Origin of the sequence: Pseudomonas pudica (assembly GCF_015680405.1) — a bacterium.
Taxonomy (GTDB): Bacteria; Pseudomonadota; Gammaproteobacteria; order Pseudomonadales; family Pseudomonadaceae; genus Aquipseudomonas; species Aquipseudomonas pudica.
On sequence record NZ_JADLJS010000033.1, the window covers coordinates 1 to 54278 of the forward strand.

At 64.3% G+C, this 54278-nt stretch carries 58 protein-coding genes and 1 pseudogene (1 of these 59 running past the window's edge); 27 read left to right on the forward strand and 32 right to left on the reverse strand.

Annotated elements, in window-relative coordinates:
* Positions 1-414: 414 nt before the first annotated feature.
* Genes IRZ77_RS19770 through ureG form a run of 8 tightly spaced genes read left to right on the forward strand, consistent with a single transcriptional unit; the run spans position 415 to position 5989 of the window.
* The gene (locus tag IRZ77_RS19770) at positions 415-1248 is read left to right on the forward strand and encodes an urease accessory protein UreD (protein WP_046616888.1); all 834 of its coding nucleotides are present in this window, start codon (positions 415-417) and stop codon (positions 1246-1248) included.
* 9 nt (positions 1249-1257) lie between these two features.
* Entirely contained in the window at positions 1258-1560 is a 303-nt protein-coding gene (locus tag IRZ77_RS19775; protein ID WP_003256923.1) for an urease subunit gamma, read from the forward strand.
* A gap of 19 nt (positions 1561-1579) precedes the next feature.
* Entirely contained in the window at positions 1580-1897 is a 318-nt protein-coding gene (locus tag IRZ77_RS19780) for an urease subunit beta (RefSeq protein WP_108480013.1), read from the forward strand.
* Entirely contained in the window at positions 1894-3597 is a 1704-nt protein-coding gene (gene ureC, locus IRZ77_RS19785; protein WP_046616887.1) for an urease subunit alpha, read from the forward strand. Before IRZ77_RS19780 ends, ureC begins: the two co-directional genes overlap by 4 nt.
* Before the next feature lie 10 nt (positions 3598-3607).
* Entirely contained in the window at positions 3608-4117 is a 510-nt protein-coding gene (ureE, locus tag IRZ77_RS19790; RefSeq protein ID WP_196174223.1) for an urease accessory protein UreE, read from the forward strand.
* A gap of 17 nt (positions 4118-4134) precedes the next feature.
* Positions 4135-4680, forward strand: a complete 546-nt coding sequence (locus IRZ77_RS19795; protein WP_196174225.1) for a HupE/UreJ family protein — start codon at positions 4135-4137, stop codon at positions 4678-4680.
* A complete protein-coding gene (locus tag IRZ77_RS19800; RefSeq protein WP_196174227.1) occupies positions 4680-5354 on the forward strand; it encodes an urease accessory protein UreF in 675 nt (224 codons plus the stop codon). The genes IRZ77_RS19795 and IRZ77_RS19800 overlap by 1 nt, the downstream gene beginning before the upstream one ends.
* 11 nt (positions 5355-5365) lie before the next feature.
* Complete coding sequence (gene ureG / locus IRZ77_RS19805; RefSeq protein ID WP_010953755.1) at positions 5366-5989, forward strand: urease accessory protein UreG; 624 nt, start codon at positions 5366-5368, stop codon at positions 5987-5989.
* 144 nt (positions 5990-6133) lie between these two features.
* Here ureG and IRZ77_RS19810 read toward each other — a convergent pair whose 3' ends face one another.
* The 12 genes and pseudogenes from IRZ77_RS19810 to mcpP all read right to left on the reverse strand — a co-directional run.
* Entirely contained in the window at positions 6134-6862 is a 729-nt protein-coding gene (locus tag IRZ77_RS19810; RefSeq protein ID WP_196174229.1) for a DUF899 domain-containing protein, read from the reverse strand.
* 92 nt (positions 6863-6954) lie between these two features.
* Entirely contained in the window at positions 6955-9156 is a 2202-nt protein-coding gene (locus IRZ77_RS19815) for an LTA synthase family protein (protein ID WP_196174231.1), read from the reverse strand.
* A gap of 136 nt (positions 9157-9292) precedes the next feature.
* On the reverse strand, positions 9293-10573 hold the full coding sequence (locus tag IRZ77_RS19820) for a hypothetical protein (RefSeq protein ID WP_108480018.1): 1281 nt from the start codon (positions 10571-10573) through the stop codon (positions 9293-9295).
* A 46-nt stretch (positions 10574-10619) separates the two neighbouring features.
* Complete coding sequence (locus IRZ77_RS19825) at positions 10620-11372, reverse strand: hypothetical protein (RefSeq protein WP_196174233.1); 753 nt, start codon at positions 11370-11372, stop codon at positions 10620-10622.
* Positions 11373-11416: 44 nt separating this feature from the next.
* A complete protein-coding gene (locus tag IRZ77_RS19830) occupies positions 11417-12097 on the reverse strand; it encodes a C39 family peptidase (RefSeq protein ID WP_085598553.1) in 681 nt (226 codons plus the stop codon).
* 62 nt (positions 12098-12159) lie between these two features.
* A complete protein-coding gene (locus IRZ77_RS19835; protein ID WP_085598555.1) occupies positions 12160-13611 on the reverse strand; it encodes a heme utilization protein in 1452 nt (483 codons plus the stop codon).
* Between the two features lie 48 nt (positions 13612-13659).
* A complete protein-coding gene (locus IRZ77_RS19840) occupies positions 13660-14238 on the reverse strand; it encodes a hypothetical protein (protein ID WP_046616876.1) in 579 nt (192 codons plus the stop codon).
* Between the two features lies 1 nt (position 14239).
* Positions 14240-14674 carry a hypothetical protein gene (locus IRZ77_RS19845; RefSeq protein WP_046616875.1) on the reverse strand — a complete coding sequence of 145 codons (435 nt, stop codon included), beginning with the start codon at positions 14672-14674 and terminating at the stop codon, positions 14240-14242.
* A gap of 298 nt (positions 14675-14972) precedes the next feature.
* Complete coding sequence (locus IRZ77_RS19850; protein WP_108481641.1) at positions 14973-15542, reverse strand: AAA family ATPase; 570 nt, start codon at positions 15540-15542, stop codon at positions 14973-14975.
* Positions 15539-16105, reverse strand: a complete 567-nt coding sequence (gene pnuC, locus IRZ77_RS19855; RefSeq protein ID WP_085598563.1) for a nicotinamide riboside transporter PnuC — start codon at positions 16103-16105, stop codon at positions 15539-15541. Before pnuC ends, IRZ77_RS19850 begins: the two co-directional genes overlap by 4 nt.
* 294 nt (positions 16106-16399) lie before the next feature.
* Positions 16400-17134 (reverse strand): methyl-accepting chemotaxis protein, encoded by a 735-nt coding sequence (locus IRZ77_RS27365; RefSeq protein WP_408003948.1) that lies wholly within the window; start codon positions 17132-17134, stop codon positions 16400-16402.
* Between the two features lie 138 nt (positions 17135-17272).
* Positions 17273-18034 (reverse strand): annotated as a pseudogene (gene mcpP / locus IRZ77_RS27370) (methyl-accepting chemotaxis protein McpP); the annotation flags it as partial.
* Between the two features lie 299 nt (positions 18035-18333).
* Between mcpP and IRZ77_RS19865 the strand changes: the two are divergent.
* Together IRZ77_RS19865 and IRZ77_RS19870 are read left to right on the forward strand one after the other, a co-directional pair.
* Positions 18334-19164, forward strand: a complete 831-nt coding sequence (locus IRZ77_RS19865) for an undecaprenyl-diphosphate phosphatase (RefSeq protein ID WP_085598567.1) — start codon at positions 18334-18336, stop codon at positions 19162-19164.
* Positions 19157-19570, forward strand: a complete 414-nt coding sequence (locus tag IRZ77_RS19870; RefSeq protein ID WP_046616618.1) for a DUF1294 domain-containing protein — start codon at positions 19157-19159, stop codon at positions 19568-19570. Before IRZ77_RS19865 ends, IRZ77_RS19870 begins: the two co-directional genes overlap by 8 nt.
* Positions 19571-19690: 120 nt before the next feature.
* Here the strand turns inward: IRZ77_RS19870 and IRZ77_RS19875 are convergent, their stop codons facing one another.
* Positions 19691-20050 (reverse strand): MmcQ/YjbR family DNA-binding protein, encoded by a 360-nt coding sequence (locus IRZ77_RS19875; RefSeq protein ID WP_046616617.1) that lies wholly within the window; start codon positions 20048-20050, stop codon positions 19691-19693.
* The gene (locus IRZ77_RS19880) at positions 20043-20945 is read right to left on the reverse strand and encodes a LysR substrate-binding domain-containing protein (RefSeq protein WP_085598569.1); all 903 of its coding nucleotides are present in this window, start codon (positions 20943-20945) and stop codon (positions 20043-20045) included. The genes IRZ77_RS19875 and IRZ77_RS19880 overlap by 8 nt, the downstream gene beginning before the upstream one ends.
* Positions 20946-21078: 133 nt before the next feature.
* Between IRZ77_RS19880 and IRZ77_RS19885 the strand changes: the two genes are divergently transcribed.
* Positions 21079-21690 (forward strand): FMN-dependent NADH-azoreductase, encoded by a 612-nt coding sequence (locus IRZ77_RS19885; RefSeq protein WP_046616615.1) that lies wholly within the window; start codon positions 21079-21081, stop codon positions 21688-21690.
* Positions 21691-21786: 96 nt separating this feature from the next.
* Here the strand turns inward: IRZ77_RS19885 and IRZ77_RS19890 are convergent, their stop codons facing one another.
* The 3 genes from IRZ77_RS19890 to IRZ77_RS19900 all read right to left on the reverse strand — a co-directional run bounded on the left by IRZ77_RS19890 (position 21787) and on the right by IRZ77_RS19900 (position 25651).
* Positions 21787-22989, reverse strand: a complete 1203-nt coding sequence (locus tag IRZ77_RS19890; protein WP_196174237.1) for an NAD(P)/FAD-dependent oxidoreductase — start codon at positions 22987-22989, stop codon at positions 21787-21789.
* A 69-nt stretch (positions 22990-23058) separates the two neighbouring features.
* A complete protein-coding gene (locus tag IRZ77_RS19895) occupies positions 23059-23658 on the reverse strand; it encodes a helix-turn-helix domain-containing protein (protein WP_085598573.1) in 600 nt (199 codons plus the stop codon).
* 40 nt (positions 23659-23698) lie between these two features.
* Complete coding sequence (locus IRZ77_RS19900) at positions 23699-25651, reverse strand: oxidoreductase (RefSeq protein ID WP_085598575.1); 1953 nt, start codon at positions 25649-25651, stop codon at positions 23699-23701.
* A 176-nt stretch (positions 25652-25827) separates the two neighbouring features.
* Between IRZ77_RS19900 and IRZ77_RS19905 the strand changes: the two genes are divergently transcribed.
* From IRZ77_RS19905 to IRZ77_RS19930, 6 genes are all read left to right on the forward strand, one after another.
* Positions 25828-26871, forward strand: coding sequence for an ABC transporter substrate-binding protein (locus IRZ77_RS19905; RefSeq protein WP_135001284.1), 1044 nt, complete (start codon positions 25828-25830; stop codon positions 26869-26871).
* A gap of 23 nt (positions 26872-26894) precedes the next feature.
* Entirely contained in the window at positions 26895-27650 is a 756-nt protein-coding gene (locus IRZ77_RS19910; protein ID WP_046616621.1) for a class II aldolase/adducin family protein, read from the forward strand.
* Positions 27651-27795: 145 nt separating this feature from the next.
* Positions 27796-28680, forward strand: coding sequence for an EamA family transporter (locus IRZ77_RS19915; protein WP_196174239.1), 885 nt, complete (start codon positions 27796-27798; stop codon positions 28678-28680).
* A gap of 201 nt (positions 28681-28881) precedes the next feature.
* Entirely contained in the window at positions 28882-29202 is a 321-nt protein-coding gene (locus IRZ77_RS19920; RefSeq protein ID WP_003258990.1) for a YbjQ family protein, read from the forward strand.
* Positions 29203-29340: 138 nt separating this feature from the next.
* The gene (locus IRZ77_RS19925; RefSeq protein WP_003253897.1) at positions 29341-29529 is read left to right on the forward strand and encodes a hypothetical protein; all 189 of its coding nucleotides are present in this window, start codon (positions 29341-29343) and stop codon (positions 29527-29529) included.
* A gap of 140 nt (positions 29530-29669) precedes the next feature.
* The gene (locus tag IRZ77_RS19930) at positions 29670-29981 is read left to right on the forward strand and encodes a hypothetical protein (protein WP_023663278.1); all 312 of its coding nucleotides are present in this window, start codon (positions 29670-29672) and stop codon (positions 29979-29981) included.
* A 46-nt stretch (positions 29982-30027) separates the two neighbouring features.
* Here the strand turns inward: IRZ77_RS19930 and IRZ77_RS19935 are convergent, their stop codons facing one another.
* Complete coding sequence (locus tag IRZ77_RS19935; RefSeq protein ID WP_003253895.1) at positions 30028-30360, reverse strand: hypothetical protein; 333 nt, start codon at positions 30358-30360, stop codon at positions 30028-30030.
* A 301-nt stretch (positions 30361-30661) separates the two neighbouring features.
* The gene (gene ampC, locus IRZ77_RS19940; protein WP_196174241.1) at positions 30662-31804 is read right to left on the reverse strand and encodes a class C beta-lactamase; all 1143 of its coding nucleotides are present in this window, start codon (positions 31802-31804) and stop codon (positions 30662-30664) included.
* Between the two features lie 119 nt (positions 31805-31923).
* Between ampC and IRZ77_RS19945 the strand changes: the two genes are divergently transcribed.
* Positions 31924-32913, forward strand: coding sequence for a bile acid:sodium symporter family protein (locus IRZ77_RS19945; protein ID WP_046616608.1), 990 nt, complete (start codon positions 31924-31926; stop codon positions 32911-32913).
* Between the two features lie 113 nt (positions 32914-33026).
* Here the strand turns inward: IRZ77_RS19945 and IRZ77_RS19950 are convergent, their stop codons facing one another.
* Positions 33027-33620 (reverse strand): eCIS core domain-containing protein, encoded by a 594-nt coding sequence (locus tag IRZ77_RS19950; RefSeq protein WP_108481633.1) that lies wholly within the window; start codon positions 33618-33620, stop codon positions 33027-33029.
* Positions 33607-34170, reverse strand: a complete 564-nt coding sequence (locus IRZ77_RS19955) for a TetR/AcrR family transcriptional regulator (RefSeq protein WP_196174243.1) — start codon at positions 34168-34170, stop codon at positions 33607-33609. Before IRZ77_RS19955 ends, IRZ77_RS19950 begins: the two co-directional genes overlap by 14 nt.
* Positions 34171-34259: 89 nt before the next feature.
* Here IRZ77_RS19955 and IRZ77_RS19960 point away from each other — a divergent pair, with 89 nt between their 5' ends.
* Both IRZ77_RS19960 and IRZ77_RS19965 read left to right on the forward strand, forming a co-directional pair.
* On the forward strand, positions 34260-34991 hold the full coding sequence (locus IRZ77_RS19960; protein WP_085598589.1) for an SDR family oxidoreductase: 732 nt from the start codon (positions 34260-34262) through the stop codon (positions 34989-34991).
* A gap of 29 nt (positions 34992-35020) precedes the next feature.
* Positions 35021-35632 (forward strand): 2-hydroxychromene-2-carboxylate isomerase, encoded by a 612-nt coding sequence (locus IRZ77_RS19965; protein WP_135001288.1) that lies wholly within the window; start codon positions 35021-35023, stop codon positions 35630-35632.
* A gap of 94 nt (positions 35633-35726) precedes the next feature.
* Here the strand turns inward: IRZ77_RS19965 and IRZ77_RS19970 are convergent, their stop codons facing one another.
* The 4 genes from IRZ77_RS19970 to IRZ77_RS19985 all read right to left on the reverse strand — a co-directional run bounded on the left by IRZ77_RS19970 (position 35727) and on the right by IRZ77_RS19985 (position 39229).
* Entirely contained in the window at positions 35727-36272 is a 546-nt protein-coding gene (locus IRZ77_RS19970) for a cupin domain-containing protein (protein ID WP_046616603.1), read from the reverse strand.
* Positions 36273-36353: 81 nt separating this feature from the next.
* A complete protein-coding gene (locus IRZ77_RS19975) occupies positions 36354-37559 on the reverse strand; it encodes an MFS transporter (RefSeq protein WP_196174245.1) in 1206 nt (401 codons plus the stop codon).
* Between the two features lie 87 nt (positions 37560-37646).
* Complete coding sequence (locus IRZ77_RS19980; protein WP_196174247.1) at positions 37647-38180, reverse strand: cytochrome b; 534 nt, start codon at positions 38178-38180, stop codon at positions 37647-37649.
* Positions 38177-39229 (reverse strand): catalase family peroxidase, encoded by a 1053-nt coding sequence (locus IRZ77_RS19985; protein ID WP_196174249.1) that lies wholly within the window; start codon positions 39227-39229, stop codon positions 38177-38179. The genes IRZ77_RS19980 and IRZ77_RS19985 overlap by 4 nt, the downstream gene beginning before the upstream one ends.
* 124 nt (positions 39230-39353) lie before the next feature.
* On the opposite strand from IRZ77_RS19985, the gene IRZ77_RS19990 reads away from it, so the two are divergent.
* Together IRZ77_RS19990 and IRZ77_RS19995 are read left to right on the forward strand one after the other, a co-directional pair.
* Entirely contained in the window at positions 39354-39875 is a 522-nt protein-coding gene (locus IRZ77_RS19990) for a sigma-70 family RNA polymerase sigma factor (RefSeq protein WP_046616598.1), read from the forward strand.
* Positions 39872-40624, forward strand: a complete 753-nt coding sequence (locus tag IRZ77_RS19995) for an anti-sigma factor family protein (RefSeq protein ID WP_046616597.1) — start codon at positions 39872-39874, stop codon at positions 40622-40624. Before IRZ77_RS19990 ends, IRZ77_RS19995 begins: the two co-directional genes overlap by 4 nt.
* Before the next feature lie 85 nt (positions 40625-40709).
* On the opposite strand, the gene xthA is transcribed toward IRZ77_RS19995, so the two are convergent.
* Positions 40710-41522 (reverse strand): exodeoxyribonuclease III, encoded by an 813-nt coding sequence (gene xthA, locus IRZ77_RS20000; RefSeq protein ID WP_046616596.1) that lies wholly within the window; start codon positions 41520-41522, stop codon positions 40710-40712.
* Between the two features lie 132 nt (positions 41523-41654).
* On the opposite strand from xthA, the gene IRZ77_RS20005 reads away from it, so the two are divergent.
* The 3 genes from IRZ77_RS20005 to IRZ77_RS20015 are packed head-to-tail and all read left to right on the forward strand — an operon-like array spanning position 41655 to position 47771.
* Positions 41655-42305, forward strand: coding sequence for a GNAT family N-acetyltransferase (locus IRZ77_RS20005; RefSeq protein WP_135002718.1), 651 nt, complete (start codon positions 41655-41657; stop codon positions 42303-42305).
* 52 nt (positions 42306-42357) lie between these two features.
* A complete protein-coding gene (locus tag IRZ77_RS20010) occupies positions 42358-44100 on the forward strand; it encodes an autotransporter assembly complex protein TamA (protein ID WP_196174251.1) in 1743 nt (580 codons plus the stop codon).
* Positions 44097-47771 carry a translocation/assembly module TamB domain-containing protein gene (locus IRZ77_RS20015; protein ID WP_196174253.1) on the forward strand — a complete coding sequence of 1225 codons (3675 nt, stop codon included), beginning with the start codon at positions 44097-44099 and terminating at the stop codon, positions 47769-47771. Before IRZ77_RS20010 ends, IRZ77_RS20015 begins: the two co-directional genes overlap by 4 nt.
* Positions 47772-47789: 18 nt before the next feature.
* Here the strand turns inward: IRZ77_RS20015 and IRZ77_RS20020 are convergent, their stop codons facing one another.
* The 4 genes from IRZ77_RS20020 to IRZ77_RS20035 all read right to left on the reverse strand — a co-directional run bounded on the left by IRZ77_RS20020 (position 47790) and on the right by IRZ77_RS20035 (position 50289).
* Complete coding sequence (locus IRZ77_RS20020) at positions 47790-48323, reverse strand: DUF2589 domain-containing protein (protein ID WP_371916232.1); 534 nt, start codon at positions 48321-48323, stop codon at positions 47790-47792.
* Between the two features lie 90 nt (positions 48324-48413).
* Positions 48414-49133 carry a DUF2589 domain-containing protein gene (locus IRZ77_RS20025; protein WP_230386544.1) on the reverse strand — a complete coding sequence of 240 codons (720 nt, stop codon included), beginning with the start codon at positions 49131-49133 and terminating at the stop codon, positions 48414-48416.
* Positions 49134-49198: 65 nt separating this feature from the next.
* Entirely contained in the window at positions 49199-49579 is a 381-nt protein-coding gene (locus IRZ77_RS20030) for a Mor transcription activator family protein (protein WP_085598605.1), read from the reverse strand.
* Positions 49580-49830: 251 nt separating this feature from the next.
* Positions 49831-50289: a hypothetical protein gene (locus IRZ77_RS20035; RefSeq protein ID WP_196174256.1), complete on the reverse strand. Its 459-nt coding sequence runs from the start codon at positions 50287-50289 to the stop codon at positions 49831-49833.
* A 151-nt stretch (positions 50290-50440) separates the two neighbouring features.
* Between IRZ77_RS20035 and IRZ77_RS20040 the strand changes: the two genes are divergently transcribed.
* On the forward strand, positions 50441-50629 hold the full coding sequence (locus IRZ77_RS20040) for a hypothetical protein (RefSeq protein WP_003248064.1): 189 nt from the start codon (positions 50441-50443) through the stop codon (positions 50627-50629).
* Positions 50630-50665: 36 nt separating this feature from the next.
* Here IRZ77_RS20040 and IRZ77_RS20045 read toward each other — a convergent pair whose 3' ends face one another.
* Positions 50666-51040: a fe2+ zn2+ uptake regulation protein gene (locus IRZ77_RS20045; RefSeq protein WP_046616587.1), complete on the reverse strand. Its 375-nt coding sequence runs from the start codon at positions 51038-51040 to the stop codon at positions 50666-50668.
* Between the two features lie 215 nt (positions 51041-51255).
* On the opposite strand from IRZ77_RS20045, the gene pvdQ reads away from it, so the two are divergent.
* Positions 51256-53550 carry a bifunctional acylase PvdQ gene (gene pvdQ / locus IRZ77_RS20050; RefSeq protein WP_196174258.1) on the forward strand — a complete coding sequence of 765 codons (2295 nt, stop codon included), beginning with the start codon at positions 51256-51258 and terminating at the stop codon, positions 53548-53550.
* 121 nt (positions 53551-53671) lie between these two features.
* On the opposite strand, the gene IRZ77_RS20055 is transcribed toward pvdQ, so the two are convergent.
* Positions 53672-54278, reverse strand: the 3' portion of a protein-coding gene (locus tag IRZ77_RS20055; protein WP_046616585.1) for a UDP-2,3-diacylglucosamine diphosphatase. Its footprint extends 116 nt past the window's final position; 607 of the gene's 723 nt are visible here — the last part of the coding sequence; its start codon lies off the right edge, out of view — the gene reads right to left on this strand; it ends in the stop codon at positions 53672-53674.

The window sequence follows — 54278 nt, forward strand, 5'->3', positions numbered from 1 at the left end:
ATGGCACGGGCTTCGCCCGTGTTCGCGGGCAAGCCCGCTCCCACAGGGATCACGCCAGCTTTTAGAAATTGAGCAAGACAGTTGCTCCCACCCCGACCGCGCTGACCTCAAGCCATGCGCGATCCCTGTGGGAGCTGGCTTGCCGGCGATGGGCCGCGTAGCGGCCCCAGCCTTCTCTCAGCCCAGCACCTAAACAGGGCCTGAGTGCGCCCCCACTTTGTGCGGCATCTCCCCGTATGCCCGATGCCAGAGCGGCTGTGGGAAAAGTTTCATCTTCGTTCACCTGCGGAGTTGGCCCGCAACCTGCTATATCCAGCCTGCGAATTTGATCGAGTGGTCAGGCCACGCATGCCGTAGTCATGCGTGCCTGCCTCTCTAAACGGCCAGCAGGCCACGGATTTCAGGGGCCGCAGGATGTCGCTCGCGGAGCAGATCGAACAACAGCAAGACGATGCGGGTTGGAGTGCTCACCTGCAGTTGCGCTTCGTCAGGCGCGACGAAGTGACCCGCCTTGGTGCGTGGCGGCATTTTGGACCTCTTTTGGTGCAGCGGCCGTTCTATCCGGAAGGTGCACCGTGCCATGTCTACGTGCTGCACCCGCCCGGTGGGATTGTGGCCGGCGACCGCCTGGAGCTGGATATCCAGCTGGAGCCGGGCAGCCACGCGCTGCTGACCATGCCCGGCGCCAGCAAGTTCTACCGCAGCATCGGCCCGACCGCGCGGCTGGCCCAGCGCTTTCACCTGGCCGCCGGCAGCACCTTGGAGTGGCTGCCGCAGGACAGCATCTTCTTTTCCGGCGCCCGCGCCAGCCTCGACAGCCGTTTCACCCTCGAGCCGGGGGCACGCCTGCTGGCCTGGGAAACCCTGTGCCTGGGGCGCCCGGTGATGAACGAGCGTTTCGACCACGGTGCCCTCGACAGCCGCCTGCATATAGAACTGCCTGACGAAGTGGGCCTGCACGAGCGCCTGCGCGTCGAAGGCGGGCGCCTGGACAAGCTTGGCGGGCATCCGCTGCTGGCCACCTTTTGCGCTGCACCCGCCGACCAGGCCGTGCTGGATCTGGTGCGCCCGCTGCTCGACGAGATGGTCAACCCGGCCGGCGCGACCCTGGTTGGGTCGTTACTGGTGATCCGCGTGCTTGACCATGACAACCAACACCTGCAACGCACCCTGCAACGCCTGTGGCATGTGCTGCGCCCGGCCGTCCTCGGCCTGCCGGCCTGCCCGCCGCGTATCTGGGCCACCTGAGAGAGCGCCATGGAGCTGACCCCGAGAGAGAAAGACAAACTGCTGCTGTTCACCGCCGCGTTGCTGGCGGAGCGGCGCCTGGCCCGTGGACTGAAGCTCAACTACCCGGAAGCGGTGGCGCTGATCAGTGCCGCCGTGCTCGAAGGCGCCCGTGATGGCCGCACCGTCGCCGAGCTGATGAGCCTGGGGCGTGAAGTATTGAGCCGCGAGCAGGTGATGCCTGGCATTGCCGAAATGCTCCACGACGTGCAGGTCGAAGCAACCTTCCCGGATGGGACCAAGCTGGTGACCGTGCATGACCCCATCGTCTGAAACTGCCCAGGAGCCCCGCATGATCCCAGGTGAAATCCAGGTCGCCGCCGGCGACATCGAGCTGAACAGCGGCCGTGCGACGGTCAGCGTCAGCGTGGCCAACCATGGCGACCGCCCGGTGCAGGTCGGCTCGCACTACCACTTCTACGAAGTCAACGAGGCGCTGGTGTTCGAGCGCGCGCCGACCCTGGGCTTTCGCCTGGACATACCCGCCGGTACCGCCGTGCGTTTCGAGCCCGGCCAGGCGCGTACCGTGCAGCTGGTGGCCTACGTCGGCAAGCGCGAGGTCCATGGCTTCCAGGGCAAGGTGATGGGCGCGCTGGAGGGCAGGGCATGAGCCGCATTTCCCGCCAGGCCTATGCCGACATGTTCGGGCCCACGGTAGGTGACCGCGTACGCCTGGCCGACACCGCGCTATGGGTCGAGGTGGAGCGCGACTTCACCATCTATGGCGAAGAGGTAAAGTTCGGTGGCGGCAAGGTCATCCGCGATGGCATGGGGCAGGGCCAGATGCTGGCCGCCGATGCCATGGACCTGGTACTCACCAATGCCCTGATCATCGACCACTGGGGCATCGTCAAGGCCGATATCGGCATCAAGCACGGGCGTATCGCGGTGATCGGCAAGGCTGGCAACCCCGATGTGCAACCGGGCGTGAACGTGCCCGTGGGCCCCGGCACCGAGGTGATCGCGGCCGAGGGCAAGATCGTCACCGCCGGCGGCGTCGACTCGCACATCCACTTCATCTGCCCGCAGCAGGTGGACGAGGCGCTGACCAGCGGTGTCACCACCTTCATCGGCGGCGGCACCGGGCCGGCCACCGGCACCAACGCCACCACCTGCACACCCGGCCCCTGGTACCTGGCGCGCATGCTCCAGGCCGCCGACAGCCTGCCGATCAACATCGGCTTGCTGGGCAAGGGCAACGCCTCGCGGCCGGAAGCGCTGCGCGAGCAGATCGCGGCCGGCGCCGTGGGGCTCAAATTGCACGAAGACTGGGGTTCGACGCCAGCAGCCATCGACTGCTGCCTGGGCGTGGCCGAGGAAATGGACATCCAGGTGGCGATCCACACCGACACCCTCAATGAGTCCGGCTGCATCGAAGACACCCTGGCGGCCATCGGCGACCGCACCATCCATACCTTCCACACCGAAGGTGCTGGTGGCGGCCACGCCCCGGACATCATCCGCGCGGCGGGGCAGGCCAACGTGTTGCCGTCCTCGACCAACCCGACCCTGCCGTACACGATCAACACCGTGGACGAGCACCTGGACATGCTCATGGTCTGCCACCACCTGGACCCGAGCATCGCCGAAGACGTGGCCTTTGCCGAGTCGCGCATCCGCCGCGAAACCATCGCCGCCGAGGACATCCTCCACGACATGGGCGCCTTTGCCATGACCTCGTCCGACTCCCAGGCCATGGGCCGGGTTGGCGAGGTGGTGTTGCGCACCTGGCAGGTGGCCCACCAGATGAAGCTGCGCCGCGGGCCACTGGCGCCGGACACCAGCTACAGCGACAACTTCCGGGTCAAGCGCTACATCGCCAAGTACACCATCAACCCGGCACTGACCCACGGCATCGGCCACGAAGTGGGCTCGGTGGAGGTCGGCAAGCTGGCCGACCTGGTGCTGTGGGCGCCGGCGTTCTTTGCGGTCAAGCCGGCCCTGGTGATCAAGGGCGGAATGATTGTCACCGCGCCGATGGGCGACATCAACGGTTCCATCCCCACGCCGCAACCGGTGCACTACCGCCCGATGTTCGGCGCCCTGGGCGCGGCGCGGCATGCCACGCGCATGACCTTCCTGCCCCAGGCAGCGATGGACCGTGGCCTGGCCGAGGAGTTGAACCTGCGCAGCCTGATCGGCGTGGCCCACGGCTGCCGCAGGGTGCGCAAGCCCGACATGGTCCACAACACCTTGCAGCCGCTGATCGAGGTCGATGCGCAGACCTACCAGGTGCGTGCCGACGGCGAACTGCTGGTCTGCGAACCGGCCCGCGAACTGCCGCTGGCCCAGCGTTACTTCCTGTTCTGAAGGAGCCCCGATGATTGTCTTGACCCGCCGTATCACCGAACCCGGCAAGCTGGGCGAAACCGGCAGCGTTACCCTGGACGTGGACAGCCGCATCAAGAGCCGCCTGCGGGTGACCCTGGATGATGGTCGCGAAGCCGGGCTGATGCTCGAGCGCGGCCACCTGCTGCGCGGGGGCGAACTGCTAGCCGATGCCGAGGGTACTCAGCTGATCCGTGTGCTGGCGGCGCCCGAGGCGGTGTCCACGGTGCGCTGCGCCGACCCGCTCCTGCTGGCCCGCGCGGCCTATCACCTGGGCAACCGCCATGTGCCGCTGCAGATCGAACCCGGCCTGTTGCGTTTCCAGCACGACCACGTGCTGGACGACATGTTGCGTGGCCTGGGCCTGACGGTAGAGGCCGAACAGGCGCCGTTCGAGCCTGAAGCGGGCGCCTACCAAAGTGCACCGCACAGCCACAGCCACAGCCATAGCCACGCCCACGGCCACGATCACCCGTTCGTGCGCCTGCCTGCCCATTCCTGAACTGCCTGGAGCAACCGATGAAAAAGACTTTCGCCCTGTTTCTGCTGATGCTGGCTCTGCCTGCCTTCGCCCACCCTGGGCACGACGCCAACCCGCTGCACGACGGCCTGCTGCACCCGCTGACTGGTCTTGACCACCTGCTGATGCTGCTGGGCACCGGTGTACTCGCCGCTTTGACCCGGCGCAGCCTGACGCTACCCCTGGCAACCTTGGCGGCGATGTTCGGCGGCGCGGTGTGCGGCCACCTGTTCGGCGATGTACTGGGCATGGAAACCCTGATTGCCGTGTCGCTGCTGGTGGCTGCCGGTGCAGTGCTGCTGCCCAGCCGCCAACTGCTGCTGGCCATGGCCATGCCGGTGTTCGCCCTGTTCCATGGCTGGGCCCATGGCGTGGAAGCCACGCCAAGCGCGTTCTGGCAGTTCAGCGCCGGCTTCGTCACGGTGAGCGGCCTGTTGCTGGCGGCCGGTTTCGCGGTTGGTTGCCTGTTGCGCAGGCACAGCGGCCTGCAGAAGGCCTTTGGCGGTGGCCTGCTGGTCGGCGCCGCGCTGGTCCTGGCCGGTTGATGGACAGCGACCTGGCGCTGTTGCGCCTGCTGCAACTGGCCAGCCCTGGCTTGCCGGTGGGTGGTTTTACCTACTCGCAAGGCCTGGAGTGGGCGGTCGAGGCGGGCTGGGTACGGGACGTGGATGGTTTCGCTGCCTGGCAGCGCGAACAGATCGACGACACCCTGGCCTGCCTCGACTGGCCGGTGCTGGCACGCCTGTACCAAGCCTGCCGGGCCGAGGACACCGAGGCCTTCGGCCATTGGAGCCGCTTTCTGCTGGCCAACCGCGAAACGGCCGAGCTGCGTCTGGAAGAACAGCAGCGCGGCGCGGCGTTGTCACGGCTGCTGGACGGCTGGCAACTGGGCCAGGCGCCGGCCTGGCGAGCCAGCCTCGAACTCACCCAGCTGGGCGGTATGGCCTGGCTGGCTGCGCACTGGGCTATCCCACTGCGCCAGTTGGCCCTGGGCCATGGCTTTGCCTGGCTGGAGGGCGCGGTAATGGCTGGGGTCAAGCTGGTGCCGTTCGGCCAGCAGGCTGCCCAGACCTTGCTGCGCGACCTGGGAGCAGAGCTGCCCGCGACGCTCGACCGGGCACTGGCCCTGGGCGATGACCAGCTTGGTGGCGGCCTGCCGTTGCTGGCCATTGCCTCATCGCGTCACGAAACCCAATACACCCGTTTGTTCCGTTCCTGAGGACTGCCTGCATGCAAAGCTATCAACAACCCCTGCGCGTCGGTGTCGGCGGCCCGGTCGGCTCCGGCAAGACGGCGCTGCTCGAAGCCTTGTGCAAGGCCATGCGCGACCACTACCAGATCGCAGTGGTCACCAACGATATCTACACCAAGGAGGACCAGCGCATCCTCACCGAAGCCGGGGCCCTCGAGCCGGAGCGCATCGTCGGCGTGGAGACCGGCGGCTGTCCGCACACGGCGATACGTGAAGACGCCTCGATGAATTTGGCGGCGGTCGAAGCCCTGGCGCGCAAGTTTGGCAACCTCGAGGTGATCTTCGTCGAAAGCGGCGGTGATAACCTGAGTGCGACTTTCAGCCCGGAGCTGGCCGACCTGACCATCTACGTGATCGACGTGGCTGAAGGCGAGAAGATCCCGCGCAAGGGTGGGCCGGGGATTACCAAGTCGGATTTCCTGGTGATCAACAAGACCGACCTGGCGCCTTACGTGGGGGCTTCGCTGGAAGTGATGGAGCGCGATACCCAGCGCATGCGCCCGCAGCGGCCCTGGACCTTCAGCAACCTGAAGAAGGGCGAGGGGCTGCAGGCGGTGATCGACTTCATCGTCGAGCGCGGGATGCTGGGTGTGCGCGGGTGATGTAACGGGTTGAGCGCAGTCTGGACCATGGCGCAATTCCTGTGGGAGCGGGTTTACCCGCGAACACCGGCGCAGCCGGTGCACCCACCGCGTTGGCTTCTTCGCGGCTAAAGCCGCTCCCACAGGGATATATGTTGCCTCACGTCATGTATGGCAGCAGTGAGGTTTATCCGGCTGCCCTTCATAACGGTCATGGTGCCGCACCCAATCCATGGTCCCCCCCTCGTTGCGCCCCAGTGGCGCAATATCGAGAAAGTTGTAGGTATTGACCAGGATGTCCAGCCCGCGGGCATAGGTTGAGTAGGTGTGGTACACGCTGCCATCGGGCTCGCGGTAGAACGCACTCAGCCCGGGAAGCTCGCTTTCATCGCCCTCATATGGCTCATAGTTGTACTGCCGCTGGCCCTCGCTGCCGACGCTGACGCCAAAGTCCTCGTTGAACCCGCTGCCATGTGACGAATACCAGGGGAACTGCCAGCCCATGCGCCGGCGGAAGGCCTGGAACTCGGCATAGGGTGCCCGCGACACCGCCACCAACGACACGTCGTGATGCGCCAGGTGCAAGTTGGCGCCGTCAAAGTGGTCGGCCAGGAACGAGCAGCCGGGGCAACCTTCGCTCCAGCCCTCGGCGAACATGAAGTGGTAAACCAGCAATTGGCTGCGGCCCGCGAACAGGTCGGCCAGGCTCAGTTCGCCGTCCGGCCCCTGGAAGCGATAGTCGTGCTCCACCTTTACCCAAGGCAGGGCGCGACGGGCTGCTGCCAGCGCGTCGCGGTGGTGGGTGAAGGCCTTTTCGTGCAGCCACAGCTGCCGCCTGGCCGCCAGCCACTGGCTGCGGGAAACCACCGGGTGCCTGCTTTCGCTCGTGCTCATGGTGCTGTCTCCACATTGGGGATTCACACACTAGTCGAGCACGGGCGGGTCGGATCGACAGGCCGCGGCGGCCAGGCGATGAGTGGTATTGCTCAGCCCGAATGGGCGATATGCCCTTCGCTCAGTTCATCCGCTGCTTCATCTTCCCCAGGCAGCGCGGTGATCACGCTGAAGTCGCTGATTTCCACCTGGCCACCGCCATAGCCCAGCAAATGGAAGGAAAACGCCTTGCGCGCGGTCGGGTTGTCGAAGCTGAACTCCATCTCCAGCGGCTCGTCGGTAGTGACTTTTACTTCGTCAGGCAAGCCCAGCGGTACGTCCTGCTCCAGCTGCTTTGCCTTGAGCTGGATATAGGCTGCGCGCCTGGGGTCCAGTGAACGTACCTTTACCCGTACGCGGGTATGCGAACCCTCGGGCATTTCCAGGTACTGGGCGCCGATCAGGTTGTCGGCCCAGTCATCTTTGATGCGCTTGCGCAGCCGGATCGGCGATGGGCCACCGAACTGGTAACGCAGGTTGAGCGGTGTTTGCAGCAGGGACTGGTCGAGCACCCCGGCAAGGGCGCCGATCTGCTGGCCGAGCAGGCTATCGCCCGGGCCCAGGTAACGTGCCTGGTCGGCGATGAAGCCCTCGCTGGCGTAGCGCCGGCAGCGCTGCTGGAAGTCGCATTCGGTGAAAACACCCTGGCCGTCGTGATAGCGCAGCATGCCGTTGGTGTAGGAGATCATCTCGCGACCGCTGTCGTAGTCGCGGTACAGCGAGCGACCGCCGAGCGCCATGGGGATGGGCAGGGCAAAGTAGTCGAGCAGGGAGGTGGCCAGGTCGATATGGCCATAGGTACCGCGCTTGATCCGTGGCAACTGCGCCTGCTCGGGTGCCAGGGTGAGGTTGAAGCCCCAGGACGAGGCCAGGCGCACACCGTCGATGCCGTGGGACTCGTCGGAAGTCACCACCACCAGGGTGTCCTTGAGTACGCCCTGGCGTTCGAGGTTGTCGAGGAATGTACCGAGTGCGTCGTCCAGGTAGGCGACTGCCGCCTGTTTCGGCGTGTCGTAGCGCTCCAGGTACTCGGTCGGTGCCGAGTACGGTTGGTGGGTGCCCACGGTGAGCAGGGTCAGCATCCACGGCTTGTCCTGCCTTTGCAGCTGGCCGACGTAATCCAGCGCACCTTCGAAGAAGGCGCGGTCATCCTTGCCCCAGGGGAAGTCCAGGTAGTTCTTGTTGCGGAACCACTCCTGGCCATGCACCGCGTCAAAGCCGATGTGCGGCATGATGCGGTCCTTGGCCATGAAGCGCAGGCCGGCGCCTTGCAGGTAGTGGGTAGTGAAGCCGGCCTGGCGCAACTGCGCCGGCAGGCAGGCCTGGTTGCGTTCGTTCTGGGTCAGCAGTTCCATGCCTTTGGGCGTGCCGTTGGCCAACTTGTCGTAATCACCGCACAGCATTGCGTACAGGCCACGGATGGTCTGGTGGGTGTGCAGTACGTAGTCCGGGGTGTTCATGCCGCGCTCGGCCCACTGGCTGAGCTTGGGCATCAGCTCTTCGTCGAAGCGGCTGTGCAAGGCCTGGCGGTTGGGCCGCAAATAGGCCCCGGGGATGCCTTCCACGGTGATGACCAGCAGGTTGCGGGCGTTGCCTGGCCCGGCGAGCAGGCGCTGGCCATGCAGGTCGGACTGGGTCAGACCAGTGCTGGCCATAGGGGTGAAAGTTTGTGTCCGGCCCATCCAGTCTTCGACCTGGCGCTGCAGGTTGCCGGCTCCGGCCGACAGCAGCTGGTGGGTGAGGTTGTATTGCCGCCATTGGTCGGCGTCGGAAGGTACCAGTTGCTGGCTGCCCCAATGGGCGCCGAACAGCAGCAGCGGAATGGCCCAGGCCGTGCGTGGCAGCGGCTGGCTGGGGTGGGTACGGCTGCGCCAGGCGCTGGCCAGCCAGGCCAACAGGCCGGCGCCCATGGCCCAGGGCAGCCAGGCATGGGCCAGGCCGCCACCGGTCGAGTTTTCCATGAACTGCGGGTCGACCAGGTAGGTCAGGTCGGCGCTGGTAGGCAAACGGCCCACCGCGCTCACCAGTTCGGCCGAAGCCACCCAAAGGGCCGACCAGGCCAGCAATACGGGGAGCGCCAGCCACCACGGCCGACGGTGCAACAGCAAGACCAGCAAGCTGCCGAGGGCGAGGTCGGACAGGTAACCGAGCGGGTTGGACCAACCCAGCATGGCGCGCGTACCCAGTGGGATCACCAGTACCAGGGCCGCCAGGGCGACAAGCCGGGTACGTGGGTGGTCTGACAGGTTCTTCACAAAAACATCCCTTTTGCCATTAAATCGTCATGCAACTGTGCTTGATGATAACAGGCCGCGGCAGGGAAGGCGGGCCGGGGCAGGGGTGGTAACCAGGCGCGGGGCCCGTTCGCGCAGGCCCGGCCGATGGCAAGTATCAGAAGTAGTAGGGGAATTTCAGGCTGAAGGAAAAGTCCGGTGCGTCATCGGTCAGACCAATGGCCAGGTTGGGCACGATGGTCAGGTTGTCGGTGGCGGCGAAGGTCATGCCGATGTTGAAGTTGGCTGCGTTGTAGTCGCTGTTGGAGATCGACTGCCAGTCGCCGCCATCCGGTTTTATCTTGCTCTTGCGGGCGAACTGGTCGGACACCGAGAACGACATGCTCATCTTCTCGTTCAGGGCAAAGGCGATACCGCCGCCGATCTGCCACGAGTCGCCCAGCTTCACATCGCCGGGCACCTTGCTGTTGACCTGTGGGCTGATGTCACTGAACGAGTCCTCCATGTTGTAGGTGTAGGACAGGCTGCCGAACAACACGGCCGGGTCGAACGTCTTGACCAGCGAGATGCCCGGCGTGATCGACCAGACGCCGTTGCCGGTCGGCAGGCTTTCCGGTACCGACAGGTTGTCGTTGCCTTCGACCTGGCGCAGTTTGATGCCATAAGGGTCTTTGCCGGTCGGCGCCTTGATGCGCAAGGTAGCGACGGCGTCAGGCCAGGTCTCGTCTTCGTCGAGGAACTTGTAGGCGATGCCGACGTTGACGTCGCCGATCTCTGGGTCGCGGGTTACGGTTTCGTCCGAGGTGCTCGCCCCGGCGCCCCCTGCACCGCCGGAAGAGTAGGTGGATTCGCGGTACACCACCGGGACGTTGATATCGAACTGCCAGCGCTGGGCGAGGTTGTAGCGGGCAGTCATGTCCAGGGTCCAGTTATCTGCCTTCACCCGGTCAAGGTTGATACTGCCGAGGAAGATCGAGTCCAGTGCCAGGAAGCCGTTGAGCACCAGCGCCCGGGTATCGTAATGGGTATAGGTGACACCGGTCTCGAAGCTGAACTTGCCGCCGCCGAAAAAGCCGCTGGCCTCGTCGTACAGGTTGGACACGCTCTGAGCCGGTTCAGCGTCAGCGGTGAGCGCCTGGCCATAGGAGCTGCCGGTGGTACCCGGTGCGCCCGAAGCCACCGTCTGTGCGCCCTTGACCCCTTCAGCCGGGGACTTGACCAGGCGTTTGGGCGGTGGTGCTGTCGGGGTTTCCTCTACCTGGCGCACGCGCTGCTCCAGCACCATCAGCGCTTGCTGCTGGGCTTCGTAGCGGCGTTTCAGTTCCATCAGTTCCTGCTTGAGAGCCTCGACCTGAGGGTCGGCTGCGGCGTAGAGCAATGTGGCCGGGGCCAAGGTGGTCAAACACACAAAAGCTTTGAGCGATAAAGATCGGTGCATGGAATTGCCGTCCCTGCCGACTACTTTTGATGAGACTGAGCGTAGATCAGTATCCAAATGTGCGAAGACCTTTGAGCTGATCGAGGCTATCGTTCAGCGACGCGGCGGTTGGCACGCTTTCGCGCATCACCACATTGAGGGTGGTGACGTTATTGACCCGGTTGCCGTTGCCCAGCAGCGTCGAGTTCTGCATCAGGCCACCCTGCGCCAGGCGCTGCATGCTGCTGCCCTGGTTGTTGCTGGCACTGATGTTGAACTGCACCCCTGCGCCGCTGGCGGACACGCTCAGTGCACCTGCGCCGTTTGCCCCCGTCAGCGTCTGGCCGTTGGCCAGCGCCTGGCCCTGTGGCTGCCCGGTGGGCGCCTGGTCGGCCTTGGAGACATTGATCGCAACATTGTTGTAGGCGGTATTGTTGTCGCCAGCTGCGCGTACCACCTGGGTCACACCCTCTGTGGTGTTGAGGCCGGCACCGCCTGTAACGGTACCGGTACCCGGTGCCGTGGTTCCAGCAGACGCCGTGCCAGTGCCGCTTTCGTCAACCAACGACACATAGAATTGCGGTTTGATGGTCGACTGCTGAATCTGCATCGTGCTCGTCGCACCGATCATGTCCCCTTTGGCATTCTGCCAGGTGCTGGACATGACGATACCGAAACTCACGATCCGCCCGGGCATCACGTAGCGGCCACGCAGGCTCGCCAGCTCGTGGTCCTTCAACTCGATGGGCTTGAACGTTTCGGCATGGGTAGGAAGGCTGACGGTCAGGCATGCAATTGCAAGCCAGAATGCATTCTTCATTGGGGTACTCCCCGGAGCCTCGTGCTCCTTGTCGTTGCAAGAAGTTAGAAGAAGTCGCTTTTGATGAACCCGAAATCCAGCAGTTCTGCATCACGTACCGGAGTGAAGTTGCTCACCCGGCCCTTGGCAGTCAGGGGTAGCGGCGGGTCGAGCAGGACATTGTTCTTGTCGTAGCCCTGGCCGATGACGGCGAAGATGATGCCGTTCCAGCCCTTGAGAAAATCGTCGACCTTGTAGCGTTTGTGGCCCAGTACTGGGTCACCGATGTACACCCAGCCCTTGTCGACCTTCTGCATGACCACGAAGTGCTTGTAGCCGCGCACCTCCATCAGCACCACGACCGGAATCCGCACGCTGTGCAGGGTCTCGGGTGCCACCCGGTAGCCACGGGCACGCATCCCCAGGCTTTCCACGTAGCGTTTCATGTCGAGCATCGAGAAGCCTTGCGTGCGCACCAGGTCCTGGTCGGCGTGGGCCAGCATGCCTTCGATGATCTGTTGTTCGTCCACGTCCAGCCAGTAGGCCTGGCGCAGGATGGTGGCCAGCGCGGCTGCGCCGCAGCTGAAGTCGGTCTTCTGTTGCACCAGGTCGGCGAACTTGCGCTCGCGTATGCTCTGGATGGGCTTGAACACCACGGCGCCGCCCGGCAGGACGGACAGCGGCATTTGTGCCGCTTCGCTCACGCTGGCCAGGCACAGCAAAAACGCCAGGGCAATGATGCGCATGATCGGATGCCTTCCGGGTCTGTTGAAGAAAGGCCCCCCGAAGGGGGCCTCAAGCACAGCGATCAGAACGAGGTGTTGGAGATGGCCAGCGAGTTGCTCTGCTGGTTGCCCACACCGGCCGCCACGTTCACGCCCAGGTTGCCGCTGCCACCGTTCACCGAACCGCTAAGGGTTGCAGTGTTGGTAACAGGGTTGGCCCAGCCGGTCGGGGTCAGCACTTGGAAGGACACGGTATTGCTCAAGTCGTAGGCACTGCTTTCGCTGTAGCTCTTCGACACGTCGTTCGACGATTGAGACGATTTCTCGCCAGACTTTTCAAACGCCGATTCCGATGCATTGGCATAGGACGACTCGTGAGCCTTCTCATACGAGGAGTCGCGAGACTTCTCGTAGCTCGATTGGCGGGCCTTGTCGTACGACGAGTCGAACGCCTTCTCGAACGACGCGTCGTGCGAGCTTTCCCGCGAACGGTCGACATCCACATTGAGCGAGGCATTGAGCGAGGCATCGAAGCTGTCGGTGCGGGTACGTTCGCGACGGCCGTCATCGGTGGTCACGGTACGGGTCGCATCGGCAGCAGCGGCCAGGGTGGCGTTCAGGCTGGAGCTGCTGGACGAACTGGCGTTGCTGGCCATGGAACCACTGGCATTCCAGCTATTGGAGCCGCTGGCAGTGGAACTGCGCGAACCACTGGCGTTCATGCTGCTCGAACCGCTGGAGTTCCAGCCACTGGACCCGCTGGAGCTGGCGCTTTGCGAGCCGGCCACGCTGAAGCTCGAGGACGAGCTGCGGTCGTCAGTCGAATTGAACGTGCCCTCACGCGAGCTGGAGCCGCTCTTGGTAGTGGTGATGGTCAGCGTATCCACCCGGTAGGTGCGGTCGGCGCCGTTGTTCACCGTCAGGCCTGGGCCGTTCTGGTCGGCAGTGGCGGTGGCAGTGGCATTACCCAGCGGGGCGCCGGTGTTGGCGATGGCCATGGTGTTCTTCTGCTGGTTCAGGTCGCCGCCAGCGATGTTGATGCCGACGTTACCCTCCGCACCATCGGCCGAGCCGGTCATGACTGCCGAGTTCTGGGTGGACCAGTTGTCGACACGGTTATTGTTGCTGAACTGGCGCACATCAGCGGTGGCTTCGGCGGTGCCGAACACGAAGCTGTTGTCCAGGCTGGACTCGGACGATGCATTGGCAATGGCCGCAGCATTGTCCTGCTGGTTGCCGTTACCGGCTGCCACGTTGACACCCACGTTGCCACTTGCGCCCGTGGCCGAGCTGCTCATTTCGGCTTCGTTGATGGTGCCTTGGTTGGTGATGGTATTACCCGTGCTGCTTTGGCTGTCCATGGCGTTGGCTGTGGCATACACAGGGATCCTGGTGGGAGGAGGGGTGTGATGCCCGTTATTGTGGTGACCATTGTGGTGCCCGCCACGCCGGTCGTTCTGATCAGCTTGTACAGCAACAGCCATGACCGCAGCAATTGCGAAAACCAGAGGCTTGATTGCCATCGAGGGTTTCATGGTGATTCTCCGTACGATTAGGTTAAGTGTCGTTCTTGACTGGAAGGGTCAATCCGCGACCCGGATGCTCAGGGTGTTGGCCATGCGGTTTCCCACCCCGGCACTCTGGTTCAACTGAATCACTCCACGGCTACCGGTGAAGGCCTGGTCACTGGTGGTGACCTGGCGATGGCCAGTTGAAGTGTCAATCGGACCGGAGTTGTTGAGCAGCGCCACGTTCTGTTGCATGAGGACGCTGTCGTCGATGGTTTGCGGCTGCGCACCGATACTGATGCTCAGTGCGTTGGCTTGCTGGGTGTTGGCACCGGCGCTCTGGTTGACCCCCAGTGCGCCGCTACCGTTGCTGAAGGCGTCGCCCTGTATGGTCGAGCGTGCGTTCATTGTGGGGGCTGCAGGGGTGTTCAGGCGCTGGCGAATCTGCGTGGTGGCGCTGGCCTCGGGCCCGACCGCGAAGGCGCGCGCGTTGGCCTGTTGCTGTTGGTCACCGGCCGCCTGGTTGACCGACAGGTTGCCCTGGTAACGGCTGCCCGAGCTGTCGATGTCGGCGTTGTTGATCACGGGAACCGGGGATTGCGCGAAGGTCGATGTACTGCACAGCGTGACCAGGATCAGCAGCGTGTGCTTCATCTCACTTGCCTCCGGTCAGGATCTGCAGCGGTGCCAGGCCGCGCTGTACGCTCGAATTGACCATGTTCGAGATGCCATTGCCCGAGCCCGTGCCGCGGCCACCGGCCAGGTTGGGCAGTTGGGACTGGTTGTTGAGGTTGCCGCCCAGGTTGTTGGTCTGCTGGGTAATCAAGGTGCTGATACCCGCACCGCTGCTGATGTTGGCGAAGTCGCCATCACTCAGTTCGTTGGTTTGCTTGAGGATGTGCGCGGAAGGGTTGGCATTGACGGTGGTGGGGTTGGGGTCGGGTCGTAACGGCGGGACAACGGCGTTGCGTGTCTGCACGTCACGGGTTATCACGATGATGCCGTTGTCGGCCTGGGCCGTAAGGCTCAACGAGCCCAGCACAGAGCCCATCAGCAACAGGTAATAGAGGCGTTTGTCAGTTTTCCTCACGACGGCAACTCCTTCAATGAGCGCTGGCCTTGATCAGCGATGTGAACGAGGGAGCAGAAGGTGTGCCGCTTTTGAGAAGCGTTTGCAGATCAAAAGGTTAAGGTGAGTACCATGACAAGCTGCGGCGTATTCTGTCTCAGGATTGAAACAGGCAGCCGCTGGCGGTGCGGGCAAAGCCAGTGTCGGCCTTGATTGGAAGGGTTTTTGCAGGAGTGTTTCAGCGCCTTGACACTACTTTCGAGGCCCCGCGAGGGCCCATGTTTTCAGGGGCTTCGCCCCTTGGGGGTGTGTCAGTGGGTTAACACTCGGTGGGGCAGGATGGCGTATCGCTACCAACGAGCTTAGCCACTGTTTGTAGTGCCAGCAACTGGCGTTGCGGCCAATTGCCTTCAATTATCTTGTACGCCTGATCATGCCGTTGCAGCCAGTGCAGGCTGTCGTCGAAAAAGCGCTGGCGGTCGCGCAGTTCGGGCTGGCTGCGCTGGCCATCGGCGACCCAATCCACGCCTTGCGGGCTCAGCAGCAGGTGCAAGTGGTAATGCCGTGCCAGCAGCGCCTGTTCCAGCCAGGCCGGGCAGTCGCCGAACAGAGCGTGGCTCCAGAGCATGTTGCTGAGCAGGTTGGTGTCGAGAATCAGCAGCGACGGTGCCTGCTCGCGTGCGCGGTCCTCCCACGCCAACTGGCCGCGGGCGATGGTGGGGATATCGGCATAGCAAGTGTCGCGGCATTCCTGGTCGATGAAGTGGCGCACGTATTCGCCAACCACCACGCCGCCAAAATATGCCTGGATCACGCCGCTGAGCCAGCTCTTGCCGCTGGACTCCGGGCCACACAGCACCAGTACTTTCATGGATTGCGCCGCGCTCATGGCTGCACCAACGCTGGGTCACGGCGCCATTCCAGCCAGCCGCGCACGGCAATCAGGGTAAGCACGGCGAAGAACCCTGCGGTGAAGTACAGCTGCTGGTGCAGGTACTGGCCCACGTAGACGATATCGACCACTACCCACAGCGGCCAGCACTGCAGGCGCTTCTGCGCCATCCACAGTTGTGCCACCAGGCTGAAGCCGGTGAGGGTCGCGTCCAGCCAGGGCAGGGCGGCGTCGGTCCAGGTGGCCATGGCTGCGCCAAGGGTGGCGCTCAGCAGTACCCCACCGGCCAGGCCGACGAGCAATGCCGGGCGCCGCAGGCGAGTGACCTGGCGGGCGTCTTCAGCATGGCCCGGGCGCTTCCATTGCCACCAGCCGTAGACCTGCAGGATGGCGTAGGCCAGTTGCAGCAGCATGCCCGAGTACAGCTTCACCTCGTAGAACAGCCAGCCATAGATCAGCACCATGACCAGGCCGATGGGCCAGCACCAGGCATTCTGCTTGACCGTGAGCCAGACAGCGGTGACGCCGAGTACGGCGGCGATAAGTTCAAGGCCGGACATCGGCGATCCTTGGAGGCTACGGGGGAGGGGCGCGATTGTAGCGGGTCGGCCGGGGAAGGTGTAGGGCGTTGGCCTTTGGGGCCACTCCCATAGGACTGCACATAGCTTTGAGTCAGCAGGGATACTGTGGGAGCGGCTTTAGCCGCGAACACCGGCGCAGCCGGTGCCAAGCACCGCGCTGGGTTCTTCGCGGCTAAAGCCGCTCCCACAGGGTATGCGGATTGCCTGCAATTTCAGTTATCTACGCGACAGCACAGCCCAAAGGGCTTGGCCATCTCCCACAGGGGCCTGGTCTTATACCCGGAACTGCCGCAACAACTGCTCCAGCTCTTCGCTCAGCTGCCCCAGCGCCATCCCGGCATCGCTGGACAGCCGCGCCGCATCGGCGGTCTGCTGCGACAACCCGGCAGTATCCAGCACGTTGCGGTTGATCTCCTCTACCACGTGCGACTGCTGCAAGGTGGCGCTGGCGATGGAGGCATTCAACGCCGTGAGGTTGTTCAGCGATTGGTTGATGGCATCCAGGCTTGCACCGGCCTCGCGGGCCTGCTCGACAGTCTGGCGCGAGGCCTCGCTGCTGGTGTCGATGGCCCTGACCGCAGCGTCCGACTGACTTTGCAGGTGCTCGATCATCGTATGGATCTCGGCCGTCGACTGCGCCGTGCGCTGGGCCAGCAGGCGCACCTCGTCGGCGACCACGGCAAAGCCACGGCCTTGCTCGCCGGCCCTCGCTGCCTCGATGGCTGCGTTCAGCGCCAGCAGGTTGGTCTGTTCGGCGATGGAGCGGATCACGTCCAGCACACCACCGATGCGCGTGCTGTGCCCGGCCAGGTCGCGTATCACCTGCACGGCCTGGTCGATGGTCAGCGACAGCCGGTCGATCTGCGCCAGGCTGCCGTGAATGGCCTCCTGGCCTTGGGCTACCTGTAGTTGCGCAGTGCGCATTTCACCAGCGGCCTGTTCGGCAGTCTTGGCCACGTCCTGCACGGCGTAGGTCACTTCGTTGACCGCGGCGGCCACCTGGTCCATCTGCAGCGATTGCTGGGCGCTGTGCTGTTGCGCGGCACCGGCATTGTCGCCGACATGCCCGGCGGACCGAGCCAGGGCATGGGCCGCCCCTTGCAACTGGCCGACAACGCCCTGCAGCTTGCCGTTGAAGCGGTTGAAGTGTTCGCCCAGGTGGGTGATTTCGTCACGGCCGTGAGTGTCCAGGCGGCGGGTCAGGTCGCTTTCGCCGCTGGCGATGTTGCCCATGGCCTGCACCGCTTCCTGCAACGGGCGGGCGATGCTGCGGGCAATCAGCATGACCACCAGCGCCATCAGCAGGGCAATGGCCACGCCTACCAGCGAGGCGTCGCGCAACTGGCGGGTGAATTCGGCCTGCACATCGTCGACATACACGCCTGAACCAATGATCCAGCCCCAGGGCTTGAACAGTTGAATGTAGGAGGTCTTGGCCACCGGCTCGCTGGCCCCAGGCTTGGGCCAGCGGTAATTGACCGGCCCGGCCTCCTGCTGCCGGGCCAGCGCGACCATCTCGTTGAACACGGCAAAGCCGTCGGGGTCGCGGATGGCTGACAAGTCCTGGCCGTCGAGCTTGGGGTTGGCCGGATGCATGATCATCTTCGGCCCCAGGTCGTTGATCCAGAAGTAGTCGTTCTGGTCGTAGCGCAGCGCGCGTACCACTTGCAGTGCCTGTTGCTGGGCCGCTTCGCGGCTGAGCGTGCCGGCTGCCTCCAGGCCTTGGTAATAGGCCAGCACACCGGCTGCGGTCTGCACCACGTGGCGGGTCTTTTCCGCTTTGGCCTGGTACAGGTCACCGTGGATCTGACGCAGCATCAGCAGGCCCAATACCACCAGCATGGCCACCGCCACCAGAAGGATCAGCCACAGGCGGCGGCTGATAGACATCGATCTCAGGGTTTTCATACCACAGCTCCCGTATTGTTCTTTTTATTCAGGCCCATCCAAGCATGCTTTGCGCCAGGTCCCCACTCGACTAATGGCTAAGTGCTATTCATTCAATAGTCTGCAGCAGGTTGTACTAGGCGATTGCAAAGGCGCTCTGTCAGGATTTCGGCCGCGCAAGATGAAACCTTTAGGCGGCGTGAACTTTTCTACTGGCATTGCGCCCAACAGTCGCTGTAAAACAGCCGGGCCGCGTGCGGCAACTTCAAGCAAATCAAGAACAAGGGGCCTGCAACGAGCAGCGCTTCATCGGGGGAACGATGGATTTTTGGACTGCCTTCCAGGCAATCATCTTAGGTGTGGTCGAAGGGCTGACGGAGTTTCTGCCGATCTCCAGCACCGGCCACCAGATCATCGTCGCCGACCTGATCGGGTTTGGTGGCGAACGGGCCATGGCTTTCAACATCATCATTCAGCTGGCGGCGATCCTGGCGGTGGTGTGGGAGTTTCGCGGCAAGATCTTCGACGTGGTCTTCGGCCTGACCAGCCAGCCCACGGCGCGGCGATTCACCGGTAACCTGTTGCTGGCCTTCCTGCCGGCAGTGGTGCTGGGCGTGCTGTTCGCCGACCTGATTCACGAATACCTGTTCAACCCGGTCACCGTGGCGGCTGCGCTGGTGGTGGGCGGGGTGATCATGCTCTGGGCCGAGCGCCGCGAGCACCGTGTGGAGGTGGACCATGTGGACGACATGCGCTGGAGCCACGCGCTGAAGATCGGCTTCATCCAGTGCCTGGCGATGATCCCGGGCACTTCGCGCTCCGGCTCGACCATTATCGGTGGCCTGCTGTTCGGCCTGTCGCGCAAGGCGGCGACCGAGTTCTCGTTCTTCCTGGCGATGCCGACCATGGTCGGCGCGGCGGTGTATTCGGGCTACAAGTACCGTGACCTGTTCCAGCCCGGCGACCTGCCGGTATTTGCCATCGGCTTCGTGACCTCGTTCATCTTTGCCATGATTGCCGTGCGCGGGCTGCTCAAGTTCATTGCCAACCACAGCTACGCGGTGTTCGCCTGGTATCGCATTGCCTTTGGTCTGCTGATTCTGGCGACCTGGCAGTTCGGCTGGGTTGACTGGGCGACGGCTCATGGCTGAGGTGGCACGTAGGCAAAGGGGGGAGGGCGTACGCAATGTGCGCCTGAAACTGGTGCTGTTGGGCCTGCTGTGCCTGCTGCCGGGCCTGGGCGCGGCGCGCATGGCCTGGGTCGACCAGGCCTGGTGGCCGCTGGCGCTGTACCCGGCAATGAGCCTGATCAGCCTGTTGCTGTATTGGCAGGACAAACAGCAGGCGCGTACCCAGGCCTGGCGTACGCCCGAGAAGGTGCTGCATGCCAGTGAGCTGCTGGGCGGCTGGCCGGGGGCGCTGTTGGCGCAGCAGCTGTATCGGCACAAGACGCGCAAGCTGTCGTACCAGCTGGTGTTCTGGGGGATTGTGCTGGTGCATCAGGTGTTCTGGGCGGACTGGCTGTTTCTTGGCGGGCGGTATCTGCCCTTCAGTTGATATGTGACTGTGCCGGCCTCTTCGCGGGCTTGCCCGCTCCCACAGGTATTCCACTGGTCTTGAGGGCAGTGAAAACCCTGTGGGAGCGGGCAAGCCCGCGAAGAGGCCGGCACAGGCTAGCTAGGTTACCAACCCCACCTGCAACCGCTTTGGCAACCGCCGCACCACCAGCTGGTGCGAGCGCTGCAACAGGTCACACAGCTCCTCACGCCCCATGGGGTAGGGCGAAGCCATGCTGATCCACCGCGCCCGCGCCAGGTACGGCGCAGGCCGCACCCCCGGGCGGTCGCAGTAGCCGAGAAACAGCTCGTCGGCCACCTTGAACGACAACCCCGCCCCCGCCAGGTCGAGCACAGCGAACATCTTGTTGCCCGCCACCGAGAACACCCGGATGCCGCCCCATTTGTAGTCTTCCCGTGCGCCCGGCAGGCTCAGGCAGAACGCTGCCACCTGGGCTTCGCTCATGTTCCGCTCAGACATACTTTTCTCCACAGGCCTCGAACGACGCCGCCAGGTGGTCAATCCATACCCGTACCGCAGGCAGCAAGCCGCGCCGGTGCGGGTATACCGCCTGCAGGTATCCACCCGGCAGCGACCATTCCGGCAGCAGGCGCACCAGTTCGCCGCGCGCCAGTTCTTCTTCACAGAACATGCTGGGCAGCGCGGTAAAGCCAAGGCCTGCCCGTACAGCGGCATTACGTACTACGAAATCATCGATGGCAAGGCGCGGTTCCAGGGCGATTTCCTGCTGTTTGCCGTGGGGGCCGAACAGGCGGAAGTGTACCAACCGGTCCGCCTCGGCAGCGCCCAGCACCGGCAATGACGCCAGTTGGCCTGGTTCGCGGATGTGATCGGCGAAGCCTGGCGCTGCAACCAGCTGCATCTGCGCCTGGCGCAGGCGGCGGGTGACCAGCGCCGGGTCTTCATCGCCCAGGTCACGTACGCGCAGGGCTACGTCGATACCTTCGGAAATCAGGTCGACCCGGCGGTTGAGCAGTACCATGTCCAGTTGCACCTGGGGGTACTGCGCGAGAAAGCGGCTGATCACATCCGGCAGGAACGCATGGGCCAATGCCACCGGGCAGGAAACCCGCAAGCGCCCGCGTGGTTCGCTGCTCATGCTGGCCACGGCCTCGTCGGCGGCTTCGGCTTCAAGCAGCATGGCCTGGCAGTGGTGCAGGTAGCGCTCGCCCACTGCGGTGAGCTTCAGTTGCCGTGTAGTGCGTTGCAGCAGGCGCGTGCCCAGGCGTTCTTCAAGCTCGGCGATACGCCGCGACAGGCGCGACTTGGGAATGCCCAACTGGCGGCCGGCTGCGGCGAAACCCCCGGCTTCGACCACGCGGGCGAAGTAGAAAAGGTCGTTGAGGTCTTGCATGGGAATGTCTCATTGTTCCACCTGTAGGACAAACTAACGCATTTTTGCTGCCTTATCAGCTATTGTTGGTGTCGGTAGGATTCTCCCCATCGTGATCGCCCAACGCCGCGGTCTTCATTCACAGGAGAGTCCCATGAAACTGTTGCATATCGATTCGAGCATCCTGGGCGACAATTCCGCCTCCCGCCAACTGAGCCGCGAAGTGGTCGAAGCCTGGAAAGCCGCAGACCCGAGCGTGGAAGTGGTGTACCGCGACCTGGCCGCTGACGCCATCGCCCACTTCTCCGCGGCGACCCTGGTAGCAGCTGGCACCCCGGAAGACATGCGCGACGCAGCCCAGGCCTTCGAAGCCAAGCTGAGTGCGGAAACCCTGGAAGAGTTCCTGGCTGCCGATGCCGTGGTGATTGGCGCGCCGATGTACAACTTCACAGTACCGACCCAGCTCAAGGCCTGGATCGACCGCGTTGCCGTCGCCGGCAAGACGTTCCGCTACACCGAAGCCGGCCCGGAAGGCCTGTGCGGCAACAAGAAGGTAGTGCTGGTGTCCACCGCCGGTGGCCTGCACGCTGGCCAGCCGACTGGCGCTGGGCATGAAGACTTCCTCAAGGTGTTCCTGGGCTTCATCGGTGTCACCGACCTGGAAATCGTCCGTGCCCATGGCCTGGCCTATGGCCCCGAGCAGCGCAGCCAGGCGATCGATGCTGCCCAGGCGCAGATTGCCAACGAGCTGTTTGCTGCTGCCTGATCCTGCTGTCTTGCGCAAGCGTCAAAGGCTTGCGCGAACTCTGTGGGAGCGGCCTTGTGTCGCGAAAGGGCCGCAAGGCCGCTCCCACAATCAACCTCAGGCCACTGCAATAGCCGGGTCAGCCGCTGCCAGCGCCGCAGCACGTTCGGCCGCCGGCGGATAGATCCACACCGTATTGATCTGCGCCTTCAACGCCTTGGCCTCGGCCTTGTCTTCCGGCGGCGACACCGTGCGCTCCCACCCTTCGGTATACACCGCCCCCCAGGCCCCAAGGTCCAGACAGGTCACGTACTTGGGCTGGCTGTAGGTCTTCGGTGCCACGCCAATCAGCTCGGCTACCGCATTGTTGCCCGCATGACGCCCCAGCGGAATCGCATGCTGGCAGGACATCACCGCGTAATTGCCAACCTCGTCGCAGGCCGCATAGGCCACATCACCCGCTGCGTACACGGCATCATTGCCTGTCACCTTGAGATTGCCATCGACATGCAAGCGGCCCTGGCGGTCGCGCTCGCCACTGATCTGTTCGGTGAGCGGGTTGGCCTTGAAGCCCACGGTCCAGATCACTGTGCTGGCGTCGATGCGCTGGCCGTTGTCCAGCAGCACGCCGGCAGGGTCGACCGAGGCTACCGTGGCGCCACAGATCCATTCCACGCCCAAGGCCTTGGAGGCCTCCTCGATGGCGGGGCGGATGCCTTCACCCAGGGCCGCGCCAATTCTCACCCCACGGTCGACCACCACCACGCGCAACGCCGCGTCCTCGCCGAGGATTTCTCGCAGACGGGCCGGCAGCTCGGTGGCGGTCTCGATGCCGGTAAAGCCCCCACCGGCCACCACCACGGTATTGCGCGCCGGCGTGTCGGGCAGGTTGGCCAGTGACTTCAGGTGGGTTTCCAGGCGCGCGGCGCTGTCGAGCTTGTCGACATCGAACACATGCTCGATGCCGACCATGTCGGGCCGGTTGAGCACGCTGCCGCAGGCCATGATCAGGCGGTCGTAGGGCAGGGCGCACTGGGTGCCGCTGCGGGTGCGGTAGCTGACGCGGTGGGCCGCTTCATCGATGTGGAAGGCCGTGCCCTGCACGAAGCGGACGTTGACGGCATCGAACAGCTCTTGCAATGGCGCGGCCATGGCATGAACGTCGGGTTCGTAGAACCGTGGGCGCACGTGCAGCTCGGCCTGGGGGGCTAGCAAGGTGATCTCGACATCCTTGCGGCCATGGAGGTCAAGCTGGCGGGCGGCGCTGAGCGCGCTCCACAGGCCGGCAAAGCCCGCGCCAATGATCAGGATCTGCTTCATGGTTGTGCTCCTCTGAAGTTCGGTTAACAAGGTAGGCCCTGTTGCTGGATGCTGGGGAGCGAGCAGGCTTCAGAATGTTGGCGGGGTGATCACCCAGATCACCACGGCATCCACCTCACCGGGGTTGCCATAGCGGTGCGGTTCCTGGCTCGAGAAGCTGAAGCTGTCCCCTTCACCCAGCTGGAAATGCCGCTCGCCTACCCATAGCTCGAAGCTGCCGCTGAGGATGTAGCCGGCCTCTTCACCGTCGTGGCTGTAGCTCTGCTGGCTGTAGCTGCCCGGAGGAAAGCGCGAATGCAGGATCTCGAGCTGGCGGTTGGGCTGGGGCGTGAGCAGTTGATCGACGATACCATCTTCGTAATGCACGCTCAGGCGGCTGTTGCGCCTTACCACATAGCCCTGGTCCTCGGGCGCAGTGGTGGCTTCGCTGGCGAAGAACCACTGGATGGTCACCCCCAGGCTGCGGGCGATGTTGAACAGCGCCGGAATCGATGGATAGGAGAGGTTGCGCTCCAGCTGGCTGATGTAGCCAGCGGTCAGTTCACTGTGCGTGGCAAGCTCCGCCAGGGTCATGCCACGGCGCTTGCGCAGGCCGCGAATGCGGCTGCCGAGAAACTGCGGCGCGGCGCCCCCGGCTGCGCTGGCGGGGGGCTGGGGGAGTTGGCTCATGCATGTCGGTCCATCGTGAAAAGCCGCAGTATGTACAGCCTCAGAGCGCCCAGGCAACCGTCAGGCCATCGTGAATCGCTTCTTCGGCGGTACGCGGCGCCAGGCAGTCGCCAATGCGGTGAACCTCCACCAGGCCGGCCAGCTCCGTGGCCAGGCGGTCTTCCGGTTGATGGCCCAGGCACAGTACCAGGGTATCGATGCCTTCGAAGATCATTGGTTCGCCGCTGGCGGTGTGCTGCAGGTACACCGTGTTGTCGTCGCTGCCATACAGGCGGGCATAAGGTGTGACGGGAATACCCAGGCGATGCAGCTCGCCGGCCAGCTGGTCGCGCACGTACAGCGGCAGGCTTTCGCCGCAATGGGTGCCATTGACGGCCAGCTGCACCTGGTGGCCTTCGCGTACCAGGCGTTCGGCGATGCCTGGGCCGATCCAGTCGCAGCGCCAGTCGATCACCAGCACCGAGCGCCCCGGTTTTGCTTCATTGCGCAGTATTTGCCAGGCATCCACCACCTGAAGCTCACCGGTACGCTCGAAGGTGGGCCAGTAGGGGGTGGCACCGGTGGCCGCTATCACCAGGTCGGGGCGTTCTCGTTCGACCAGTGCGCGGTCGACCCGGGTGTTGCGTACCACTTCCACGCCCGCCAGGGCCATTTCCCGCTGCAGATTGGTGCTGGCGCCACCGAACTCGCTGCGCCGTGGCAGCAACTGGGCCAGCAGCACCTGGCCACCGAGCTGCGGGCCAGCCTCGTACAGCGTGACCTGATGCCCGCGTGCAGCGGCCACTGCGGCGGCTTTCATGCCGGCGGGCCCGCCACCGGCCACGAGTATGCGCTTGGGGCGGGCGGCGGGGGTCAACTGCCCGTACTGCAACTCGCGGCCGGTTTCCGGCCGCTGGATGCAGGAAATGGGCAGGCCTCGGTGGAAATGGCCGATGCATGCCTGGTTGCAGGCGATACAGGCTCGTACGTCCTCGACCTGGCCATGCTCGGTCTTGTTCGGCATTTGTGGGTCGCAGATCAGCGCGCGGGTCATGCCGCAGACATCGGCCTGGCCACGGGCCAGGATCAGTTCGGCTTCCTGGGGCTGGTTGATACGCCCGGTGACGAACAGCGGGATGCCCAGGTGCTGCTTGAAGGTGCCGGCCTCCCGGGCCAGGTAGGCCGGTTGAATGGCCATGGGCGGCACGATATGCACGGCACCACCCAGCGATGCCGACGTGCCGGCAACGATGTGCAGGTAATCGAGCTGGCCCTGCAAGGCAACCGCTGCAGCCAGCGATTCGTCCTCGCTCAACCCCTGGCTGTCGCGCTCGTCGGCACTGATGCGCAGGCCGATGATGAACTGCTCGTCGGTGGCCGCGCGTACGGCGGCCAGCACTTCGCGCAGGAACCGCAGGCGCTGTTCGAGCTCACCGTTGTAGCCATCCGTGCGCTGGTTCACCCGGGGGTTGAGGAACTGCGCAGGCAGGTAGCCATGGCTGGCCACCACTTCAACGCCATCCAGCCCGGCCTGGTGCAGGCGGCGGGCAGCGCTGGCATAGCCCTGGACGATCTCGTCGATCATCGCCTGGTCCAGCGCACGCGGCATCACCCGGAAGCGTTCATTGGGCACAGCGGACGCCGAGTAGGCCACCGCCAGCAAGCCGTCCGCCGACTCCATGATCTCCCGCCCGGGGTGGAACAGTTGCGACAGTACCACCGTGCCATGTTCATGGCAGGCCTCGGCAAGCTGGCGGTAGCCGTCGATGCAGGCGTCGTCGGTGGCCATAAGCACATGGGAGGTATAGCGGGCGCTGTCATGCACCCCTGCCACTTGCAGCACGATCAGGCCGACGCCACCGGCGGCGCGGGCGCGCTGGTAGGCGATGAGCTTGTCGTTGACCAGGTTGTCGGTGGGCAGGCAGGTGTCGTGGCCGGTGGACATGATGCGGTTCTTCAGGCGTTTGCCGCGTATCTGCAAGGCTTCGAACAGGTGAGGGAAGGCGGTCTGCATACAGGCGGCTCCGGTGCGGTGTTGTTCTTGTTTTGTTATGAAAGTGTAGCGCCAGTAAAAAATCAACTTGTTTTTTTACTGGTCGGCGACTAGGTTTTTCTCACCCTCATGGCGAGGGCGTGACCTCACAACAACAAGAAAACGGGCCCCTCGGGCACCGGCAGGAGGCAACTACGATGCAGGTATTCCCACGTGTAAGCAGCTTTTGCGCAGCGTTGCTGGCCATGGGCTTGGGCAGTGCCCAAGCGGCACCACAGATGGTCGTGGTCGGCTATGGTGGGGCCGGCCAGAAAGCCCAGGACGAGGCGATCTTCAAACCGTTCAGTGCCCAGGATGGCAGCAAGCTGATCCAGAGTGAGTACAACGGCGAAATGGCACGGATCCAGGTCATGGCCGACACCGGCAATGTCGACTGGGACGTGGTGCAGATCGAAGGGCCTGACCTGGTGCGTGGCTGCGACGAGGGCATCTACGAGCAGTTGGACTGGCAGCGCATGGGCCATGCGGATGAACTGATTGCCGACGCCGCACAAGCCTGCGGCTCGGCCGCGCTGGTATGGAGCGTGGCCATTGCCTATGACCGCAGCAAACTGGCCCAGGCGCCTGCGTCGTGGGCTGACTTCTGGGACGTGAGCAAGTACCCGGGCAAGCGCGGCCTGCGCAAGCGTGCGGTGTACAACCTGGAGTTCGCCCTGATGGCCGACGGCGTCAAGGTCGAGGATGTGTACCAGGTGCTGGCTACTCCGGCCGGGGTCGAGCGTGCCTTTGCCAAACTCAGCGAACTCAAGCCGCATATCCAGTGGTGGGACGCCGGCGCCCAGCCTGCCCAGTGGCTGGCGGCGGGTGACGTGGTGATGACTTCGACCTACAGCGGGCGCATCGCTGTTGCGGCCCAGCAGGGCAGCCCGCTGGCGGTGGTCTGGCCTGGCAGCCTGTATGGCATGGATTACTGGGCGATCATCAAGGGCTCGCGGCATGTCGACCAGGCCAAGCGGCTGATCGCCTACGCCAACCAGCCGGATACCCAGGTGCGTTATGTGCAGCAGATTCCCTACGGGCCTACCAACACCCAGGCGGCAGCTAAGCTCGACCCGGCGCTGGCCAGTTGGGTACCGACTTCGCCGCAGAACCTGCAGGGGGCGTTGGCGATGAATGTGGAATTCTGGGTGGACCATGGCGAAGAGCTGGAACAGCGCTTCAATGCGTGGGCCAGCAAATAGCGTTCTGCAAAGGAATAACGATGATGATCGCAACGGAACAAAGCCTGCGCCACGAGCTGGCCGCCTGCTATCGGCTGATCGCCCATTTCCGCATGAGCGACCTGATCTTCACCCATATTTCCCTGCGCCTGCCGGGGCCGGAGCACCACTTCCTGATCAACCCGTACGGCCTGCTCTTCGATGAGGTCACGGCCTCCAGCCTGGTGAAGATCGACCTGCAAGGCCGGCCGATCGAACCGACGCCGCACCCGGTCAACCCGGCCGGTTTCGTCATCCACAGCGCCATCCATGCTGCCCGCGAAGATGCCCGTTGCGTGCTGCATACCCACACCCGGGCAGGTTGTGCGGTGGCGGCGCTGGAATGCGGGCTGCTGCCGCTCAACCAGATGTCCATGGAGTTTTACGGCAAGGTGGCGTACCACGCCTATGAAGGGATTGCGCTGGACATGGATGAGCAGCGGCGGCTGGTAGCCGACCTTGGCGACAAGCCGGTGATGATCCTGCGTAATCATGGCCTGCTGACCACCGGGCGCAGCGTGGCCGAAGCATTCCTGCGCATGTACTACCTGGAGAAGGCCTGCGAGATCCAGTTGGCGGCACAGAGTGCCGGGCAGGTGATTCTGCCGTCGCCTCAAGTGTGCGCGCATACCGAGCGGCAGTTCAATGAACCTGGGCGGGGGTTGAAGCAGGGCGAGCTGGCGGATCCGGATGCATTGCAGCTGGCGTGGGCGGCACTGCTGCGGATGCTGGAAAGGGTGGCGCCTGGTTATCGGAACTGACGCGTTCCTGCAACGTCGTGTCGACCTTGCCACGATAACAGTCACTGTTGCGCAGCTCTTGACCGCAACTGTGCTGGTCCCTGCCAAAGGAATAGCCTTATGCTGTAACGAAATATGTCTAGAAAGCCTGAAGAAGGATGTCGCAATGCCGCTCAAGGACCTGCTCATCGCCCTGGTGGTGATTGTCGCCTGGGGAGTCAACTTCGTGGTCATCAAGGTTGGCCTCGATGGCTTGCCGCCGATGTTGCTGGGGGCATTGCGCTTCTTGTTGGTGGCGTTCCCTGCGATTCTGCTGGTGAAGCGGCCCAAGCTGCCGTGGCGCTGGCTGATCGCCTACGGCGCAACCATTTCGTTGGGCCAGTTCGCGTTCCTGTTCCAGGCCATGTACAGCGGCATGCCGCCAGGGCTGGCCTCGCTGATCCTGCAGTCGCAGGCGTTCTTCACCCTCGGCTTTGCCGCGCTGTTCCTCGGCGAGCGGCTGCGCCTGGCCAGCGTGCTGGGGTTGCTGGTGGCTGCCAGCGGCCTGGCGCTTATCGGCAGCGAAGACGGCGGCCATGTACCAGTGCTGGCGCTGGTGCTGACCCTGTGTGCCGGCGCCATGTGGGGCATGGGCAACATCATTACCCGGCGCTTTGGCTCGGTTGACCTGGTGGCGCTGGTGATCTGGGGCGGGTTGATTCCGCCACTGCCGTTTCTGGCGCTGTCCTGGTGGCTGGAGGGGCCGGAGCGTATTGGCCATGCCCTTGCCAATATCGGCTGGAGTTCGGTATTGGCCCTGGCTTACCTGGCGTTTGTCGCCACCATGCTCGGCTACAGCCTGTGGAGCAAGCTGCTCTCGCGCCACCCGGCCGGCAAGGTGGCGCCGTTCTCGCTGCTGGTGCCTGTGATTGGCCTGAGTTCGTCGGCGTTGTTGCTGGGTGAGTGTTTGACTGCGACCCAGGGGTGGGGCGCATTGCTGGTGATGGCAGGGTTGTTGGTGAACGTGTTCGGTGCCCGCATTGGCCAACGGCTACGCGCGGTCAGCGCGTAGTTGATCCTTCAGCCACTGCCCGACTGAAAATCGCAAGCCCTGTGGGAGCGGGCGTGCCCGCGAACACGGGCGAAGCCCGTGCCAACCACCGCGGTGCCTGCTTCGCGGGCACGCCCGCTCCCACAATTGACTGTATATCTGCGAGTGGAATTGCCCTCTGTTAGAATCGGCCTCTTTTGCCAGGCCAATGGAGTGCACCCCATGATCATTTCCACCACCAGCCAACTCGAAGGCCGCCCGATTGCCGAATACCTGGGCGTGGTCAGTTCCGAATCGGTGCAGGGCATCAACTTCGTGCGCGATTTCTTTGCACGTTTTCGCGACTTCTTCGGCGGCCGTTCGCAAACGCTGGAAAGCGCACTGCGCGAAGCCCGGGAACAAGCCACCGAGGAATTGAAGGCGCGGGCACGCCAGTTGCAAGCCGATGCGGTAGTGGGGGTGGATTTCGAGATCAGCATGCCGTCGGTACAGGGTGGCATGGTCGTGGTATTTGCTACCGGTACAGCGGTGCGCCTGAAGTAGAGCGTCTGCCGCTGGTCGGGTCCAGGGCTTCGGTCCGGGCGGTCCGCAAATGACCAGCTAGTCTCACTTTCACAGGTCGCGTTTGGTTGAGCAACCGTTCTGGTTGCCGGCGCGTCCGCCACTGGAGGGAGACAGGGCATGAGCGAATCCTTTTTCGAAGACCTGAACGACGCGTTCCCGATCAACAGCCAGGTGCGTTGCGGCCAGGCGGCATTCCGCCTGGGCTTCGCCCACATGACGCTGGATGATTCCGAACAGCTCCAGCCTGCACACCTGCAGCGCAGCAAAAAAGGCCGCTTCATGCCGCGGGTTCCGCTGAAGAAGTGATCCCGCTCCAGGACAACCCCGCCGAATGGCGGGGTTTTTATTGCCATTTCTTGATCCGCCTCATGGCATTGCCGGGTAGCGCTCGCAGGATGGCCAAGGCTGTGGTTTTCTTGCGCGGCATTCCAGCAACGGAGGATTGAATGCTCATGCGAGTCAGGGAAGAGACCTATTGGCAATGGGCTGACGCCCAGCTGCACAGCCGGTGCCACGACGAAGCGCTCAGTGACGGCACCACGCTGGACGTGCAGGTGCGCTTGTCGCGCCTGGGGGCGACTCAGTTGTTCCTGGGGCTGTATGCCGGGGATGGGCGAGCATTGCTGGAGGAGTATTACCCCGCACGGCCAGGCGAGACCATGACCCGCGCCCTGGTATGGGGTGTCGACCGCGCCCGGGCGATGGCAACCGGCGCCTTGCCGCTGCCAGAGCCGCGCAGCCAGCGGCGCCAGGCATGAAAAAGCCCGGCCTATGCGGGCCGGGCTCAGGTAAAGGTGGGCCCCCTCAATTGAGCGGTTCGATCACCTTGACTGCCTGCTGCTCACGGGCAGCGGGCCATTCTTGTTGCAGGGTCTGCAGGACGCGGCCAACGAACTCGGTGTCGGCGGCGGCCTTCTTGCCGACGTAGCCCTGGCCACGGCGGTAGACCTTGAAGCGGGCACGCATGCTGGGCAGGTGCTCTTCGAATTCATCTTCGACGGTGTTCGGTGGCAGGCGATCGAGGCGCACTTCACCGGTCTGGCTGACCCACAGCAGATGGTCGTCAAGGCTGTCCTTGCGTACGGCGAACAGCTGGGCCAATTGGTCGATAGTCGGATTGTTGTTCAAGTTCATCATAAAGCCCCCATTACCCATTCGTAGGTGATTTTTCACAGTTGGCGCTACCACGGTGTAGCGCACTACCAAGGCTGCTACAGCAGCATCGCAACAGGGGCTTTCTCACGCTGCCTTTTGGACAGTTTCCCTCTCCACGGACGGCCTGCGTTACCGCGCAGGCCGTCTGGAACACCCTTGCCACCGCTCCCGATCGGGGAGACGGCTTCATCATGCCCAAGGGCGATGAACGGCGTCAACCATTTTGTAGTGAATATTTTTATTCACTACATCGTGTCGTTTTGTTCGACAATCGCTGCCCGTACTACAGCCCGGACAGAATGTCGAAGGCCGCGCGCACCCGGGCTTCGTTCGGGTAATTTCGATTGGCCAGCAACACTACGGCCAGCTGTTCGGCGGGCACGAACGCAGCGTAGGCGCCGAAACCATTGGTCGAGCCGGTCTTGTTGTACCAGGCTGCCGGCAGCGGCGGCAGCGCTGGTTGCAAACGCGTGGTTGCCTGCGGTTCACGGACAAGCTGCGGGCCATTGCCGTCTACCAGGGTGGCCAACGTAACCGGATAGGGATAGCGCTCCCAGCCCAGGCCCTGGGTCATGGTGCCGACCTGGAAGTAGCCCCGCTGGGTAATGGCAGTGGCTTGCGCCAGCGCCGGTGGCAACCCCACCGGCTGCATGTGCAGGCGCACATAGCGCAGCAGGTCGCTGGCGCTGGTCTTTATGCCGTAGGCTTCGTCGGCGTAAGGGCCGGGGCCGACCCGCACTGGCTTGTCGGCACTGTCGTAGCCTTGGGCATACAGCCCCTGGGCGCTGGCCGGGACCTGCAGATAAGTGTTTTCCAGGCCCATCTGTTTCAGCAGCTCTTCGCTCATCAATGTGGAAAACGGCTGATGCTGCGCGCGGGCGGCCAAGTCACCGAACAGGCCCAGGCTGGGGTTCGAGTAGCAGCGCTGGGTGCCAGGTTTGGCGCGGGGTTGCCAGTGACGGAAGAAATCGACCACCTGCTGCGGCGTCTGCACCGCATCCGGGAACTGCAATGGCAGGCAGTCGGCACTGTAGGCGCCCAGCTCCAGCACGCTTGCGTCGCCGATGGGGGTACCGGCAAGGGCCGGGTGATAGTGCTTGGCCGGGGCATCAAGGTTCAGCTTGTCTTCAGCACTGGCCAGTGCGGCCAACGTGGCGGTGTAGGTCTTGCTCAGCGAACCGATCTCGAACAGCGTGTCGCGGCTGACCGGCACATTGTCGGCCTTGCTGGCCACGCCATAGCTGAAGTAGTGCGCATGGTCGCGAGCATAGATGGCCACGGCCATGCCGGTGATGCCTTGCTCCTGCATCAGCGGGCGGATGATCTGGTCGACCTTGGCCTGCAACTGGTCGTCGGCCTGGGCGGCACTGTGGCCCAGGGTGAGAGTGATGGCGGCTGCAAGTGCAGCCAGGCGGGAGAGGGGCATGAGCGGGTCCTGTGCTGGAGCGTGTCCGTTGAGCGACACCGGTGGGGGTTCCGGCGTTAGCGGCGAAAAACCGAAGACCTTATCGTCTGCCCTTGCACAATGACAAGACGGAAACTGTGATGAAGTATTTGCGCATGTTATTCGACAATTTCACCCTGGCCTTGCTCGGGGTGGTACTGATTGCCACCGTACTGCCTTGCTCGGGCGACGGCGCGGTGTACTTTGGCTGGCTGACCAACCTGGCCATCGGCCTGCTGTTTTTCCTGCACGGCGCCAAGCTGTCGCGCGAGGCGATCATCGCCGGTGCCGGGCACTGGCGCCTGCACTTGCTGGTGTTCTCCTGCACCTTCGTGCTGTTTCCGCTGCTGGGCCTGGCGTTCAAGCCACTGTTCGTGCCACTGGTGGGCAACGAGCTGTACCTGGGCGTGCTCTACCTGTGTGCCTTGCCGGCCACCGTGCAGTCGGCCATCGCCTTCACCTCGCTGGCGCGTGGCAACGTGCCGGCGGCCATTTGCAGCGCGGCGGCATCCAGCCTGTTGGGCATCTTCCTCACGCCGTTGCTGGTGATGATGTTGCTGGGGGCCAGCGGCGATACCGGTTCCGGCCTGGATGCGGTGCTGAAGATCACCCTGCAGTTGCTGGTGCCGTTCGTGGCCGGACAGTTTGCCAGGCGTTGGATCGGTGCCTGGGTCAAGCGCAATGCGCGCTGGCTCAAGGTGGTGGACCAGGGCTCGATCCTGTTGGTGGTCTACACCGCTTTCAGCGAGGCGGTGGTGACCGGGCTGTGGCACACGGTATCGCCGCAGCACCTGGCCGGCTTGTTTGCCGTGTGCGGGATTTTGCTGGCGGTGGTGCTGTACGGCACCCGGTTGCTGGGCAAGCTGTTGGGCTTTGACCTGGAGGACCGCATTACCATCCTGTTCGCCGGTTCGAAGAAGAGCCTGGCTACCGGCGTGCCAATGGCGCAGGTGCTGTTCGTCGGCAGTGGCATAGGCGCGATGATCCTGCCGCTGATGCTGTTCCACCAGATCCAGCTGATGGTCTGTGCGGTGCTGGCGCAGCGTTATGCCAGCCGTGGGCAGGTGGCTGAGGAGGCTTCGGCATCCTGACAGGGCCCTATCGCCGGCAAGCCAGCTCCAACCTCGACCGCATCGATCTCAAGTCATGTGCTATCCCTGTGGGAGCTGGCTTGCCGGCGATGAGCTGCGAAGCAGCCCCTGGCTTATCTGGCCTGTCCTGAAGTGCGCTCGCGCAGCGCCTTGCTTACCTCGCCCTCGATCTTGTAGGCCGGCGCTTCCAGGTCGTCGTAGTTGCGCGTATAGCGCCGGGCGAACTCTTCCACACCCAGCTGCTGATACTGCTGCACATGCTTGAGCTCGTGCGCCCACAACGCGACGTTGTCCTCGGCATCGGCGGGGCGGCGGAAGATGATCGTGTCGATAAGCGTCACGGCGTTCACGTCGGGGTTCTGCAGCAGCGCATTGGCTGCGCTCATCTGCTGTTCATCACCTACCCGGAAGCGCGCCGCGTCGAGCACGGCAAAGTCGTACCAGGGTTCGAGTTGCGCACGGATATGCAACGGGATCGGCTCGACGCCGGCGGCGGTGGCTTCGTCGCGAGCCTGTTGCAGGGCGTAGGTCAGGCTGGACGAAGCCAACACTTCCACATCCTTGAAAATCTGCCCGGCCTGCCCAGGGTCGATGGGTGCACAGAAACATCCCATCAGGCACACCTGGTACTGCCCTGGCGGGCAGGCCTGTTCGGCAAGTGCGGGCAGGCTCAACAGTAGCCCCAGCAGTAGGCTAATCCGCTTCATGCAGGGCCTTCTCGACAAAGTGGCGGCTGGCGTCCAGTACCTGCGATTGCACGCTTTCCGTGGCCAGCATGCGCCCGACCAGCAAGGCGCCGACGCATTGGCTGATCAGCACCCAGGCCAACTCGTCGTCCTCCAGGGTCGCGCTGCAGGCCTGGTGCAGTTCCACCAGCCAATGCTCGGCCACGGCGCGCACCGGTGTTTCGGCCCGGGCGATCTCCACCCCCAATGGCGGCAGCGGGCAGCCACCTTCGGCATTGTGCAGGTGAGCCAGGCTCAGGTACTGCTGCAGGCAACGGCCCAGGCGTTCGCGGCTGGCCTCCTGGTTGGCCAGGCGCGCCAGCGGGCTGTTGCACAGTTCCTGCCGCACCACCTCGGTGAACAGGTCGTCCTTGGACGGGAAGTGGTTGTAGAAGGCGCCGCCGGTCAGGCCGATCGCCTTCATCAGCCCGGCCACGCCGGTGCTGGAAAAGCCCCCGCGTTTGGCCAGCGCGCCGCTGCTGGCCAGCAGCCGCTCGCGGGTTTGCTGCTTGTGTTCATTGGTGTAGCGCATTCAATTGCCTCTGCAGGCGGGCTTGACGGTGGCGGCGATCATAACATAGCGTTCGTTTACTAAACGATCATTCACCAATGGAGGCAGGCATGGCAGAACAACAAAAAGTGGTGCTCGTGATTGGCGCGGGGGATGCTACCGGCGGCGAGATCGCCAAGCGCTTTGCGCGCGAGGGCTACATTGCCTGTGTTACCCGGCGCCAGGCGGACAAGTTGCAGCCGCTGCTGGACGAAATCCGCGCTGCGGGCGGCCAGGCCCACGGTTTTGGCTCCGATGCGCGCAAGGAGGAGGAGGTGGCGGCGCTGGTCGAAACCATCGAGCGTGATATCGGCCCGATCGAAGCGTTTGTTTTCAATATCGGTGCCAATGTGCCCTGTAGCATTCTCGAGGAGACCCCGCGCAAATACTTCAAGGTCTGGGAGATGGCCTGTTTTGCCGGTTTCCTCACCGCCCAGGCGGTAGCCCGGCGCATGGTGCAACGCGAGCGTGGCACCATCCTGTTTACCGGCGCCACTGCTGGCACCCGTGGCGCGGCGGGCTTCGCGGCATTCGCCGGGGCCAAGCATGCCTTGCGCGCCCTGGCCCAGAGCATGGCGCGCGAACTGGGGCCGCGGAACATCCATGTCGCCCACGTGGTGGTTGACGGGGCCATCGACACCGCCTTCATCCGTGACACTTTCCCCGAGCGCTATGCCCTCAAGGACCAGGATGGCATCCTTGACCCGGCCCATATCGCCGACAGCTACTGGTTCCTGCATGCGCAACCACGCGACGCCTGGACATTCGAGTTGGACCTGCGCCCCTGGATGGAACGCTGGTAAGCCCCTTTCACAGAGCAAGGACCGTAACCATGCGCAACACTGTCGATTTCTTCTTTGACCTGGGCAGCCCGGCCAGCTATCTGGCCTGGACCCAACTGCCCGACCTGTGTGCCCGCCAGGGCGCCACACTGCGCTACCGGCCGATGCTGCTGGGCGGGGTTTTCCAGGCCACCGGCAACGCCTCGCCGGTGATGATCCCGGCCAAGGGCCGTTACATGTTCACCGACCTGGCGCGCTTCGCTGCGCGCTATGGGGTACCGTTGGAGTGGCCGCCGGGGTTCCCGATCAATACCTTGACCCTGATGCGCGGGGCAGTGGGCACCCAGTTGCGTTCGCCGGAGCGGTTCGAGGCGTTGCTGGCGGTGCTGTTCAATGGGCTGTTTGCGCAGCGCCGCAACCTGGGCGATAGCGCCATCCTTGACGACACGCTCAGGCAGGGCGGCTTCGACCCGCAGGCGTTTCGCGCGCTGGCGGCTGATGACGAGGTGAAGGCCGCGCTCAGGCTCGCGACCGAAGAGGCAGTGGAGCGCGGGGTGTTCGGCGCGCCGACCTGTTTTGTCGGTGATGAGATGTTCTTCGGGCAGGACCGCCTGGACTTTGTCGAAGAGGCGCTGCGTCAGGGTGTCGACAGCCTTGCCTGAAGGCGCCCCTCCCACAGGGTTTGCGCGTTCCCCGTGGGAGCGGCTTCAGCCGCGAACACCAGCAAAGCCGGTGCCATCCCCTTGCATAAAGCAGTCAGAAGTTCGCCGGGGTGTTGGCGCTGATGATCTCGGCCTCGTCCGGGCCGATGTTCTTGAAGCTGTGGGGCAAGGTAGTGGGGATGTAATACCCGTCGCCCGAGTTGAGCACACTCACCTGGCCATCGACCCACAACTCGACGGTGCCGCGGGTGACCAGGCCGCACTCTTCACCCTCGGCATGCACGATCGGTTCTCCCGAATCGGCGCCCGGTGCATACAGTTCACGCAGCATGCGCATTTGTCGGCCTTCGACGCTGGCGCCGACCAGCAGCATGCGCAGGCCGTTGCGGCCCAGGTCTGGCTGCTCGCTGCCACGGAACACGTAGCGCTCTTCGCGCACCGGCTCGTCGAAACTGAAGAACTCCGCCAGACTCATCGGAATGCCTTCGAGCAGTTTTTTAAGGGAACTGACCGAAGGGCTGACGCGATTCTGCTCGATCTGCGAGATCGTCGAATTGGTCAGCCCGCTGCGGCGGGCCAATTCCCGTTGGGAGAGGTTGTTGCGTTCACGCACCAGTTTGAGTCGCGTCCCCGTGTCCATAGCCGCCTTGTAATCAGAGGTGTCAATAATAATGAGCGATGCGCATTAAAACACACTCTGCGCGCTTGCGCGCTGTGCTTGTCAGGCCCGCTGATCGCGGGGCATCGGCCATAACCCGACCAGCAGTAGCAGCGCCGCCACCGCCAGGAATGGCAAGCGTGGATCGACCGCATAAACCAGGGTGCCGGCCAGCGGCCCGATCACCGCTCCCATGCCCTGAGCAGCACCGATGGAGCCGGCCGTGGCACCCTGCTCGGACGCATGCATGGCATTGGCCGCCAGCGCTGAAAATGCCGGGAAGACAAAGCCCATGCCCGCTGCCGCGACAAAGTAGCAAGCCCACAGCCAGGGCGCCGTGGTGGCCAGCGAGCCGCAGGCAAAGCCCAGGGCCGAAACCGTGGCGCCGACCCGGATCATCTTCAACGGCGGCCATTCCAACTGGCGCAGCAGCACCTGCGCCAGGATCAGCGCCACGCCCACCGTGGTCAGGGCGATGCCAGCGGCCTGGGCAGCCTCGGCAGGGCCCAGGTGCAGGCGGTCGAGGGCGAAGAAACCGACGATGATCTGCGATACCGTGACACTGAGCATGGCGCTGAACGCCACCAGCAAAGGCCGGCGCAGGCGTGGGTCGTTCAGCCGCACCGGGCTGGGGGCATGGCTGTGCGGCAGCGCCTGCGGCTTGAGTGTGAACAGCAGGACCAGAAAGGCACTGGCCGGCAGCAGCGACATGATATGGAACGGCAGGCTCAGGCTATGCCGCGCCAGCAGCGCCGCCAGTGCCGGCCCCACCACCAGGCCGACGGCGTTGGCCGCCCCCAGCGAGGCCATGGCCCGGGCCCGGCGTTGCGGTTCGACATGGTCGGCGATCAGCGCATTGCAGCCCACCGGGATGGCAGCATAGAAGGCGCCGATACAGCCGCGCGCGACCACAAGGCCGATGAAGGCCAAAGTCGCCCCCGGCAGCCAGCGCAGTGCACCTTCTACGAACAGGCACAGCAGCCAGTAGGCCAGGGTGAAACCGGCGCTACCCAGCAGCAGGATGCGCCGACGGCCCAGGCGGTCTGCGGCGCGCCCCCAGGGCCGTGCCAGCAGCACCCAGACCACGCCCGCCACGGTCACGGCGGCACCGGCTTGCCAGGTGGCCATGCCGAGCTGGCGGGCGATCGGGCCGATCAGGGCGACGAAGGCCATCATCGACATGGTACAGGCCATGTTGGCCAGCAGCAGGGGGCGCAGGTCCAGGGTTCTGGCGGGTGCGAGTGTGGCAGGATCCTTTGCGACGTTCATAGGGCAGTCCAGGGCGGCACGGCAAATAAAAGCCGATCTTGTTGGGAATTATTATCGATTGTCGAGCGCCCCCTGGGTTGCCGAGCGTCATTCGCCGCGGCGCAGTGGGCCAGGCCACATGCTACGCAACACGCCATCGCGGCGCACCCATGCATGCATCAAGGCCGCACCCACATGCACCAGCACCGTGGCGAACAATAGGTAGCCAGCCCAGCCATGGGCCTGACGCAGCACGGCGTACAACTGCAAGTCATGCGGGGCAATCGCCGGCAAGCCCAGCGGGCGCGGGTAGCCACCGGCCGACAGCATGGCCCAACCCAGCAGCGGCATGGCCAGCATCAGACCATAGAGCAGCAGGTGCGACGCCCCGGCGGCCCAGCGTTGCAGCGCAGGCAGGTCGCGTGGCAGGACTGGGTGGGGCAGGGCCAGGCGTACGCCGATGCGCAGCAGTACCAGCACAAGCAGGGCCAGGCCGGTGGCCTTGTGCAACCCGATCAGCACGGGGTGGCGCGGCGAAAGGTCGGCGACCATGCTCACACCGATGAACAACATGGCCAGGATCAGTACGGCCATCAGCCAGTGCAACAGGCGGGCGAAGGGGTGGAAGGCGTCGGTTTTCATGGGTGGGCTCCGGTACCGAGCGATTCGCGGCTGCGGCGGTTGAAGGATTCCGAGTAGGCGGCCGAACGGGCGGCGAGAATCGGGTCGGCGGAAGCCTGGATGCCCCGGGGCAGGATCAGCGGATCGAAGTTGAGGTCGCGGCAGGCACCTTGCTCGGGGCCGTCGACCTGCTCCAGTACCAGCGTGCCGGCGTCTACGCTGCGCCGTTCGGCAGGCCAGGGGCTGGCAGGGTCGTCCACCGCGTCCCCAGGTTCCGCCAGCACCAGGCGCAGGGTCCAGCGCAACGGGCCTTGGGCCAGCCGTTGCTGCAGGTCATGCTGCAGGAACTGTTTGTCATCGACTTGGGCAGGCAGGGCGGCAAACGCCGTTTGCGGCTCCAGTTGCCAACGCACGGGGTGGGCTGCGCCGCTTGCGTCGATCAGACGGAACGCGTTGATGCTGTGGTACTGGGTGCTGGCAAAGCTGTTGCTGGGTTTGTAGCCCGCCGCCCATTGGCGAAACGCCGCGCTTTCCGGGTGGGCGGCGAAGAACGCCTGCAGTCTGCCAGGGTCTGGTTTGCCGGTGGCAGGGTTCGGCGCCCCCGCCAACACCTGTTCATAGAAGGCTTGTGGCGTACTTACAGCCAGTACCGGCGGGTTGTTCATGCCGGTACGCCAGACCTGCCCGTCGTCGGTGCTCAGCTCGATGGCCAGGCTGCGCACCGGTATGCCGGTGTCCGGCGCGAACGGGTTGGCGCCGCCAATGGCGAAGCGGCCGATCACTGGCACCCGCGGCTGGCTGAACGCCCGCGCCGTGGACAGGCTGGCGGCCTGCCCGCTGGGCTGGAAGTAGCCGCTGACGCACAGGCCCTTGGCGTGGTTTTTCCGGTAACCCGGGTAATGCCCGGCCTGGGCTTCGAAGGTGTCGATGATGCGCTGTGGGGTCAGGCGGGTTTCGCCAAACCAGCCGGCGGCATAGGCAAAGGCGGCGCCCGCGCCCAGCATCACGGCGCCGATGGCGGCCAGGCGCAGGGCCTTGGCCGGGCCGTGCAGGGGTGAGTTCATGGTCATTGTCCGGTTAGGTGAAGGTGCCGGTACGACGGTGCAGGGAAAAACTTATTCCCTTGCCGGGAATAAATTTTCCTCACAGGCGTCTGCCTCTTACACTGACAGCCCCAGAGGCCGGGACTTTGCCATGCATGATCTGGATGACCACCAGTGGCGCGAGCTGCTGGCCCGCCTGCGCCGCTTTGCCGTATGGCTGACCCGCGAGCCGGGTAGCGCCGATGACCTGGTGCAGGCCACGGTCGAGCGGGCCTTGAGCCGGCGCGACCAGCAACGCGACGCCGATGCTCTGCGGGCCTGGCTGTTCACCATCCTTTATCGGCTGTTCCTCGACGGCAAGCGCCGCGAGCGCCTGCATGCGCGCTGGCTGTCCTGGTTCGGCCGCGGCGAGCGCGACGACGAGCCGGTTGGCGACAACCTCGAGGCCATTGTCCTGGCCCAGGCAGACCTGCAGGCTTTCGCCCGGCTCACGGCAGAACAGCGTGCGTTGCTGCTGCTGGTCAGCATCGAAGGTTTGAGCTACAAGGAGGCCGCCCAGGCCCTGGGTATCCCTATCGGCACTGTGATGTCGCGCCTGTCGCGCGCCCGCAATGCCTTGCGCGAACTGACCGAGGGCAGCCCCCAGCCCCCGGCCTTGCGGAGACTGAAATGACGCGCCTGACCCCAAGCGAAGACGAACTGCACGCTTACGTCGACGAGCGCCTGGAGCCTGTGCGCCGGGCCGAGGTGCAGGCCTGGCTGGCGGCAAATCCGCAGGCTGCGGCCAAGGTCGAGGGCTGGCGTGCCGACGCCCGGCGCCTGCGTGCGGCGTTGGCCGGGTTTGGCGAAGTGCCCGGGGCTGCGCAGCTGGACCTGGGGCAGTTGCGCCGGCAATTGCGCCAACGCCGCCAGCGCCGCTGGGCCACGGCGGCGGTATTGTTGTTGGCGTTGGGCGTGGGTGGCCTGGGTGGTTGGCAGGTGCGCGATGCCACCTTGGCGCGTGTTGACCTGCCGATGGCCGATGCGGTTCAGGCGCACCGCCTGTTTGCCGGCAGCGAGGCACTGGATATTCAGGCCAGCGACCCGGGCCAGTTGCGCGACTGGCTGGGGCGCCACTTCAAAAGCGTGGGCCAGTTGCCGGACCTGGCCGGCTACGGTTTCAAACCGGTGGGTGCGCGCCTGCTCAGCAATGAGCGAGGGCCGGCGGCATTGCTGGTGTTCGAGGATAGCAAGGGCCAGCGCATCAGCTTGTTCCTGCGGTCACCGGGCGATCAGTACCGGCGCATGCCGGACGGGCAGCGGGTGGATGGCCAGCTGGAGGCGCGTTATTGGTCGCATGGGGCCTACAACTTTGCTCTGGTCAGCGCGGCGGACGATGTGCGCCGGGCGGGGGTGGGGGAGGCGTTGCGGTTGGGGTTGTGACAGATACGCGGTCACGATAAGGCCGCATGGCGGCCCCATCGCGACACAAAGCCGCTCCTGCAGGTACTGTGCGTTCAGCTGACGATCAGCTCAACTCCAGCCAGATCGGCGCATGGTCCGACGGTTTTTCCATCCCGCGCAGCTCATAGTCCACACCCGCATCCTTGATCCGCGGCACCAGGTGCTGCGAGGCCATGATCAGGTCGATGCGCAGGCCGCGCTTGGGCTCGTCCTCGAAGCCGCGGCTGCGGTAGTCGAACCAGCTGAAGCGGTCGGAAACCTCCGGGTACAGGTGGCGGAAACTGTCCACCAGGCCCCAGGCTTTCAAACGTTCCATCCATTCGCGCTCTTCCGGCAGGAAGCTGCACTTGCCGGTCTTGAGCCAGCGTTTGGCGTTGTCCGGACCGATGCCGATGTCGCAGTCCTGCGGCGAGATATTCATGTCGCCCATCACCAGCAGCGGCTGGTCGTTGCGAAACTGGCCTTCCAGCAGGGCCTGCAAGTCGCTGTAGAAGCGCTGCTTGGCCGGGAACTTGGTGGGGTGGTCGCGGCTTTCACCCTGGGGGAAGTAGCCGTTCATGATGGTGACAGGGTTGCCATCGGCATCGGCAAAGGTGCCCCAGATAAAGCGGCGCTGGGCGTCTTCTTCATCGCTGGCAAAGCCCTTGTGCAGGCTCAGCGGTGCCTGGCGCGACAGCAGGGCCACGCCATAGTGGCCTTTCTGGCCGTGGTAATGCACGTGGTAGCCCAGCGCCTGCACGTCGGCCAGCGGGAACTGATCGTCGCTGACCTTGGTTTCCTGCAGGCCGATCACGTCCGGCTGGTGCTTTTCGATCAGCGCCGCCAGCTGGTGCGGGCGGGCCCGCAGGCCGTTGATGTTGAAACAGACGATCTTCATGGAAAGATAATCCCGGTAAAAGGCGCGATGCTAGCCGACATCGCTTGCCATCACCAGCATGGCGGCTTCGGGTGCCTGCTGCTAACGTCCTTTCCAGGGCACTGTAAGCCCATTCCAGGAGGACTGCCCGCAATGCCCGAAACCACTGCCACCCCGGCCCGTGTCTGCCTGCTCGATGACGGCTACAGCCGCGAGGCGCGTTCGCTGCTGTACAACGCCTACCGTCACGAACCTACCTTCGCCTATATCTTCGAGGCCCAGCGCCCAGGTTATGAGCGGCGCCTGCGGGTGATGGTGCGCGAGTGGGTACGCCAGCACTTCTACCTGCAACTGCCCGCCATCGGCTTGCTGGTGGAGGACCGCCTGATCGCCCTGGCCCTGATCGTGCCGCCGATGCGCCGGCTGGGGGTGGCCGACAGCTGGGCCTGGCGCCTGCGCATGATGATGGGCACCGGCCTGCGCTGTACGCGCCGCTACATGGACTACCAGGCCGCCCTGGCCACCTGCCTGCCCACCGATCAGGTGCATGTGCTGCCGCTGTTGGGCGTGCACCCGCAATTTCAGGGCAAGCACTACGGCGAGCAATTGTTACAAGCTGTGCATGACTGGTGCGCAGACGACCCTGGCACCCAAGGTGTGGTGCTGGACACTGGCAACGAGCACTACCTGGCCTTTTACCAGCGACAGGGCTATGAGGAAATTGGCGAGGTAGCTGTAGGACCAATCCGGGAGAGGGTGTTCTTCCATCCCAATCCGGTCTCTTCCAATTCTGCTTTTGCCTGAGCAGACCGTGCGGCGGCTCCCTTGAGCGCCCGGCTCTGGTAGCATGCGCCGCATGACGTATTCAGGAAGATTGACCTGGGGCCTGGTTATCTGGGTCGCCAGTTTCGCAGCATGGGGCCAGAGTGAGTTGCTGGTGAAGGTCAAACCGGCCAACAAGGCGCTCAAGGCCAATGTCGAAGGCTATATCGGTACCCTTGGCGACCGCGATGAAGAAGCGCTGCTGCGCTTCAGTCGCGGCGCCCAGGAGCAGGCGCGCAAAGCTGCGCAGGCACTTGGCTACTACCAGGCGCAGATCGATACCGAGGTCAAGCCCGCCAGCGAGGCTGACCGTTCCCCTCAACTGATCATCACCATCGACCCCGGCGAGCCGATTCGCCTGCGCAACGTGACCATACGCATCGAAGGCCCTGCCAGCGAGATGAAGGCCTTTCGCGTGCCCGACAGCAAGGCCCTGCGCGCTGGCGAACAGCTCAACCATGGCCATTATGAAGATGCCAAGCGGCTGATCCAGAACCAGGCGTCACGCTATGGCTTTTTCAGTGGGCGCTTCAGCCGCCAGCGCCTGGCGGTCGACCCCCAGGCGGGTGTGGCCGATATCGAACTGGTCTACCAGAGCGGCCCGCGCTATCACCTGGGCGCCGTCACCTTCGGTGGCGACACACCGCTGGACGAAGACCTGCTGCAGCGCATGGTGTCGTTCAAGCCAGGCACACCTTACGACTCGGAACTGATCGCCGAGCTGAACAATGACCTGCAATCGAGCGGCTACTTCGAAGGCGTGCGCGTGGATGCGGCACCTACCGCCGCCGTGGGCGAAGAAATCCCCGTGGATGTCCGGCTGGAAACCCGCAAACCGCGCACCATGGGCCTGGGCCTGGGCTTCTCGACCGACGTCGGGCCACGCGGCAAGGCCAACTGGACCCGCCACTGGGTCAACCCGCAGGGCCATAGCTACGGTTGGGAAACCGAACTGTCGGCGCCCCGGCAGAACGTCGGCCTTTGGTACGACATCCCCCTCGACCCGCCGCTGACCGACAAGTTGCGCTTTGCTGGCGGCTACCAGAACGAAGAAATTGCCGGCACCGACACCCTCAGCAAACTGCTGACGGTGGGCCCCGAGTGGCACAGCAAACTGCCAAGCGGCTGGCAGCGGGTGATTTCCCTCAAGTACCAGCGCGAGGAGTACCGCCTGGGTGATGACTCCGGGTTGAGCAACCTGCTGATGCCGGGTGTGAGTTTCTCCTTCCTGCGCAGTGACAACCGCATCGACCCACATAACGGCTACCGCCTGCAGTTCGATGTGCAGGCGGCCAAGGAAGGGCTGGTCTCGGACACCAACCTGCTGCATGGCAACGTGCTGCTCAAGGGCCTGACCACCCTTGGCCATGACCACCGCCTGCTTGGCCGGGTGCAGTTCGGTGGCAGCGCGACCAATGGCTTCAAGAACAACATTCCGCCCTCGCTGCGCTTCTTCGCCGGTGGCGACCAGAGCGTGCGCGGCTACGACTACCAGACCCTGTCGCCGAAGAACAGCGACGGTGACCGCATTGGCGGGCGCTACCTGGTGGCCGGCAGTGTCGAGTACCAGTATTCGTTGACCGAAAAGTGGCGGCTGGCAACCTTCGTCGACCAGGGCAACTCGTTCAACGACCTGGAACTGCCAAGCCTCAAGACCGGTGTCGGTTTTGGCGTGCGCTGGGTGTCGCCGGTCGGGCCGTTGCGGCTGGACCTGGCCAAGGCGTTGGACGATGAAGGGGGAATTCGCCTGCACTTTTCCATGGGGCCTGAGCTGTGAGACGCGTGATCAAGTACATTCTGGCGGGCCTGCTAGGGGGAGCCGTAAGCCTGGGCCTGGCGCTCTGCCTGCTGCTGGGGACCGAGGCCGGCAGCCGCTGGGTGCTGGGCAAGGTGCCCGGGCTTGAGGTGGCTGACTTCCAGGGCCGCCTGGCCGGTAGCTGGCAAGCCAGCCGGCTGAGATGGGACGATGCCGGCAGCATGGTAGAGGTACAGGCACCACTGCTGGCCTGGTCGCCGGCATGCCTGCTGCGCTCTACCTTGTGCATTGACCAGTTGCAGGCGCAGCGCATCGACATGGCCTTTGCACCCAGCGCCGAACCGGCCGACAGCGGCCCGCTGCAATTGCCGGCCCTGCGCTTGCCGCTGGCCATCGAACTGGGCGAGGTCAAGGTTGGCCAGTTGCGCATGGATGGCAATGACCTGCTTGGCGACCTGAAACTGCAGGCGCACTGGACCAATACCGGGCTGCGCATCGATAGCCTGCACCTGCAGCGCGATGACCTGCAGTTGAGCCTGCAGGGCGACCTGCAGCCCGAAGCCGACTGGCCGGTGCAACTCCAGGCGCAGCTGCAGCTGCCCGCGGTAGACGGCAAACCCTGGCAACTGGCGCTGACCGCCACCGGCGAGCTGCAGAAAACCCTGAAACTCGCAGGCACCAGCAGCGGTTACCTCGACGCTACGCTGAGCGGGCAATTGCAGGCGCTGGCCGAGCACCTGCCGGCGACCTTGCAGATCCGTTCCGCGGCCTTCAAGCCGGCCGCCTCGTTGCCCGACACCGTGCAGCTCAACCAGCTCAAGCTCGACGCCCGGGGCGACCTGCTCAAGGGCTATCAACTGTCGGGGGCGGCCAGCCTGCCGGCCGAGCAGTCGCCGATCGCTGTGCTGTTGTCCGGGCTGGTCGACAGCAAAGGTGCCAGGCTCGATGCCCTGGACCTGAACGCCAGCGATACCCAGCGGGTCAAGTTGCAAGCCACGGCTGACTGGCAGCAAGGTCTGGTCGCCGACGCCCAATTGGACTGGCAGGACTTCCCGTGGCTGCGCTTGTATCCACTTGAGACGCCGCCCGAAGTCACCCTCAAGCGGTTCTTGGCCCAGGTGCGTTATCGCGATGGCAACTACCAGGGCACATTCAATGGCGACCTGGATGGCCCGGCCGGCGCGTTCAGCCTGGCCAGCCCGTTCGAAGGTGACTTGAGTCAGGTGAAGCTGCCGCAGTTGGCGCTGAGTGCCGGGCAAGGCAAGGCTGCCGGTAGTGTCGCCGTGCGCTTTGCAGACACCCTGGCATGGGATGTCGACCTGCAGTTGTCGGCGCTCGACCCAGCCTATTGGCTGGCCGAGCTGCCGGGTACCCTGGCGGGGCCGCTGCGCAGCAAAGGCGAAATGAAAGGCGATGCCCTGAGCCTGGATGCCCAGCTTGACCTGAAAGGCCGCTTGCGCGGCCAGCCGGCAATGCTCAAGGTCGAGGCCCAAGGGGCAGGGCAGAGCTGGACCTTGGGCGCGCTGGCAATCCAGCTCGGGAGTAACCGCATCAATGGCAGTGGCAGCCTGCAGCAGCGCCTGGCCGGGCGGGTCGACCTGGACCTGCCGCGCCTGGGCCAGTTGTGGCCAAGATTGCAGGGCCAGGTCAAGGGCCGGCTGGACGTCGCCGGTACCTTGCAGGCCCCGCAAGGTACGCTGACACTGCAGGGCCAGCGGCTGGCCCAGGCGGAAAACCGCCTGCAGCAGCTGGACCTGGATGCCCGGCTGGACAACGCCCAGCGCGGCGTGATCGAACTCAAGGCCAGCGGCATTCACCTGGGTGACACGGCATTGGGTACCTTGCAGGCCAACGGCAAAGGCGACATTCGCCAGCAAGCCTTGACCCTGGCGCTGGACGGCCCGCAGCTCAAACTCGACCTCGGCCTGGATGGCCAGTTGAACAAGGGTGACTGGCGCGGGCGCCTGGCGAGTGGGCGGATCCAGGCCGGCGGCCAGGATTGGCAGTTGCAGGCACCGGCACGCCTGCAGCGGTTGGCCAGCGGCCAGCTGGACTTTGCTGCGCACTGCTGGCGTTCCGGGCAGGCCAGCCTGTGCGGCGACGATCAGCGCCTGGCCCCCGAGCCACGCTTGCGCTACCACCTCAAGCAGTTCCCGCTGGACAGCTTGGCCCAGTGGCTGCCGAAGGACTTCGCCTGGCAGGGCCTGCTCAATGCCGACATCAATCTGGACATTCCGGCCAGCGGCCCCAAGGGCACTATCGTCGTCGACGCCAGTGGCGGTACCCTGCGCGTGCGCGACAAGGACCGCTGGGTCGACTTCCCGTACCAGGCCCTGCGCCTGGACAGCACGCTGGCGCCAAGGCGCATCGATACTCGCCTGGCGTTCCGCGGCGAGCGCCTGGGCGAGCTGACCGTCAACACCCGCCTTGATCCGCTGGGCAAGAACAAGCCGCTGTCGGGTGATTTCCGCCTGGCCGGCCTCGACCTGTCGGTAACGCGTCCGTTCGTGCCGATGGTCGAGCGCCTGGCCGGGCAGCTCAATGGCAGTGGCCGGCTGTCGGGTACCTTGCTGACGCCGCAGGTCAACGGCAACCTGATGCTCAACGGCGGCGAAGTCAGTGGCGCCGAGCTGCCGGTCAGCCTCGAGGACCTGTCATTGCAGGCATTGATTGCCGGCGAGCAGGTACAACTCAATGGCGGTTGGCGCAGCGGTGAGGCGGGCCGCGGCCAATTGAATGGCAACCTCACCTGGGGCCAGGCACTGGGCATGGACCTGCGTCTGCAGGGCCAGCAATTGCCCGTCACGGTCGAGCCCTATGCGACGCTGGAAGTCGCCCCGGACCTGACCTTGCGCCTGGTCGATGACAAGCTGGCGGTGACCGGCAAGGTACAGGTGCCCAAAGGCACGATCACTGTACGCGAGCTGCCACCGTCCACGGTCAAGGTTTCAGATGACACGGTGATCGTCGGCCACCAGACCGAAGAGGGCAAGCCACCAATGGCGATGGCCATGGACATCGATGTCGAAGTGGGCCGCGACAAGCTTTCGTTCAGTGGCTTTGGCCTCACGGCGAACCTGCTTGGCCATGTGCACATCGGCGACAACCTCGACACCCGTGGCGAGCTGAGCCTGGCCGACGGCCGCTATCGCGCCTACGGTCAGCGCCTGACCATTCGCCGTGCGCGGTTGCTTTTCGCGGGCCCGATCGACCAGCCGTACCTGGACATCGAAGCGATCCGCAAGGTCGACGACGTGATTGCCGGTATCCGCCTTAGCGGCAGTGCAGAGCAGCCCACCAGCAAAGTGTTTTCGGAGCCGGCCATGAGCCAGGAGCAGGCGCTGTCTTACCTGGTACTGGGGCGGCCGCTGGGCGCTTCCGGCGAAGACAACAACATGCTCGCCGAGGCAGCCTTGGGTCTGGGCCTGGCGGGTAGCGCCGGCATCACCGGCAGCCTGGCCTCCAGCCTGGGCATCGACGACTTCCAGTTGGACACCGAAGGTTCGGGCAATACCACCAGCGTGGTCGCCAGCGGCAACCTCACCGAGAAACTGAGCTTGCGCTACGGTGTGGGGGTGTTCGAGCCCGCCAACACCATTGCATTGCGCTACAAGCTGAGCAAGAAGGTGTACCTCGAGGCTGCCAGCGGGCTGGCCAGCTCACTGGACATTTTCTACAAGCGCGACTTCTGAGGCGGTGCGGGGTGGCCGTCAACGGACGATGGCTGCCTCGATGAACTCATTGGTGTCGGGCGAGGGCGGCGGGCTGGGGGCGCGTACCGGGATCATCAGGTTGGTGTATTCCTCGATCAGCCGGTTGAGGGCTTCTGGTGGTTCGCTGGCCTGGAACTGCATGCGGATCTGCACTTCGTCTGGGTCACGGCTGTCCCCCTGACGCCCTTGGCCGCCGATGGTGACCTTGAAGCTGGCGGCGTTGTTTTCGCCAGCGGTGAGCAATGCCTGCTGTGCTTCGGTGCCTTTGACCCTAACCGAAAGGTCGACCTGCATGCGCTCGAGGGCCAGGCCCTTGGGAGACACCAGCGCAAACAGTGGTACGCGCATGATGTGCTGGCCGTCCATGGCCACCTCGACCATCTTGGCTTTCATGGGCGCGCCCAGCGCCCCGGTGTCGCATTCGAAAAACTGGTCGAACAGGTTGATGTACTGCTGCGCGATCAGGCTGTTGGTAGCACTGGCGGCTTCCTGCAGGCCACGGGTGATTTCGCGCAGGTCGATTGACGTCATGGGGGTAGGGGCTTTATCCAATGATTCGACTCCTCGGGCCAGGTGGTGCCCCCCTGGTCAGGGGGGCTGTTCGGGGCAGGGGGGCGTGCCTCAAGGGGTGCTTGCGCCGGGGGTCGGAGCACCGGTGGCTGCGGCGCCGGTGGCTGCAGAACCGGTGGCTGCAGTACCGGTAGCTGCAGTACCGGTAGCTGCTGGGCTCTTCAAGGTATCGGCCTGGGAAATTACGTCCTGGCTGTCCAGTTTGGCGGTTTTGACCACGGTCGGCTTTGTCGCGGCGTCGGTCAGGAAGTCGATCACCCGCATCATCGCTTCAGGCGGCTCCTGGCGTTTCAAGGTCGTGTTGAAGGCATAGCGGGCGCGGGTGTCAGTCTTGCGGGTTTGCGTGGACTTGTGGCTGACGCTGCCCTTCACGTTGAGCTTGAACGGCCCCCAGCCCAGCGAACCGCTTGCCTCGGCGTTCATGTCCTTGCTGGAAACGTCTTCCGACATCTGGTTGATGACCAGCTCGAACTCGACATTACCTTCTTCGATGGAGATGTTCGGGTGGGTGATTGCCGCCACCAGCGGCACCTTCATGGTCTTGCTGACCACGCCCTTGTATTCGCCTTGTTCGTCAACGATGGTTTCGTCGTAGTCGAACTGGATAGCCACGGCCTTGCCGTCCTGGACGCACACCTGCATCAGGAAGTCGGCGTAGGATTTGCTGGCGGTGACCTGGGCCTGGACCATGGCCTGCAAGGGGCCTGCGATCATTCGGTCCATCGGCAGGGCATTGATTACGGAGCCGATGAGGCTGTTATCTATCGACATTGCTGGGTTCTCTTTCTGGTTGGGTTAAAAACGTGGTTGCCAATCGTGGTCACGATGCCAGGGCTTCAGCGAGCGCAATGTTCCTGGCGGCGAATGTTGCCGATCTGGCGCAGGCTCAGGCCGTACTTGTCAGCGAGCAGGCTGCGGGACAAGCCGCTGGCGCTTTCCTTCTGAATCTGCAGGTTGCGTAACTGGCGCATGAAGTGGTCAGCCTTGGGAATTTCCAGGGCGACACCGGCAAAGCGCTTGATCAGCGCGTCCAGCGCTTCGGCCGGCAGCACGTCGGCAAGCTTGGTGCGCTCGCGGTGCTTGGGGATGTACTTGGGCCTGCCTCCGTAGGCGCAGGTCAGCTGGTAGGCGTTTTCGATGCCGATGCAGTCGATCAAGGCCTGCAGCGAATGGGGCAGTTGGCTGATATCGATGTGGCTCAAGTCTGGCAGTTGCATATGGCGCTCCTTCGGGACGGATGGGCTGTGCTACCCGATCACCAGCGGCGTTATGTCGTAGGTGTGACTGGATTTTCTGTGACAGCCGAGGCGTGTCGCTAGGCGCCATATGGGTTGGGGCTTGTAGCTTCCGCGAACAGGTTTTGCAGGCAGCGATATCCGGCGTTGTAGGACATGGCTTCAACATTTGGCTGTGGCGGGTGATTTCCGATCAGGGCACTCTCAGTGCTTTGCCTTGGGTGTGGTAACCCTCAATCACACGGATAGCTGCTCAGCAAACTTGCGCTGCGCAGGTAGGCCTGAGGGGCGTCGCGCATACCTTGTGGCAGCGTGCGCCAATTGACCAGCAGGCACAGCGCGTGCAGCGGCTGCCCGTCACGGTGGCCGATGACCTGGTCTGCAAAGCTGCGGCGGTACAGTGCCTGAGTCTGCAGCTGTGCTTGTACCTGGTCGGCCTGGGCCAGGGTTTGCCGGGCTAGCTCGGGCAGTTGCGCGGGGGCGACAGTGAAATGTAACGACGCACCCTTTGCCTGCAGGTAACCGGCCTGGCGCACGCGTTGCCACAGCTGTTGCCATTGGCTGGCGCCCGCGCTGGCAGCCAGTTCGCGGCCCAGTTCGAGCAGTTGCTCGGGCGGGGTCTGGTGGGTGTCCAGCGCATGAAGGGAAAAGGGCGTCAGGAACAGCGACGCGAACAGAAGGGGTTTGTACATGGTGCCTCCGGCATGGGTGCTTGGGAGCCCCATGCTTTCAGGCCGGCGCCGCCCCACCCAGCAGGAAATGCAGCGCCGGGGCCGGTGGCCGTTGTATCATTGCCGCGGCTCGTTGCGAGCCATTTGCCCCTGATGTTGCAAGGAACCTTCGATGACACACGTGCAGCGCCTCAAATATTCCCTTCTGATCATCCTGGTGGTACTGGGCCTGATGCTGGGCCTGTCCCACCTGCAGAAGCAGGGCACGATCAGTGAGCAGACCTTCCAGATGCTGGCCATCGCCATCGCGGTGGTGGTCGTGGTGATCAACGGCATACTGCGGCGCAAGGTCAAACCCTGACCTTGCCGGGCCGGCCAGGCATGGCCGGCCACGCGCTCAGCGCAAAGGCCTTCGCTCGAGCACAGCGCGCGCTTGCGGGTCGAGGCTGTAGCATTTGTCGCTACCCAGCTGGATGACACCCTCGCTGCACAACCGCTTGAGCACTTCGCGCACGCTGAGGAACGACAGCGGGATATCCAGCTGTTCCAGTTGCGCGTGTACGCCGCGCACGCCAATGCTGCGGCCACTGCGGTCGGCGGCGTGCAAGGCATCGATGACCTTGAGGCGGATCAGGCTGGTACGCAGGCCGAAACTGCGCAACAGCTCGCGGATCTGTTCGTTGCCGATGCGCTCGTCAGCAAAAACGTCCCGTTCCGTGGGCGTTTTGCCTGGGACACGCCCAGCCTGGATCGAGGGTTGCGGGTTGTACATGTGAATGCTCCTTTTCGTGGACGAACCCGAAATCTGGGTGCCTCACTTACTAGGACGAATGAGAACGGAAAAACTGCAGCCCACGCGCAAAAAAAAGCCTGGTTCTGTTCAAGACGTTCCATTGCCTTGTAATACGTAAAATTTTCATCTGGCCATTCGTCTGATCGGGATGACCCCGAACCCGAGGATTGCCCGTGCTTCCACTTTCCCATCCCATGACTTGCGCAGGCCTGGCTGCCGCCTTGGCAGCCTTCAGCGTCGGCGCAGCGCCGGTGCAGTCCGCCGCAGCCGATGCCAGTGCGCAGATTCGCCGAACCACTTACGGGGTGCCGCACATCGTTGCCAAGGACGAGCGCGGCCTGGGCTATGGCATCGGCTACGCCTATGCCCAGGACAACCTGTGCCTGCTGGCCAATGAAGTGCTGACCGTGAGTGGCGAGCGCTCGCGCTACTTCGGTGCCAAGGGCAAGACCTTGGAGCAGCGTGACAACCTGGCCAGCGATGTGTTCTTCGCCTGGCTCAACACACCAGCGGCAGTCGATGCGTTCTTGCAGGCGCAGCCAGCGCCGGTGCAGGCGCTGCTGGCAGGTTATGCCAGCGGCTACAACCGGGCGCTGGCCGAGCGCCGCAGCAAGGGGTTGCCCGCCGAATGTGGCAACGGCGAGTGGTTGCGGCCGATCAGCAGCGAGGACCTGGTCAAGTTGACCCGTCGGCTGCTCGCCGAAGGCGGTGTCGGGCAGTTCGTCGAAGCGCTGGCCGGGGCGCAACCACCAACCCAGGCCGGCCAGCCGACGGCGGCAGGGTTTGCCGCGGCGCTGGCCAGGCAGCAGCGTTTTGCCACGGAGCGCGGTAGCAATGCGGTGGCCGTCGGGGCTCGGCGTTCGGCCAATGGCCGCGGTCTGTTGCTGGCCAACCCGCACTTCCCGTGGATGGGTGGCATGCGCTTCTACCAGATGCAGCTGACCATTCCCGGCCAGCTCGATGTCATGGGGGCGGCATTGCCGGGCCTGCCGGTGGTCAACATCGGTTTCAACCAGCATCTGGCCTGGACGCATACCGTCGACACATCGAAGCACTTCACCCTGTACCGCCTGCAACTCGACCCCAAGGACCCGACCCGCTACCTGCTCGATGGCAGGTCGCTGCCGCTGGCCCGGCAGACCGTCAGTGTTGCGGTCAAGGCCGAGGATGGCAGCCTGAACCAGGTACAGCGCCAGGTCTACAGCTCGCAATTCGGCCCGGTGGTGCAATGGCCGGGGCGCCTGGACTGGGATACGCAAGCCGCGTACAGCCTGCGCGACGCCAACTTAGAGAACACTCGGGTGTTGCAGCAGTGGTACCAGATCAACCGTGCCGACAGCCTTGCAACGTTGAAAGGCTCGATCGAACAGCTGCAGGGCATCCCCTGGGTCAACACGCTGGCGGTGGACCCGGCAGGCAAGGCCTTGTACCTGAACCAGTCAGTGGTGCCTTATGTGGATCAGCAACTGCTGAGTGCGTGCAGCAACCCGCAGGCACAGGGGCGCCTGGTGGTACTGGATGGCTCACGCAGTGCGTGCCAGTGGAAGGTCGATGCGCAGGCCGCGCAGCCGGGAATCTTCCCTGCGCGGCTGCTGCCGAGCCTGGAGCGCGAAGATTTCGTGCAGAATTCCAACGACCCGGCCTGGATGGCCAACCCGGCGCAGCCGCTGACCGGTTATTCGCCGCTGGTCAGCCGCAGTGACCAGCCGCTGGGCATGCGTGGCCGCTTTGCCCTGCAACGCCTGCAGGGCACGGCCCGCCTGGGCGTTGACGACCTGCAGCGCATGGTGACCGATGACGAGGTCTACCTGGCCAGCCTGGTATTGCCTGACCTGCTGCAGTGGTGCAAGGGCGCCGATACGGATGTGCGGGCGGTATGCAGCAGCCTGGCTGCCTGGAATGGCAAGGCTGACCTGGACAGCGGCATTGGCCTGGTGCATTTCCAGAACCTGTTCGATACCTTGGCCGAGCATCCGGAAAGCTGGCGGGTGGCTTTCGACCCGGCCGACCCGCAGCACACCCCACGAGGGCTGGCGGTAGAGCGGGCGGCCGTGCGCAAGTTGCTGCACCAGGCCGCACTGGCGTCGCACAAGCAGGTGAGTGACAGCGGCATGGCAGGGGATGCGCGCTGGGGGCAGGTGCAACAGGCGAGCGATGGCACACCGGTGCCGGGTGGCCCGCAGGCTTTGGGCGTTTACAACGCGATCTACAGCGTGCCGCACGGGCAGGGCAAGCGGCTGGTGGTCAGTGGAACCAGCTACCTGCAACTGGTCAGCTTTACCGACAAGGGGCCGCAGGCCCGCGGGCTGTTGGCGTTTTCCCAGTCGAGTGAAGCGGCTTCGGTGCATGCCGCTGACCAGACCAAGGCGTTTGCGGCCGGGCAACTGGTGGTGATTCCGTTTACCGATGCGCAGATCAAGGCTGATCCGGAGTATCGGGAAGTGGTGATCAGTGAGCGGGACAAGGGGGCAGTGGTCAGCCGGCCTTGAGGCGTTAGCCTGTGTCTGCCTCTTCGCGGGTAAACCCGCTCTCACAGGTATTGCACCAAAGCTGCAAGCGGCACGATACCTGTGGGAGCGGGCTTACCCGCGAAGAGAGCGACTCGGTTGGTCAGGAAAACTCGAACGGCGCCAGCTGAAACCCTTGTTCGTCAACCTGCAAGGCCCAACCGCGGCGGTCCCAGTCGCCCAGCACGATACGCCGTGCCGGTTGCCCGTCGACCACCAGCTTGTGTATCGCCGGCCGATGGGTATGCCCATGCACCAAGGTACGTACACCATGCGCCGCCATTACCTTCGGCACTTCCTCCGGCGTGACATCGACGATCTCGGTGGACTTCATCCGCGTTTGCGTACGGCTTTCGCTGCGTAGCTTGCGGGCCAGCTTGTAGCGGGCAGACAGCGGCAGGTGCCGCAACACCCACAGGCTCAGCGGGTTGCGCAGCAAGCGGCGCATTTTCATGTAGGCCAGGTCGCGGGTGCACAAGGTATCACCATGCATCAGCAGCACCTGCTCACCACCCAGCTCGATCACGCTGGGGTCTTGCAGCAACGTGCAGCCCGCAGCGTCGCAGAAGGCCTGGCCAATCAGGAAATCACGGTTGCCATGCATCAGGTAGATGGCCGTGCCGCTGTCGCTCAGCTGACGCATGGCCTGGCAGACCGACTGCTGGAAGGGCGTCATGGCATCGTCGCCGACCCAGGCTTCGAAGAAGTCG

Coding starts and splice junctions, on each gene's coding strand:
- IRZ77_RS19890 (WP_196174237.1), bottom strand. CDS start 22,989: ATGAAGCAGATCCTGATCATTGGCGCGGGCTTTGCCGGCCTGTGGAGC.
- IRZ77_RS19960 (WP_085598589.1), top strand. CDS start 34,260: ATGGCAGAACAACAAAAAGTGGTGCTCGTGATTGGCGCGGGGGATGCT.
- IRZ77_RS19905 (WP_135001284.1), top strand. CDS start 25,828: ATGCAGGTATTCCCACGTGTAAGCAGCTTTTGCGCAGCGTTGCTGGCC.
- IRZ77_RS20020 (WP_371916232.1), bottom strand. CDS start 48,323: ATGACGTCAATCGACCTGCGCGAAATCACCCGTGGCCTGCAGGAAGCC.
- IRZ77_RS19820 (WP_108480018.1), bottom strand. CDS start 10,573: ATGCACCGATCTTTATCGCTCAAAGCTTTTGTGTGTTTGACCACCTTG.
- IRZ77_RS19985 (WP_196174249.1), bottom strand. CDS start 39,229: ATGACCATGAACTCACCCCTGCACGGCCCGGCCAAGGCCCTGCGCCTG.
- IRZ77_RS19870 (WP_046616618.1), top strand. CDS start 19,157: ATGGCTGAGGTGGCACGTAGGCAAAGGGGGGAGGGCGTACGCAATGTG.
- IRZ77_RS19895 (WP_085598573.1), bottom strand. CDS start 23,658: ATGAGCCAACTCCCCCAGCCCCCCGCCAGCGCAGCCGGGGGCGCCGCG.
- IRZ77_RS19930 (WP_023663278.1), top strand. CDS start 29,670: ATGCTCATGCGAGTCAGGGAAGAGACCTATTGGCAATGGGCTGACGCC.
- IRZ77_RS19780 (WP_108480013.1), top strand. CDS start 1,580: ATGATCCCAGGTGAAATCCAGGTCGCCGCCGGCGACATCGAGCTGAAC.
- IRZ77_RS19810 (WP_196174229.1), bottom strand. CDS start 6,862: ATGAGCACGAGCGAAAGCAGGCACCCGGTGGTTTCCCGCAGCCAGTGG.
- ureC (WP_046616887.1), top strand. CDS start 1,894: ATGAGCCGCATTTCCCGCCAGGCCTATGCCGACATGTTCGGGCCCACG.
- IRZ77_RS19990 (WP_046616598.1), top strand. CDS start 39,354: ATGCATGATCTGGATGACCACCAGTGGCGCGAGCTGCTGGCCCGCCTG.
- IRZ77_RS19795 (WP_196174225.1), top strand. CDS start 4,135: ATGAAAAAGACTTTCGCCCTGTTTCTGCTGATGCTGGCTCTGCCTGCC.
- IRZ77_RS20030 (WP_085598605.1), bottom strand. CDS start 49,579: ATGCAACTGCCAGACTTGAGCCACATCGATATCAGCCAACTGCCCCAT.
- IRZ77_RS19840 (WP_046616876.1), bottom strand. CDS start 14,238: ATGAAGCACACGCTGCTGATCCTGGTCACGCTGTGCAGTACATCGACC.
- IRZ77_RS20040 (WP_003248064.1), top strand. CDS start 50,441: ATGACACACGTGCAGCGCCTCAAATATTCCCTTCTGATCATCCTGGTG.
- IRZ77_RS19850 (WP_108481641.1), bottom strand. CDS start 15,542: ATGAGCGCGGCGCAATCCATGAAAGTACTGGTGCTGTGTGGCCCGGAG.
- IRZ77_RS19965 (WP_135001288.1), top strand. CDS start 35,021: ATGCGCAACACTGTCGATTTCTTCTTTGACCTGGGCAGCCCGGCCAGC.
- IRZ77_RS19935 (WP_003253895.1), bottom strand. CDS start 30,360: ATGATGAACTTGAACAACAATCCGACTATCGACCAATTGGCCCAGCTG.
- IRZ77_RS19830 (WP_085598553.1), bottom strand. CDS start 12,097: ATGCGCATCATTGCCCTGGCGTTTTTGCTGTGCCTGGCCAGCGTGAGC.
- IRZ77_RS19825 (WP_196174233.1), bottom strand. CDS start 11,372: ATGAAGAATGCATTCTGGCTTGCAATTGCATGCCTGACCGTCAGCCTT.
- IRZ77_RS20010 (WP_196174251.1), top strand. CDS start 42,358: ATGACGTATTCAGGAAGATTGACCTGGGGCCTGGTTATCTGGGTCGCC.
- IRZ77_RS27365 (WP_408003948.1), bottom strand. CDS start 17,134: ATGGACCAGGTGGCCGCCGCGGTCAACGAAGTGACCTACGCCGTGCAG.
- IRZ77_RS19800 (WP_196174227.1), top strand. CDS start 4,680: ATGGACAGCGACCTGGCGCTGTTGCGCCTGCTGCAACTGGCCAGCCCT.
- IRZ77_RS19910 (WP_046616621.1), top strand. CDS start 26,895: ATGATCGCAACGGAACAAAGCCTGCGCCACGAGCTGGCCGCCTGCTAT.
- IRZ77_RS19920 (WP_003258990.1), top strand. CDS start 28,882: ATGATCATTTCCACCACCAGCCAACTCGAAGGCCGCCCGATTGCCGAA.
- IRZ77_RS19950 (WP_108481633.1), bottom strand. CDS start 33,620: ATGAAGCGGATTAGCCTACTGCTGGGGCTACTGTTGAGCCTGCCCGCA.
- IRZ77_RS19925 (WP_003253897.1), top strand. CDS start 29,341: ATGAGCGAATCCTTTTTCGAAGACCTGAACGACGCGTTCCCGATCAAC.
- IRZ77_RS20025 (WP_230386544.1), bottom strand. CDS start 49,133: ATGTCGATAGATAACAGCCTCATCGGCTCCGTAATCAATGCCCTGCCG.
- IRZ77_RS19980 (WP_196174247.1), bottom strand. CDS start 38,180: ATGAAAACCGACGCCTTCCACCCCTTCGCCCGCCTGTTGCACTGGCTG.
- pvdQ (WP_196174258.1), top strand. CDS start 51,256: ATGACTTGCGCAGGCCTGGCTGCCGCCTTGGCAGCCTTCAGCGTCGGC.
- IRZ77_RS19885 (WP_046616615.1), top strand. CDS start 21,079: ATGAAACTGTTGCATATCGATTCGAGCATCCTGGGCGACAATTCCGCC.
- pnuC (WP_085598563.1), bottom strand. CDS start 16,105: ATGTCCGGCCTTGAACTTATCGCCGCCGTACTCGGCGTCACCGCTGTC.
- IRZ77_RS19915 (WP_196174239.1), top strand. CDS start 27,796: ATGCCGCTCAAGGACCTGCTCATCGCCCTGGTGGTGATTGTCGCCTGG.
- IRZ77_RS19970 (WP_046616603.1), bottom strand. CDS start 36,272: ATGGACACGGGGACGCGACTCAAACTGGTGCGTGAACGCAACAACCTC.
- IRZ77_RS19995 (WP_046616597.1), top strand. CDS start 39,872: ATGACGCGCCTGACCCCAAGCGAAGACGAACTGCACGCTTACGTCGAC.
- IRZ77_RS19955 (WP_196174243.1), bottom strand. CDS start 34,170: ATGCGCTACACCAATGAACACAAGCAGCAAACCCGCGAGCGGCTGCTG.
- IRZ77_RS19865 (WP_085598567.1), top strand. CDS start 18,334: ATGGATTTTTGGACTGCCTTCCAGGCAATCATCTTAGGTGTGGTCGAA.
- IRZ77_RS19945 (WP_046616608.1), top strand. CDS start 31,924: ATGAAGTATTTGCGCATGTTATTCGACAATTTCACCCTGGCCTTGCTC.
- IRZ77_RS20045 (WP_046616587.1), bottom strand. CDS start 51,040: ATGTACAACCCGCAACCCTCGATCCAGGCTGGGCGTGTCCCAGGCAAA.
- IRZ77_RS19900 (WP_085598575.1), bottom strand. CDS start 25,651: ATGCAGACCGCCTTCCCTCACCTGTTCGAAGCCTTGCAGATACGCGGC.
- IRZ77_RS20035 (WP_196174256.1), bottom strand. CDS start 50,289: ATGTACAAACCCCTTCTGTTCGCGTCGCTGTTCCTGACGCCCTTTTCC.
- IRZ77_RS19875 (WP_046616617.1), bottom strand. CDS start 20,050: ATGTCTGAGCGGAACATGAGCGAAGCCCAGGTGGCAGCGTTCTGCCTG.
- ureG (WP_010953755.1), top strand. CDS start 5,366: ATGCAAAGCTATCAACAACCCCTGCGCGTCGGTGTCGGCGGCCCGGTC.
- IRZ77_RS19835 (WP_085598555.1), bottom strand. CDS start 13,611: ATGAAACCCTCGATGGCAATCAAGCCTCTGGTTTTCGCAATTGCTGCG.
- IRZ77_RS19880 (WP_085598569.1), bottom strand. CDS start 20,945: ATGCAAGACCTCAACGACCTTTTCTACTTCGCCCGCGTGGTCGAAGCC.
- IRZ77_RS19775 (WP_003256923.1), top strand. CDS start 1,258: ATGGAGCTGACCCCGAGAGAGAAAGACAAACTGCTGCTGTTCACCGCC.
- ureE (WP_196174223.1), top strand. CDS start 3,608: ATGATTGTCTTGACCCGCCGTATCACCGAACCCGGCAAGCTGGGCGAA.
- ampC (WP_196174241.1), bottom strand. CDS start 31,804: ATGCCCCTCTCCCGCCTGGCTGCACTTGCAGCCGCCATCACTCTCACC.
- IRZ77_RS20005 (WP_135002718.1), top strand. CDS start 41,655: ATGCCCGAAACCACTGCCACCCCGGCCCGTGTCTGCCTGCTCGATGAC.
- IRZ77_RS19770 (WP_046616888.1), top strand. CDS start 415: ATGTCGCTCGCGGAGCAGATCGAACAACAGCAAGACGATGCGGGTTGG.
- xthA (WP_046616596.1), bottom strand. CDS start 41,522: ATGAAGATCGTCTGTTTCAACATCAACGGCCTGCGGGCCCGCCCGCAC.
- IRZ77_RS19975 (WP_196174245.1), bottom strand. CDS start 37,559: ATGAACGTCGCAAAGGATCCTGCCACACTCGCACCCGCCAGAACCCTG.